Raw genomic sequence first — 55,520 nt, forward strand, 5'->3', positions numbered from 1 at the left:
GCGGCCGAACTCGACGCCGCGCAGAACACGCTGCTGGCCTATGCCCGCGACCTGAAGGATTTCGCGGGCTGGCTGAACGGGCGCGACCTGGCCACCGCCAGCCGCGCGCAGATCGAGGGCTACCTGGTGCATTGCGACGCCCAGGGTCTGGCGCGCGCCACCCGCGCGCGGCGCCTTTCGGCGATCCGGCAGCTTTACCGCTTCGCCTATGAGGAGGGCTGGCGCGCCGACAACCCGGCGTTGCAGATCAAGGGGCCGGGCAAGGCCAAGCGCCTGCCCAAGACCCTGAGCCACGCCGAGGTGGACCGTCTGCTGGAGGCCGCCGCGCAGGGCCGCGACGCGCTGCGCAACGCCTGCCTGATGCAACTGCTCTACGCCACCGGCATGCGGGTGAGCGAGCTGGTGGGCCTGCCCGCCGCCGCCGCGCGCGGCAACCCGCGGATGCTGCTGATCCGCGGCAAGGGCGGCAAGGAACGCATGGTCCCCCTCTCGCCCCCGGCGCAGGCGGCGCTGGCCGCCTGGCTGGCCCGCCGCGACGAGGCCGAGGACGCCGCCAAGGCCGAGGGCAGGCCGGCCAGCCGCTTCCTCTTCCCCTCGCGCGGCAAGGAGGGGCACCTGACGCGCCACCGCTTCTACGCGCTGGTCAAGGAGCTGGCCCTGGCGGGCGGGGTCGATCCGGCGAAGGTCACGCCGCACACCCTGCGCCATGCCTTCGCCACCCACCTGCTGGAGGGTGGCGCCGATCTGCGCGCGATCCAGACCTTGCTGGGACATGCCGATATCTCGACCACCGAGATCTACACCCATGTCCTGGACGAGCGGCTCAAGGCGCTGGTGCTGGAGCATCACCCGCTGGCGCGCGAGCCCTGACTTGATCGCCCGCCCCCGCGCCCCCATAAACGTTGCCACACCGCCACGAGGATCACGATGGACAGCACACCCGGTTTCCCAGCCACACTCGACGCCGCCTTCTGGCTAACCACGGGCGGCATCCTGGTGCTGCTGCTGCTGTCGGCCTTCTTCTCGGGCTCCGAGACCGCGCTGACCGCGGCCTCGCGCGGCAAGCTGCGCAGCCAGGCCGACCGGGGCAATCCCGGCGCCATCGCCGCGCTGAAGATCACCGAGGACAACGAGAGGCTGATCGGCTCGGTCCTGCTGGGCAACAACCTGGTGAACATCCTGGCCACCTCGCTGGCCACGGCGCTGTTCACCCGGCTGTTCGGCGAGGGCGGCGTGGCGCTGGCGACGCTGGTAATGACCTTCCTCGTCCTGATCTTCGCCGAGGTTCTGCCCAAGACCTATGCGATCACCAATGCCGAACTGGCCGCCGCGCGGGTGGCCGGGCCGATCCGGGTCGTGATCCTGCTGTTCTCGCCGCTGGTGGGCGCGGTGCGCGCCTTCGTGCGGCAGGTGCTGTCGCTCTTCGGGGTCAAGACCGATCCCGACAGCCACATCCTCGCCGTGCGCGAGGAAATCGCCGGCGCGCTGCAGATCGGCCGCTCCGAAGGCGTGGTGGAGAAGGAGGAGCGCGACCGCATCCTCGGCGCGCTGGACCTCAGCGAGCGCTATATCGAGGAGATCATGCTCCACCGCTCGCAGATCGAGATGGTGGATGCCGACGACGACCCCGAGGCGATCCTGTCGCAATGCCTGTCCTCGCCGCACACCCGCCTGCCGGTGTTCCGCGGCGACCCCGAGAACATCGTCGGCGTGGTCCATGCCAAGGACCTGCTGCGCGCGGTGGACAAGCTGCTGCGCGGGCCTGAGGCCTCGGAAGAGGGGCTGCGGAACTTCCGCGTGACCGACGTGGCGATGAAGCCCTATTTCGTGCCCGAGACCACCACGCTCGACGACCAGATGCGCGAGTTCCTGCGCCGGCACACCCATTTCGCGCTGGTGGTGGACGAATACGGCGCGCTGCAGGGGCTGATCACGCTGGAGGACATCCTCGAGGAGATCGTGGGCGAGATCACCGACGAGTTCGACATCAACGCCGAGCACCCGATCCGGCGCACCGAGGACGGCGCGCTGCTGGTGGACGGGGCGATGACCATCCGCGACCTCAACCGCGCGACCGACTGGTCGCTGCCCGACGACGAGGCCAACACCGTCGCCGGGCTGGTGATCCACGAGGCGCAGATGATCCCCAGCGAGGGGCAGGTGTTCTCGTTCCACGGCTTCCGCTTCGAGGTCAGCGCGCGCAAGGAGAACCGCATCACGCGGCTGAAGATCCGGCCGCTGTAAGGAAGGGCCCGGTCGAGGGGGCTTTGCCCCCTCTGGCCCCTTCGGGGCCATTCACCCCCAGGATATTTTAGGCCAGATGAAGAGCGCGCCGCTTGCGACCGGCGCGGATCAGACGCCGAGGGAGACGACGGCCGTGCCGGAGCGTGGATCGGTCAGCCCCAGTCCGCCGCCCAGATCCTCAAGCTTGTCACGAACGCCGTCGAGCGTGGCAATCATCTGCGGACGCGCGGCGATCAGCGCGTCGATGTCTTCCCATTCGCCGATGACGACGAATTCGCCGTCTCCCGTCTTGACCAGATGGAATGATTTCATCCCCTTGAACGCGCTGATATCCCGGCCCCGGTGGAATGCGACGAAGGCGTCCTCCTCCCCGGGTTTCAGCTTCATGCGAACGACGTTGAAAGCAGCCATGGTTTCCCCTCCCTGGTGATCGAAAACCTCGTGACCGGGCAATCATACCACAGTTGGCGCCCTTCGTTTGAGATCCGGGGGCTTTGCCCGCTCTGACCCCTGCGGGGCCACTTGCTGCCAGAGTATTCGGGCCAGGGAGAAGGCGGTCAGCGGCGCTTGAGCAGGGTGCCGAAAAGGCCCCGCACGAGGCGGCGGCCGGTGGTGCCCTTGAGTTCCTTGACGAGCGCGGTTTGCAGCGCCGAGGCGAGCGTGTCGTCGGCAGGCGGTTCGCGGCGACTGCGGCCGCCGGAATAGCGGCGCGCGGCGCTGAATTCGCGCGGGGCGGTTTCGGTGGCGGCCTGAGCGGCCCGGCGGGCCAGCATCTCATGGGCGGAGTCGCGGTCGAGGCGGGTCTCGTATTTGCCGGCCAGCGGCGAGGCGGCGATCAGCCGCGCGCGCAGGTCCGGATCGATCGGGCCGAGCTGGCTGGCGGGCGGGCGGATCAGCGTGCGCTCGGCCATGCCGGGGGTGCCCTTGCGCTCCAGCAGGGAGGTGACGGCCTCGCCCACGCCGACCTCGCGGATCGCGGTTTCGATGTCGAAGCGGGGGTTGTCGCGGTAGGTCTCGGCGGCGAGGCGCAGCGCCTTGCGGTCGCGCGCGGTGAAGGCGCGCAGCGCGTGCTGGATGCGGTTGCCGAGCTGACCGAGGATGTCCGCGGGCACGTCGGCGGGGTTCTGGGTAATGAAATAGACCCCCACCCCCTTGGAACGGATCAGGCGGGCCACCTGCTCGACCTTGTCGATCAGCGCCTTGGGGGCGTCGTCGAACAGCAGATGCGCCTCGTCGAAGAAGAAGACCAGTTTCGGCCTGTCGGGGTCGCCGACCTCGGGCAGTTCTTCGAACAGCTCCGACAGCAGCCACAGCAGGAAGGTGGCGTAGAGCCGCGGCGCGGCCATCAGCTTGTCGGCGGCGAGGATGTTGACCCGCCCCCGCCCGTCGGCATCGCGCAGCATCAGGTCGGAGAGCGCCAGCGCCGGCTCGCCGAACAGCTGCGCGCCACCCTGGTTCTCCAGCACCAGAAGCCGGCGCTGAATGGCGCCGATCGAGGCCGCCGAGACATTGCCGTAGCGCAGGCTGAGCGCGGCGCGGTTCTCGCCCACCCAGACCAGCAGCGATTGCAGGTCCTTGAGGTCCAGCAGCGGCAGGCCCTGTTCGTCGGCCACGCGGAAGGCGATGTTCAGGATGCCCTCCTGCGGCTCGCTCAGCTCCAGCAGGCGCGAGATCAGCAGCGGGCCCATTTCGGCCACGGTGGTGCGGATCGGGTGGCCCTGTTCGCCGAAAAGATCCCAGAAGGTGACCGGCGCGGCGCGGTAGGACAGGTCGAGCCCGATGGTCTGCGCGCGTTTCGTGAAGGCGTCGTGGAGCTTGAAGTCGACCGAGCCGGCCGCCCCCAACCCGGAGAGATCACCCTTCACGTCGGACAGGAAGACCGGAACACCCGCGGCCGAGAACCCCTCGGCCAGGATCTGCAGGGTCACCGTCTTGCCGGTGCCCGTGGCCCCCGCGATCAGGCCGTGCCGGTTGGCATATTCCAGCAACAGGTTCTGCGCCAGCGCATAGCCCTCGCCGCCGCCGCCGATGAACACCCCGTCCGCCATGTCGCGCCCCTCCTGCCTGTCGCGATGCGCCCGGCTCCACCATACAATCTTAACGCCGCCGTGCCAGTCTGCATGCACCGGAGACGGCCGCGTCCTGCGGCCGGGCCGGGCTTCCTCCCTGTGGGACTGGCCGCGCCGCATCCGGCGCGGTCTTTTTTTCATGCGAAAACATTGAGCTGAACGCCCAAATATTCTCTGTTGACGGGTTGGGGCAAAGGCCGTAGCGTCACGTTCAATGACTAAGTCGGCCAGTCCGACGGGGAGAACACACTTACGGAAAGGGGCCGTTCCGCGGCCCTTTTTCTCGTTGGTGACAGGCCCGGCGTAAAACCGCCGTGATCGCCCGTCCCGTCCGGGATTTCGGCCTGACACCGCCGGGCCCGCGTGATACATCGGCCCCGATGAAAATTCTCAGAAGGCAAAGATGACATGCGTGATCTTTTCAAGACCCTGATCTGCGTTCTGGCCCTTGGCGCGGCGACGCCGGCATTGGCCCAGGACGCGGCAGCACCGCAAGCCGATCCCACCCTCTCGTTGGGCCAGCAGGAGGGCGAAGACAAGGTCGGCACCACCTATGTCAAGGAAGAGCACGGCGACTGGCAACTGCGCTGCGTGCACGCGCCCGAGGGTCAGACCGATCCCTGCCAGCTCTACCAGCTGTTGTCGGATGCGGAGAACAACCCGACCGCCGAGATCAGCGTCTTTGCCGTGAACGGCGAGCAGGGCGCGGTGGCCGGCGCCACCATCGCCACGCCGCTGGAAACGCTGCTCACCCAGCAGCTGCGCCTGGCCGTCGATGCCGGCAAGGCCAAGGTCTACCCCTTCACCTGGTGCAGCCAGGCGGGATGTTTCGCCCGCGTCGGCTTCACCGCCGAGGATCTGGCCGCGCTCAAGGGCGGCTCGAAGGCGACCCTGACCATCGTGCCGATGGCTGCGCCCGACCAGACCGTCGACCTCGACATTTCGCTGAAGGGCTTCACCGCCGGCTTCGACGCGGTGCGCGCGAACAATCTGCCGGCCAAGTGATCCCGGACAGAGCCGGACGGAACGCGAAACGCCGCCCCCCGTGGGGCGGCGTTTTCACATTCGCCAATCGCGTCCGGCGCGGCGGCTAGATCTTGCGCAGCGCCAGCACCGCGTTCAGCCCACCGAAGGCGAAGGCGTTGGACAGCACGACATCGACATCGGCCTCGCGCGCCTCGTTCGGAACCACGTCGAGCGAGCATTCCGGGTCGGGCTCCTCGTAGCCGATGGTGGGCGCGATGACGCCGTCGCGCAGGGCCATGATGCAGGCCAGCAGTTCGACCGCGCCGGTGCCGCCGATCAGGTGGCCGTGCATCGACTTGGTCGAGGAGATCATCAGCCGGTCGGCATGCGCGCCGAAAACATCGGCCACGGCGGCGCATTCGGTCTTGTCGTTGGCCGCGGTTCCGGTGCCGTGGGCGTTGATATAGCCCACCGCCTCGGGCGACAGGCCCGCATCGCGGATGGCGCCGGAGATGGCGCGCGCCGCGCCCTGCTTGCTCGGCATGACGATGTCCGAGGCGTCCGAGGTCATGGCGAAGCCAACCACCTCGGCCAGGATATCGGCGCCGCGGGCGCGGGCGTGCTCGTATTCCTCGAAGACGAAGATCGCGGCCCCCTCGCCCTGCACCATGCCGTTGCGGTTGGCGCTGAACGGGCGGCAGGCGTCCTTGGACATCACGCGCAGCCCTTCCCAGGCCTTCACGCCGCCGAAGCACAGCATCGATTCCGACCCGCCGGTGACCATCACCGGGGCCATGCCGCTGCGAATCAGGTGAAACGCCTGCCCCATCGCGTGGTTCGACGAGGCGCAGGCCGTGGCCACGGTGAAGCTCGGCCCCTTGAGGTTGTATTCCATCGAGACGTGGCTGGCCGCGGCGTTGTTCATCAGCTTGGGCACGACGAAGGGGTGCACGCGGTTCTTGCCGTCCTCGTAGACCGAGCGGTAGTTCTCGTCGAGCGTGTTCATGCCGCCGCCCGAGGTTCCCAGCACCACGCCCGAGCGCGCCGCAAGTTCGCCCGTGAAGGTCAGGCCCGATTGCGCCAGCGCCTGTTTCGCGGCGAGCAGGGTGAACTGGGTGAAGCGATCGTAGAGCGCGATCTGCTGGCGGTTGAAATGCTCCTCGGGGGTGTAGCCGCGCACCTGCCCGCCGATGCGGATCGACAGGCGGTCCACGTCGCGGATGTCCAGCTCGCCGATGCCGCAGCGCCCTTCGCGCATCGCCTCCAGCGTGGCGGGCACGTTATGGCCAAGCGCGTTGATCGTGCCCTGGCCGGTGATGACGACGCGCTTCATGCTTTCTGGTCTGCCACCAGCCCCTCGATCGCAGCCACGATGGTGGCGACCGACGAGATGTCGAACTCGCTGGACGCGGGGTCATTGGCGTTGAACGGCACCTGGATGTCGAAGGCCTCCTCGATGGCGAAGATCGATTCAACCAGCCCGAGGCTGTCGATCCCCAGATCCTCCAGCGTGCTGTCCATGGTCACATCCGCCACATCCAGCACCGCCTGTTCGGCGATGATCCCGATCACCTTGTCCTTGACGCTTTGCGACATGGCTTTCCCTCTGCCCTTGCTTTGGCGTTGATTTAGTCGCTCTCGCCGGTCTTTGAAACCGCTTTTTGCAGCGCGGCCACCTGCGCGAACAGCCGCGGCAGCCGGCGCAGGCCCTTGTAGATCTCGATATGGCTCTCCATTTTCATCGCCGGATAGCCCAGAACCGCCCGGCCCGCGGGCACGTTGGACAGGATCTTGGTGCCGCCCCCGGCGACCACGTCACTGCCGATAACCAGGTTGTCGGCCACGCCCACCTGACCGCCGAACACCGCCCGGTCCCCGATCCGGGTCGAGCCTGCCACGCCCACCAGCGCCGCGAACAGGCAGTCGCGCCCGGTCACCACGTTATGGGCGAGATGCACGAGGTTGTCGATCTTGCAGCCCGAGCCGACCTCGGTGTCGCGAACCGTGCCGCGGTCGATCGCCGCGTTGGCGCCGACCTCGACATCGTCGCCGATCCGCACCGAGCCCAGCGAATGGATGCGCGTCCAGCTTTGCCGCGCCGCCTCCTGCACCTGGCCCATGGTCTCGCGCACCTGTTCGACGGTGGATTTCTCGGGGGTGACGAAGGAAAAGCCGTCGGCGCCGATCACCGCGCCGGGCTGGGCGATGAAGCGGTCGCCGATCACCACCCGCGCGCCGATCCGGACCCCGGCGCAAAGCAGCGCGTCCTCGCCGATCCGGGCGTCCTCGGCGATCGACACATGCGCGGCGATACGCGCGCGCGCGCCGATCGTCGCGCCGCGGCCGATCACCACGAAGGGGCCGATCGCCGCGCCCGCGCCGATCTCGGCCGAGGGGTCGATCACCGCGCTGGGGTGGACGCCCGGCGCGATCTCGGGGCCCGGGTCCATCAGCCGGGTGAGGCCCGCCATCGCGTAGCGCGGGCGCGGCACCAGGATCGCGGCCTCCAGCCCCAGCGCCTGCCAGTCGGCCCCGGCCCAGAGCACCGCCGCGCGGGCCTGCCCGCGGGCCAGCCCCTCGGCGTATTTCGGATCCATCGCCAGCGCCAGCTGATCGGCGCGCGCGCCGGCCGGTTCGGCCGCTCCGGTCACGCGCAGCGACGCATTTCCCACGGCCTCGGCCCCGAGGGCGTCGGCGATTTCCGCGATGCTATAGGCCATCATGCCCCCTTTTGCGTCTCAAGCCCGCGATGCGGGCCCGTCGGTCCTGTGGGGCAGAGGTTTAGCCCTGAACCGCGCGGAGCACCACCCCGGCCTCGCTGAGGGCCTCGAAAATCCGCGCGTCGCGGCCATAGATGTCGCGCCGGTATTCCATCCGCCCCTTGGGCGAGCTCATCGCCGTCCGGTAGATGATATGCACCGGCAGCGGGCGGGCCAGATCGACCTGGGTCTCGACCCCGGTGTCCAGCTTGGCCTTGAAGAAGCCCACTGGGTCGCTGACCTGCCCGGCCAGCAGCTCATAGGCGAAATCGAACGGATCGCTGAGTCGGATGCAGCCGTGGCTGAAGGCCCGCACCTCGCGCGCGAACAGATGCTTGGACGGCGTGTCGTGCAGATAGATGTTGTGCCGGTTGGGGAACATGAACTTCACCCGCCCCAGCGCATTGCCGCGCGAGGGCGGCTCTTTCATGTCAAAGGGGAAGTTGCGCGCGTTGTATTGCGTGAAATCCACCCCGTCGCGGCTGACCACGCGCCCGGAGGCGTCGATCAGGCGCAGGTGGCCGGCGGCATACGGGTCCTTCTGCAGCTCCGGCAGGTATTCCTTGACCGCGATGGAGCGCGGCACGTTCCAGGTCGGGTTGATGATCATGTGCTCCATCACGTCCGAGAATTCGGGCGTGCGCCGGTCGTGGGCGTTCATCCCCACCACCGAACGGGTGATGAAATCGACCTTGCCGTCCTCGATGATCCGGGCGTGGAAATCGGTGATATTGACCAGAACGTGGCGCTTGCCGCGGTCGGGGCCCAGCCAGCGCTCGCGCTCCATGGCCACGATCACCTGCTGCAGGCGGGTCTCGACCGGCAGGTTGACCTGCTCCAGCGTCGCCGGCCCCGCCACGCCGTCGGGGTTCATCCCGTGCTCGCCCTGGAACAGCTGCACCGCCTTCTGCAGGTCAGCGTCGTAACTCTGCGAGGCCGAGCGCTCCATGTAGCCCATGGCGATCAGCCGGTTGCGCAGCGCCACCACCCGCGGACCGCTGTCGCCCGGTTCCAGCTTGCCGCCCGGCACCTCGGCGCCCCAGCCGCCGCGGCCGAGCAGCCGCTCCAGCCGCAGTTTCTCGGCCATCAGGCGGGTGTATTCCGGCGATTTCGGCGTCAGGTTCTTCAGATAGCCCTTGGGCGAACTCTTGGCGAAGGCCTCCAGCTGGGCCAGCCGGTCGCGACGCGGCGGGCGGCGCTTGATGCCGTCGTCGATCCGGCCGGGATCGAGCACGCCGGTCTGGATGTCCTGCGCGTATTGCAGGAACAGCCGGCTGGCCTCGACCTCAACGCGGCCGATGTCGCGCTGACTGCGGGCGTCGCGGAACAACGCGGCGAGGGTGTCCGCGTCATAGCGGCCGCGCGGCAACCCGTGGTCGTCGGCGCGCGACAGCGCCTCGAGAAAGGCGCGGCGGCGCGCGGCGTCGCCGCGCGAGGTCCAGATCGGCGCGTAGTCGCGGCCCCGGTAGAACTCGGCCAGCGCCTCGTCGCGCGCGGCGGCCTCGGCCACCGCCTGCTTGTAGGCGGTCACCGTGGTCGCGGCCGCGACCGGCGCGGCAAGGAAGCCTAGCGCCAGAACGAGGGCGACAAGGGGGGTGAGGGCCGAAATGCGGAACCGGGCGAGCGTCATTGAAACCTCGGAAATAATTGATCTGTTTGCGCGCGGCAGCCATTGTGGGTGATCCGCGAAAGGCTGTCCACTCACATTTCCGCAGGTTGCGCCCGTCGCCGCGCCGGTGTTGCACGCAGCCCGCAATCGCGGCGGGGCCAAGTATTTCGGTCACATCCGGGACATTTGAGCAAAATCCCGCCGATTTCGGCCGGAACGCCGCGCGGCGGGCGCACAGCCTATTGGGCTGCCGCCAGGTCTGTGCCATAAAAAGGTCGCACTTGGGGAAGTGGACCAACCAAAGAGCCGCCAAAACGGCGGCGAGCAGCGACAGGACAGGCGTCTACATGACACGACAGATTTCCGGCATGACCCGGCGGGGGCTACTCGGGGCTTTCGCGGCAACCACCGTCGCAGCGGCCCCCCTCAGCAAGGCCTTCGCTTTCACCCGTGGGGCCGGCGATATCCGCAAGATCCGCATGTATTCCGGCCGCACCGGTGAAAGCATCGACACGATCTACTGGATCGAAGGCGAATACATCCAGGAAGCCATCGACGAGATCACCCATTTCATGCGCGACTGGCGCAACGACAAGGTGATGCGGATCGACACCCGCACCATCGACATCATGACCGCCGCGCACCGGCTGATGGACACCGACGAGCCCTACATGCTGCTCTCGGGCTATCGCTCGCCGGAGACCAACGCGATGCTGCGCGCCCGTTCGCGCGGGGTGGCCAAGAATTCGCGCCACATGAAGGGCGAGGCCGCCGACCTGCGGCTGAAGTCGCGTTCGGTCGGCCAGATCTACAGCGCCGCCATGGCCTGCAGTGCCGGCGGCGTGGGCAAATACTCGCGATCGAACTTCGTGCACATGGATTGCGGCCCGGTCCGCAGCTGGGGCAGCTGACCGCGGCGCCCTGCCCCCTTTGCCGAACCGGAACTTGAAACAGCGCCGCTGGACAGCCTCCAGCGGCGCTGTTGCGTTGCGCCCGCGCCGGTTCTGCCGCCGCACACGCGGGGCGGGCTCAGCCTGTTGCAGATAGCGCTCCTGTTCGGGGGTGAGGCCACGCTGTCGCAGCCGGCAATCACCCAGGCGCAGGCGCGCGACAGGAAAGCATCCCCGACCCTCGGCAGATGGGCATCCGCCACCGCGAAGGACGCGATCCGATCCGCCGCCAGGACGTGGAGGTTGGCCGGCCGGGCCGGGTCGATGGTCTTGCCGCTGACCGCCCGTGACGCAGGGCGCCCGGCAACACTCCGCCGGCCCGGCCTGACACAAAACTTTCAAATGACTTTGACTTGCGTCAACCTTATCGGGAACGAAACCGGGGCGCCCGCGTCCCAGCGGCATCCGAAAGGAGATTTCGATGAAGATTGCGGTTCTTGGCGGTGATGGTTTCTGCGGCTGGCCGACCTCGCTTCACCTGTCAAGCCTCGGCCATGAGGTGCATATCGTCGACAACCTCTCCCGCCGCTGGATCGACACCGAACTGGGCGTGCAATCGCTCACGCCGATGGACTCGATCCAGGAACGCTGCCGCATCTGGAAGCAGGAGACCGGCAACGAGATCCGCTTCCACCTGCTCGATCTGGCCAAGGAATATGAACTGGTCCGCAAATGGCTGGCCGATCACCGCCCCGACGCGATCATCCATTTCGCCGAACAGCGCGCCGCGCCCTATTCGATGAAATCCGACCGCCACAAGGTCTACACCGTCAACAACAACGTCAACGCGACGCACAACCTGCTGACCGCGATGGTCGAGACCGGCATCGACGCGCATCTGGTGCACCTGGGGACGATGGGCGTCTACGGCTATTCCTCGGTCGGCGCCGCCATCCCCGAGGGCTATCTCGACGTCGAGATCGAGAATCTCGAGGGCGAGAAGAAGGGGCTGGAGATCCTCTATCCCACCCGCCCCGGCTCAGTCTATCACATGACCAAGAGCCTCGATCAGATCCTGTTTCAGTTCTATGCCCAGAACGACGGGCTCAGGATCACCGATCTGCACCAGGGCATCGTCTGGGGGACGCATACCGACCAGACGCGGCGCCACCCGCAGCTGATCAACCGCTTCGATTATGACGGCGACTATGGCACCGTGCTCAACCGCTTCCTGATCCAGGCGGCGATCGACTATCCGCTGACAGTGCATGGCACGGGCGGGCAGACCCGCGCCTTCATCCACCTGCAGGACTCGGTGCGCTGCATCGAGCTGGCGCTGAACGACGCGCCGAAATCCGGCGACCGGGTGAAAATCTTCAACCAGATGACCGAGACCCACCGCGTGCGCGACCTGGCCGAGCTGATCGCCCGGCTGACCGGCGCCCGGGTCGCCTACCTGCCCAACCCGCGCAAGGAGGCCGCCGAGAACGACCTGATCGTCCGGAACGACCAGTTCCTCTGCCTCGGCCTGAACCCGACCACGCTGGAGGCGGGCCTGCTGAGCGAGGTCGTCGAGGTGGCCCGCAAATTCGCCCATCGCATCGACCGCAAGCATGTGCCGGCGGTGTCCGCCTGGACCAAGGACCTGGCCAAACGCGTGGTCACCGACCCCGAGGCGCCGCATCTGAAATCGGTGTCATGAGCCGCAACGCCTATGTCACGCTGGTGACCAATGCCGATTTCGCGCTGGGGGCGCGGGCGCTGGTCCGTTCCCTCGCGCTGAGCGGCACACCGGCCGATATCGTGGTGATGCACACCGGCGGCGTGGCGGACGCGGCGCTCGCCCCCCTCGCCGCCCTGGGCGCGCGCCTGGTCGAGGTCGACCTTCTGCCCACCTCCGCCGATTTCAACGCCCGCCATGCGCGCCAGGCCCTGCACGCCGCCGCCCCCTTCACCAAGGGCGCCAAGCCCGCCTTCCACACGCCGCTCGACAATTTCGCCAAGCTCCGGCTCTGGCAGCTCGACTATGAGGCGGTGGTGTTTCTGGATGCCGACACCCTGGTGCTGCGCAATATCGACAGGCTCTTCGCCTATCCCGAATTCTGCGCCGCCCCCAATGTCTACGAAAGCCTCGCCGATTTTCACCGCATGAATTCCGGCGTCTTCACCGCCCGGCCCGATCCCGCGACCTTCGACGCGATGCTGGAACGGCTCGACCGGCCCGGCGCCTTCTGGCGGCGCACCGACCAGAGCTTCCTGCAGGCGTTCTTCCCCGACTGGCACGGCCTGCCGGTCTTTGCCAACATGCTGCAATATGTCTGGTTCAACCTGCCCGATCTGTGGAGTTGGGACGCCATCCGGGTGCTGCATTTCCAATATGAAAAACCCTGGCAGGATCACGACAAGGCCGACCGCCTGCGCCCGCTGATCGAGCTGTGGCAGGCTTACGCCGGCGACGGCCCCGTCCCCGCGCTCTCCGACCTGCCGGAGCCCGCGCGATGAGGCTCGCCATCACCGGCGGCACCGGCCTCGTCGGCCGCTTCCTGGTCGAGGCGGCGCTCGCCGCGGGCGACCGGGTGGGCGTGCTTGGCCGAACCCCGCCCCGCGCGGATTTCTTCTCCGCCCCGGTGGCGCATCTGCCCTACGCGCTGGGCGAGACGCCGCCGCTCGACGGGTTTGACGCTCTGATCCACTGCGCCTTCCTGCACGCGCCCGGACGCTACCGCGGCGGCGAGGGCGACGATCCGGCCGGGTTCACCCGCGCCAATCTCGACGGCTCGCTGCGCCTCTTCGAGGCGGCGAAATCCGCCGGCCTCACCCGTGTCCTGTTCCTCTCCTCGCGCGCGGTCTACGGCGCCTACCCGCCCGGCACGCCGCTGTCCGAGGATCTGGCCCCGCGCCCCGACACGCTCTACGGCGATGTCAAATGGCAGGCCGAACAGGCGCTCGCGGCCCTTGCCGCCCCCGGCTTCGCCACCGCCAGCCTGCGCGCCACCGGCATCTACGGCCCCGCAGGTCCGCGCCGGCGCCACAAATGGGCCACCCTCTTTGACGCCTACCTTTCCGGCCGCCCCGTCGAGCCCCGCCGCGCGACCGAACTGCATGGCCTCGACCTCGCCGCCGCCGCGCGCCTGCTGCTGCGGAACACGCAAACCGGCGCCTTCAACGCCTCTGACCTGACCCTCGACCGGCACGACCTGCTGGCCCGCGTCGCCGCCCTCACCGGCTGCCCGCATCCGCCGCCCGCGCGCGCGGGCAACCCGGTCAGCGCCATGACCTGCACCCGCCTCGCCCGCCTCGGCTGGCGCCCGGGCGGCGAAGACAGGCTCGCGGCCAGCCTGCCGGCGATGCTCTGACCTTCTTCTTGGCGAAAATACTCATGCCCCGCCCCCGCCCTGGGGCGCGCGGCCGCCGCCCGAACGCGACGCCCCGACCGCGGCCCGCTCAGCCGCCCGCGCGGTCCCTGACGACGTCGCGCAGGATCTCGAGGAAACGCGCCTGGGCGACGCTTGGCAGCCAGCCCTCGATATGGGTGACACCGATCTCCCGCTCGCTGTCCGGCAGTTCGACATCGATGCGTGCCAGCAGCCCCAGCCGGATGTCGCGCGCGACCTGGGTCTTGGAGATCAGCGTCAGCCGCTCCGACCCCATCAGAAGCCCCCGCATCACGCTGTGCGATCCGGTCTCGATCGGCTTCGGCACCCCGGAGGGGACGCTGAGACGGGCGTGCATCTGCTCGAAATAGGAGCGCGAGGGCGCGCCGATCCGCGGCGCGATCCAGGGGAAACCCGCCAGATCGTTCAGCCCGACCCCGGCCACGCCGGCCAGCGGGTGCGCGGGCGCGGCCGCCACCACCAGAACGTCGGTGAACAGCCGGTGCTGCACCAGCCCGTCCGGCAGGTCGTTCCGCCGCAGCGCGCCGACCAGGAAATCCAGATCGCCGCGGCGCAGAGCGCGCGCGAGGCTGGCGTAATAGCCATCCACCACCTGCGGGCCGACCTCGGGAAATTCCACGGCGAAACGGTTCAGCGCCTCCGGCAGGATCGAGGATTGCGCCAGCGGCAGGCAGCCGATGGCCAGCCGCCCGGTGTAGACCCCGTGCCAACTCCTGACATCCTCGACCGCCTGGCGCATCTCGTTCAGGGCGAGCTTGATCAGGCGCGCCAGTTCCTCGCCCCGGCGGGTCGCGCGCAACCCGGTCGAGGTCTGTTCGAACAGCTGCGCGCCCGCCTGGTCCTCCAGCCGCCGGCAGGCCCGGCTGACCGCCGAGACCGACCGGCCAATCTGCGGCGCAGAGGCCCGGATGCCGCCCGATTCCGCCACCGCGATCAGGCTCTGCGCCTGGTTGAGCGTCAGCGTGCGGTGCAGGTTCCCGATCCCCGACATGCGCGCGGCCTGATCGAGGTAGCCGAAGCCGCGGCCGAGGCGAGCGACGAAAAGCCGCCCGGCCTCGCTGAGATCCATGCCCCGGCTGCTGCGGATGAACAGCGCGATGCCGAGGTCGCGCTCGATCGCGGCGATGCCCTGCGCCAGCGCCGGCTGCGACAGGTTCAGCTCCGCCGCCGCGTCGGTCATCGTGCCGAGCCGGGCGATGGCCAGAACCCCGGCCAGGTGCCGGAGGTTGGGAAGCCACATCTTGTTCGTCATTTCCCGCCCCTGCGCCCCCTATCCCTTCCGTGATAGCAAGCGCGGCGCGCGCCCGGCAAGCCGGGGCGGCGCCCTACCCGGCGGCCCGCATCGGCAGGGCGCCGTGATTGCCGGCCCAGTCGGCGCAGGCCCTGATGCCGCCGAGGGGGAAGAAATGGATTTTCGCCACCGCCGCCCCCCCCGACAGAGCCTGCGCTTCGGCGAAATCGGTCAGGATCTCGGTCGGCTCGTAAGGCTGCAGCAGCCTGGAGACATCCTTCGCGCGCTTTTGCAGCACCTTGAGCGACGGGCCGACCCCGCAGGCGATGGCGAATTTGATCAGCGTCTGCAGCTTCGCGGGGCCCGCGATACCGACATGCACCGGCAGGCCGATCCCCGCCGCCCGCAGCCGCGCCGCCCAGTCGAGCACGGGTCGCGCCTCAAAGACGAACTGGGTCACGATCGCCATTTCGGCGTCGCTGCGCTCGGAGAACGCCTGTTTCCAGCGCAGCGCCTCGTCCACCGCGCGGCTGCCGCCGTCGGGGTCGATGTCGCGGTTGCCCTCCGGGTGGCCCGCGACATGCAGCCGGGCAAAGCCCTGCGCGTCGAAAAGGCCCGTCTCCATCAGCTGCATGGAATTCTCGAAGTCGCCGCGGGGCGCGGCCAGGCCGCCGGCCAGCAGCAGCGCCTGATCGACCCCGGCCTCGCCGCGATAGCGCTTGATCCAGTCTCCAAGCATCGCCCGGTCGCGGATGATCCGGGCGGGGAAATGCGGCATCACCGCGAAGCCCTGCCCGGCCAGGCGCGCGGCCGTCGCCACCATGTCCTCGATCGGCGTGCCCTCTATATGAGCGATGTATACCCGCGTGCCCTCGGGCAGCACCTCGCGGAAATCCCCGATCGTGGCGGCCGTGCGCGGCATGACCTCGATCGAATAACCCTGCAGGATGCTGTGCAGCCCGGCACCAGTGGCCTCTCCCCGGCGACCGGGCCTCCCGATGAAACTGAGCATGGCCTCTCTCCTCCTGCCGAACTCGCACCCTCAATGTATACATCGAGGCGAGGCCATCAAGTTTTTTCCCGGACCGATCTGCCTGAGCGCCGGTTTTCGCCGGACCGTGTATCCATGCGCCTCCGGCGGCCCGCCCGCCGGCGCGCCGGTCAGCCGGATTGCCCGTCGCGCCGCGTCGCCAGCGCCGCGGCAACGGTCTCATGCAGCGTCGCGCGCGGCCGGCAGGCGGCGCCGGCCTGCCCCATCGCCGCCTGCACGGCCGCGACCTCCGCGCCGAGCCCGCCGTTGAGGCCGAGCGCGGCGACGGTCGCCGCGCTTTCCTCCATCTCCGCCGCACGACGCGCCCCGTGGCGCAGCGTGCGCTCGAACTGGTATTCGGCGAAATCGGGCCAGCCCAGGCCGGGGTAGCTCGACGACAGCGAGGCGAGGATCTCGCCGAAGACGCCAGCGGCCTCGGCCGCCAGGAGCGTCTCCACCGTGATCGCCTCCAGACCCTTGACGAATTGCGACCGGATCATCTTGATCGCCGTGGCCGCGCCCGCCGCCTCGCCCGCGACGCGGTAGTCGAACCCCAGCGCCTTGAGCCGCGGCAGCGCCAGCGCCAGCGCCGCGCCCGCCACCAGCACCGGGGTCCGGTGGCCGCGCGGATGCACCGGCGCCATCACCGCCATGTCGAGATAGGCCGCCCCGCCCTTTTCGATCAGCGCAGCGGTCTCGCGCTTGCGGCCCGGCGAGACCGAATTGATGTCGATGAAGACCGTGCCCGCGCCGATATGCGACGCCACCGAGCGCGCCGCGGCAAGCGACTGGTCGGCGGTCACCGCGCTGAAGACCCAGCCGCTGCCGGCCAGCGCCGCGGGGCTGGGCGCGATCGTCACGCCGTCGCGCCGCATCGCCGCGCGCATCTCCTCGCCCCCGGCGCCGTCGAGCTTGATGTCATAGGCGCGGAAGGACATTTCCGGCGCGTGTTCCGCGAGCGTCTCGCGGAAGGCCCGCGCCGCCTCGCCATATCCGATGAATGCACAGTCTTTCATGCCGGCCCCCTGTTTCTCGAAATCCATCGTTGCGGCCCCGCCTCGAAACGCGCGCTCAGACCGGCGCGAAAACGGTCCCGTCCATCAGCTTGCGCGCCGTCCTGAGCACTGCGGCCTCGGCGATCTCGCCGCCCGAAAGGGTGGCGATGACCGTGGTCTCGCCGCTGGGGTGCTCGACCGACAGCGCCTGTTCCGCGCCGCCGGGCAGCACCGCGACCTCGCGCGCGGGGCCTTCGGGCAGCAGGCAGGCAGAGGCGACCGAGACCGCCCCCAGCACCCCGATCGAGGCGTGGCAGCGGTGCGGGATGAAGGTCCGCGTGGCGACCGCGCCGCCCGCTCGCGGGGCCGAGACCAGCGTCATCTTGGGCACGGATTTCTCCGCCACATCGCCGAGGTTCATCATCGGCCCGGCCTTGAGGCGGATCGCCTCCAGCCTGTCGCGCAGGGCAGCGTTGGCCTCCAGCTCCTCCGGCGCCTCCTGCCCGCTCAGCCCGAAGGCGTCGGCGCGCATCACAACGCAGGGCATGCCGTTGTCGATCAGCGTGCAGTCGACGCCCGCGATCTCGTCGCTGGCGTTCCCCGTCGGCAGCAGCGCCCCGCAGGACGACCCTGCCGTGTCGCGAAAGGCGATGGGCACCGGCGCGGCGGTGCCGGGCACGCCGTCGATCCGCGCCGCGCCGGCATAGCTGACGCGCCCGCCCGGCGTGGCCACGCGCGCCACGGCCAGCTGCCCGGTGTTCTCCATGAAGATCCGCACCGGCGTCTCGCCGTCCTGCGCGGCGACCAGGCCGCGCTCCACCGCGAAGGGCCCGACCCCGGCCAGGATGTTGCCGCAGTTCTGCGCGTCGGACACCAGGGCGCGGTCCACGAACACCTGGAGGAACAGGTAATCCACATCCACCCCCTCCCGCGCCGAGGGCCGGACCACCGCCACCTTCGAGGTCAGCGGGCTGGCCCCGCCCATGCCGTCGATCTGTCGCGGATCGGGCGAGCCCATGACGCCCAGCAGGAAGGCGTCGCGCGCCGCCGCGTCCTGCGGCAGATCCTCGGCCAGGAAATAGCCGCCCTTTGAGGTGCCGCCGCGCATCCACATGCAGCGCGCCTGTCTCATGACGCGGCTCCCGGGCGGGCAAGCTGCGCGCGCTCACTCATATTTCAGCCCCTTCTCGGCCAGCCGCGCCCGCATCTGGTAGATGTCGAGGCCCAGCTCGCCCGCCGCCAGGCGCGCGCGCTTGGCCTCCTCGTTGGCCATGCGCTGGCGCGCCTTGTCCAGAACCGCCGCGGCCTCGTCGCGGGCCACGACGCAGACGCCGTCGTCATCGGCCACGATCACGTCACCGGGATTGACCAGCGCGCCCGCGCAGACCACCGGCACGTTGACCGAGCCCGGCGTCTCCTTAACCGTGCCCTGCGCGAAGACCGCCTTGGACCACACCGGGAACTGCATCGCGGTCAGGTCGCGCACGTCGCGCACCCCGGCGTCGACCACCAGCCCCAGGCAGCCGCGCGCGCGGGCCGAGGTGGCCAGCAGGTCGCCGAAATAGCCGTCCTCGCAGGGCGAGGTCGGGGCGAGGACGAGGATATCGCCCGCCTTCACCTGCTCGATCGCCACATGCAGCATCCAGTTGTCGCCCGGCGGGGCCGAGATCGTGACCGCCGAGCCGGCAACCTGCGCGCCCGCGTAGATCGGCCGCATGTAGGAGGCCAGCAGCCCCTTGCGCCCCTGCGCCTCGTGCACCGTCGCGACGCCGGCCTCGGCCAGCCCCGCGATCACCGCGGCATCGGCGCGCGCGATATCCTGAACCACCCGCGCCATCACAGTTCGTCCACCGTGCGCGGAAAGACCGACTGGAAGCCTTCGGCATATTGGCAGTCCCGCCCGCCGGCCTGCCCGCCGGAGTTGCGGCGGAAGTGGTTGCCGCGGTTCTCGGCCACGTTGGTATAGTAGTGCCAGAGATGCTGCTGGCCCTGCATGCATTCGATCGCCGCGCGCTTCTTCTCCCAGACCGGCGTGATGTCGAGGAAGACATCGGGCTTCCAGCCCATCTGCTCGGTCTGGTGCGGCTCGAAGAGATACAGTTGCGGCGCGCCCAGCACCTTTTCGCCGGGGTTGTGACCCCAGGCCTGCGCGATCATGCGCGCCTCCAGCGCGACTGAGGTCGCATACATGTGGTCGGTGTTGTAGGGATCGTAATGCGAATGGCCGAGCATGAAGCGCGGCTGCACCGCACGGATCACGTCGACCAGCCGGTATTTGTCCTCGCGCTCCAGCACCAGCGGGTAATCGCCGAGATCGAAGAACTGGATGTCATGCACCCCCAGCGCGGCGGCTGCGGCCTCGGCCTCCTTGCGGCGCTCGGTCTTGACCCTGTCGAGGGTCATCCCCTCCTGCTTCCAGAGCTTCGCGCTTTCGCCGCGCTCGCCATAGGACAGGCAGACGACCGTCACGTCGTAGCCCTTCTGCTGGTGCAGGGCGATGGCCCCGCCGCAGCGCCAGACGAAATCCGCCGAATGCGCGCTGATCACCAAAGCTGTCTTCGTCATCTTGCTCTCCTACTGCGCCGCCTCGTTCGCGGGCGGCGTTCCGTGGGTGTGGAATGTCTCGATCGTCTTGAGGCCCCAGGCCTGGCCCTTCCGGCGCTCGGCCTCGGTCCAGGTGACGGGCTGCCAGTCGGGCCGCAGGATCAGCCGCGCGCCGGCGTTGGCCAGTTCCACCCGGTTGCCCGCGGGCTCCCAGACATAGAGGAAGAAGGTGCCCTGAATGGCGTGCTTGTGCGGGCCGGTCTCGATATGGACGCCGTTCTCCAGGAAGATGTCGGCGGCGCGCAGGATGTCCTCGCGCTGGTCGGTGGCATAGGTGACGTGATGCAGCCGGCCGCGCGCGCCGCGCGCGTGATCCTCGGTGCAGGCAAGGTCATAGGTCTTGTTGTTGACCGTGAACCAGCAGCCGCCGAGACGGCCGTTGTCGAGTTGGATCTGCTCGGTGATCCGGCTGCCGAGGCAGGTCACCATGAAATCGCGGAACACCGACACGTCGCTGGCCAGCAGGTTCAGGTGGTCGATCCGGCGCGGGCAGACGCCGCGGCCGTGATAGCGCTGCGCGATGTTCTTGAGCGCCGGACGCTCCTCTTCGGGGGCCTCGTATGGCGTCGTCTCCCAGTAGAGCTCAAAGGCATGGCCGTCGGGATCGTGGAAGCGGAAGGCGCGGCCGTGGCCGAGGTCGCCCTCGACCCAGTCGCCCCCGTAGCCCGCCGCCCGGATCGCGGCCACCCGCCGCTCCAGCGCCTCGGCCGAGGAGGTGCGGTAGCCGATATGGCCGACGCCCGTGGTGTGGTGGCGGGTGAGCTTCAGCGTGTGGAACTCGTAATCGTCGTAGGCCCGCAGATAGGCGCTGTCGCCGTCCCGTCCGCTTTCGGTCAGGCCGAAGACGCGGGTGAAGAAATCGAGGCTTTCGTCGAACTTGTCGGTGTAGACCTCGACATGGCCCAGATGGGCGACATCGAAACAGGGTTCTGCCATCGGAATTCCTCCTACTGGATCATCGTGTTGGGCAGGATCAGCGAGATCTGCGGGAACAGAACCAGGATCACCAGCGTCACGAACATCGCCACCCAGAACGGCGCGACGCCCGCGAATATCCGGCCCAGCGGCACATCCCGCGCGACCGATTTCACGATGAAGACATTGATGCCCACGGGCGGCGAGATCAGGCCCATTTCCAGCGTCAGCACCACCAGCACCCCGAACCAGATCGGATCGAGGCCGAGCTGGGTGATCACCGGGAAATAGATCGGCATGGTCAGCACCATCATGGCAAAGCCTTCGAGGAAGCAGCCCAGCACCAGATAGGTCAGCAGGATCAGCCCCAATACCGCCAGCGGCGCCAGTTCGAGCCCGGTAAGGAATTCTCCGACCAGGCTGGGGATATGGGTCAGCGCGAGGAACGGGTTGATCATATGCGCGGCGATCAGGATCAGCATCACCGTCGCGGTGGTGACCACCGAATCCTTGGCCGCGGCCCAGAAGCTCGCCCAGGTCAGCCGGCGCTCGATCACGCCGATCACGATGACCAGCCCGGCGCCCACCGCCGAGGCCTCGACCGGCGAGAACATCCCGCCGTATATCCCGCCGATGGTCAGCAGCACCACCAGCAGGACCGGCAGCGCCGCGGCCAGCTTGCGGCCCTTCTCGCCCAGCGTGCTGCGCGGGCCCTGCGGCCCGAGGCTCGGGCGCAGCCAGCACATCAGCGACACGGTGGCGACGAACATCGTCAGCAGCAGCAGCCCCGGCAGGACGCCGGCCAGGAACAGCCGCCCGATCGACTGCTGGGTGAGGATCGCGTAGATCACGAAGCCGGTCGAGGGTGGGATCAGGATGCCCAGCGTCCCGCCCGCCGCGACCACGCCCGTGGACAGCCGGCTGTCGTAGCCGAAGCGGTCCATCTGCGCCATGGAAACCTTGCCCATGGTCAGCGCCGAGGCCACCGACGAGCCCGACAGCGCGGCGAAGCCCGCGCAGCCCAGCACCGTGGCCGAGGCCAGCCCGCCCTTGACGTGGCCGATGATCGCGTAGGCGGCATCGTAGAGCCGCGCGCTCATCCCCGTGACCGAGGCGACGTTGCCCATCAGGATGAACAGCGGCACCACGACCAACTCGGCCGAGGAGGCCAGGGTGAAACTTTCCGAGGCCATCAGGCTCATCGCCGCGTTCAGCCCCTTGAGCGCCCAGATGCCGACGAAGCCCACGGCGAACATCGCCAGCGCCACGGGGATCCGCACGATCAGAAGGACGAAGAGAACGAGGATGCCGATCAGGCCGACCAGTGCGCCGCTCATTCCCGGATCTCCCTGGGCGCGCGCGCGCCGGACCCCGCAAGGGACAGCTCGATCGCGCGCACGATCATTCCCAGGGCGGTGACCAGCGCCATGCCGACCATTACCCACTGGAACCAGGCCTTGGGCAGGCGCACGATATTGGTGGCGAGGTTCAGCATCTGGGACAGTTTCGCGCTTTCATAGACGGTATAGGCGATGCCCGCGAACACCGCTGCGCCGATCAGCGCCGCGGCGATATCCGCGAAATGGTTGAACCGATGCGGAAAGCTCCGCTCGAAGATATCGACCGAGACATGCCCGCCCAGCTTGTCGCACAGCGCCATGCCGCCGAAGACGATGATGACCATTCCCATCTGGGTATAGTCCTGCGCCCCGCGCAGCGGCGCGTGGAAGGCGCGGCCGACGACATCGACGATGACCGTTCCCGTCACGAAGATCAGACCGATCGTGCCGAGCAGCGCGGACAGGCCGATCAGCCCGTCCGCAAGTTTTCGCAGGCCGCGCAGCATGGCTTACTCGCCGCGCAGCGCGCTCAGCACGTCCTGGGCGCCGAGATCGGCGACGATCCTGTCCGTCACCGGCAAGGTCAGCGCGCCGAAGGCCGCGGCCTCGTCGTCGGAAAGCTCGATGATGGTGTTGTCGCCGGCGGCCTTGAGCGCCTCGAACACCTGCGCGGTCTTGGCCAGCCAGCCATCCTCGGCGCTCTTCGACAGGAACTCGCCGGCATACTTGTCGATCGCCGCCTTCTGCGCGTCGCTCAGCCCGTCATAGCGGGCCTGGTTCATCACCACATAGAAGGTCAGCCTGCCCAGAGGCGCGCCGAAGGTGTAGGAGTTGGCCACCTCGTCGAGCTTGAAATCGCCGACCGCGGAGGTGCCGGTGACCACGCCGTCGATCAGCCCGGTCTGCAGCGCGTTGTAGATCTCGCCCGCGGGCATCTGCACCGGGGTGCCGCCGAGCGCCTCGATCACCGCGGCCGAGGCGGAGCCGGCGACGCGGATCTTCAGACCGGCGACATCGGACGGCGCGCGGACCTCGTGATCCTTCATGATGAAGATGTTCGGCTCCGAGGTCCACAGCGCCAGCGGCTTGGTCGCCGGGAACTCGTCCTGGATCAGGTCATAGGCGTTCCAGATCGCCTTCCAGCCCGGCGCCCCGTCCGGCACGGCGCCCGGCAGCTCGGCGATCATGGTCTTCTGGAACTGCGACGAGGTGTAGCCCTGCAGGCCCCAGACGATATCGGCCACGCCCTGCACGGCGCGGACATATTGCTCCAGCGGGCCGGCGCCCAGCTCGCCGCCCGGATAGACGCGCACGGTCAGATCCCCGTTGGTCTCGGCGCTCACCCCGTTGGCCAGCGGCTCGACCACGGCGGTGGTCAGCGTGTGCGCCGGCGGCACGAAGTGGGCAAAGGACAGCTCTTCGGCAACGGCCGGGGCCGCGGCGAACTGGCTGCCCGCAGCCATGGCGGCTGCCACGGCAAGGCCGGTGATTTTGGTTTTCAGCATGTGTTCCTCCCTAGGTCCTGATCCCTGCTCCGGGCCCTCCTCCGGCCGGCGCGGGTCTCCCATCCGTGGGCACAGGCTACCCGGCGGCGGGCGATACACCTAATTCGCTCTTCGCCTCGGTCATTCAAAATACGCAACACCGTGTCCCGCCATAGGCGGCACCCGGCACGGATTTAAAGGAATTTCGGGAATTCAAAATCCGACCCGCCGCCCCTTACGGGGAACCGGCGGCGCGACCTGCCGTCGCGCCGCCGCCAGGGATCCAGCCGTGGCGCCTCAGGCGTTCGACTTGGTGCGCCAGCTTTCGGCGTAGTTCTCGCGGGCCTCGCGCGCATAGGGCGTGGGCGAGACGCGGACGCGGATATCGGCCTGCTTGTGCCGCTCGGTCGAGGTCTTGCCGGTCTCGTCCGGCTCGCCCCATTTCAGGGTCAGCACGTCGCCTTCCTGCACGTCGGCGTCGACGACGCCGAGCGACAGCATGCACCGCTCGTTGAAGCTGTAGCCGTTGAACATCGACATGCCGACCATCTTGTCGCCATGCATCACCATGTCGGCGCTGCTCGAGGCGTAGTTCGGCTGCGGGAAGTCGATCCACTTGTAGGGGGTGCCCTCCTCGAAGCCCGAGGCGATGACCTTCAGCACGTCCTCGCGGTTCCACTCGAAGGTGACCTTCTTGCGGTTCCTGGCGTCCTTCATCCGGGTCAGCGCGTCCTTGCCGATGAAGTCGGATTTCCACCCGATGTAGAAGCCGTAACCCAGTTCGAACGGGTTGACGTAATAGTCCTCGATGTTGTCGCTGACGAAACTGCCGCCGATCGAGCCCACGGCCTCGTAGCTGTCGGCGCCCAGCCAGTCGCGGTATTCCTGCATCATGCCGTCGCCGGTGTAGATGCCCGGCAGGGGCGACGGGATCCAACCCGATTCCAGCGTGTTGGTGGAGTAGGCGCGGCTGCCGACGAGGCGCAGGTCCACGCCGACCTCGCGCGCGGCCTCCATGATGGTGGACTGGATGTAGTGCTTGTCGGCATAGGGGCCCCAGATCTCCAGACCCGGCGCGCCGGCCATGCCGTGGCGCAGCGCCTGCACCCGGCGCGAGCCGACGTTGATCCAGTCGACATGGAAGAACTTCACCTCCGGCACCGGGCCGCCGTTGATCTTCTCGAAGATCTTCGCCGCGTCGGGCCCCTGGATCTGGAAGCGGTAATGCGTGCGGTAGATCGCGCGGCCGTCGGGGCGGCTGTCGGAGCGCGGATCGTGGACCAGGCGCACCTTCCAGTGGCCGATCGCGGCCTGGAACCGCACCCAGTTCGCCGTGGGCGCGCGGCCGACGAGCACGAATTTGTCCTCGCGCTCGCGGAAGATGATCATGTCGCCGATCACATGGCCGGCCGGCGTCACCGGCACGAAGTGCTTGGCGCGGTTGAGGCCGAAATTGGCGAAGCTGTTGATCCCGACGTGATCGAGGAAGGCGGCCGCATCGGGCCCCTCGACGATCAGCTCGTCCATGTGATGCGTCTGGTCGAACAGCACCGCCGAGTCGCGCCATGCGCGTTGCTCATCGCGCCAGTTCGAGAACTCCGGCGCGACGACAGGGTATACATACATACCGATCTTCGAATTCCGGAGAAGCTCCACCGGGTTCGAATACGCCTCCAAAACAGAGGTGAGATTTTGACCTGACACTTCCAATTCCTCCCTTCAGGCAAGCTGATGTATACATGGGTTAGCGCGCCTCCCCGGTTTTCGGCAAGCTCAAAAATCCGCCGGGGCGGCGTTTTGCCGACACCCGCGGGCCCCGGCTCAGGCCCGGTCGCGCCCGCCCGGCTCCACGAGGGCCAGCGCCGGCATGGCGCTGGCGACATCGCGGTCGCCGGCGAAGATGCGCGCGAGGTTCTCGCGCCCGGCGCGGGCGTGTTCGCGGGCCAGCGCCTCGGCCCGGGTGCCCTCGCGCGCGGCGATCGCCTCGACGATCGCGCGGTGCTGGGCCTGGGCAATCCGCAGCGAGCGCCCGAAGGCCTCGGGCTTGAGCCCGGTGGGCAGGAAGGCCGAGGGCGAGGCGAAGGGCAGATGCGTCACCCGCGCGATCTCGCGCTCGATGGTCAGGCTGTCCGCCAGGCGGGACAACGCCTCGTGATAGCGGCCGTTCAGATCGGAGTAGGACACGAAATCGACCGCGCCCGGCGCGGCCCCGAAACAGGCGTCCAGCCGGGTCAGGATGTCGTTGATCTCCCTGAGTTTCGCCTCCGTCACGCCGCGCTCCGCGGCGAGCCGCGCTGCGGTGCCTTCTAGCACCCCGCGCAGCTCGATCGTGTCCAGGACATCGGCATAGGCGAAGCTGCGGACGACGAAGCCGCCGTTGCGGACGCGCTCCAGCAGCCCCTCCTCGGCGAGGCGCGACATCGCCGCACGGACCGGCGTGCGCGAGATCTGAAGCTCCTCCGCCAGCGCGACTTCGAAAAGACGGGTGCCGCCGGCAAACGCGCCGCTCAGGATGCGCTGGCGCAACTCGATCAGCGCCCGCGTCGTGTGGGTCTTTGCTTCGATTTCTTGCGCCACGCGCCCGTCTCCTTCTCCCTCTGCCGCAGGTATACACCAATCCGGTCCGCGACCTGAACATAGCGCGGTATCTCGCCGTCTGTATACAATCCTAGGCGATACATGTTGCGAAATTGGGCTTTTCTCGATAACCGATGATGTCATGTATCCACGAGGCAGAGGAGGACTGCCCCGCATGACCACATTGCTACTGATCCCCGGGCTGGTGTCCGATTCGCGCGTCTGGCGCCACGTCGCCGCCGCGGCGCCGGCAGGCTTTGCGCCGGAAAACGCCGACGTGACCCGTGATTGCACGATCCCGGCGATGGCCCGCCGGCTGCTCGAGGAATTCGACGGCCCGCTGCTGCCCGTCGGGCATTCCATGGGCGGGCGCGTCGCGATGGAGATGGCGCGCCAGGCGCCCGACCGCGTGCGCGGCCTGGTGCTGGCCAATACCGGGCACAATGCGCTGACCGAGGGCGAACTGCCCAAGCGCCAGGCCAAGATCGCCCTCGCGCACGCGGACATGGCGGGGCTGGCCGCCGAGTGGCTGCCGCCGATGCTGGCGCCCGCGCGCAGGGACGACGCGGCGCTGGTCGCGGAACTGACCGAGATGGTCCTCGCCGCCGGACCGCAGGTCCATGAGCGCCAGATCCGCGCGCTGATCGACCGCCCCGACGCGGCCGCCTACCTGCCCGCCATCGCCTGCCCGATCCTGCTGCTGACCGGCACCGAGGACGGCTGGTCCCCCGAGCAACAGCACCGCGAGATCGCCGATCTCGCCCCCGATGCGGAGCTTCAGGTGATCGCGGATGCCGGCCATTTCATGCCCGTCGAGCGCCCCGCGGAAACCGTGGCCGCGATCAACGGCTGGTTGTCGCGCCACGAGGAGGCGCTCCATGACTGAGAGCAACGACATCCCCGACACGCCGCTGTTCGACCGTGCGGGCTCGATCCGCGGCTACCGGCTGAACAAGATGGCCATGGCGCTGGGCGATCCGGCCAACCGCGCGGCATTCAAGCAGGACGAGGCCGCGTTCCTCGACCGCTTCGACCTTTCCGACGCGGAAAAGGCCGCGGTGCGGGCGCGCGACTGGCACGAGATGGTGCGGCTGGGCGGCAACCTGTTTTTCATCCTGAAGATTTCCGCCGTCGATCCGGTCCCGATCACCCAGATCGGCGCCGCGCAGGCGGGCATGGCGCATGACGATTTCCTGAAACACCGGCTGGGAAAGACCTGATGGCACAGATAATCGGCGGCGTGGGCACCAGCCACGTTCCCTCCATCGGCGTGGCCCTCGACAAGGGGCTGGACGGCACGCCTGACTGGAAACCCTTCTTCGACGGCTACGAGGCCGGCAAGGCCTGGATGCGCGCGGCCAGGCCCGACGTGGCGGTGGTGATCTTCAACGACCACGGCAACAGTTTCTTCCTCGACCGGGTGCCGACCTTCGCCGTCGGCGTCGCCGACCGCTACAGGCCCGTGGACGAGGGCTGGGGCCGCCGCGCGATCCCCGATTTCGAGGGCGCGGCGGAGCTGTCCTGGCATTTCGTGGACAAGCTGGTGGAAAGCCATTTCGACCCGCTGGTCTGCCGCGAGATCGACGTCGATCACGGCCTCCAGGTTCCGATGGAGCTGTTCTTCGGCCGCCCCGAGGCCTGGCCGGTCAAGGTGCTGCCGATCTGGGTCAACACCATCCAGTATCCCATCCCCACCCCGCAACGCTGCTGGGAGATGGGCAAGGTCCTGCGCGCGGCGATCGAGAGCTTCCCCGGCGACGAGCGCGTGGTGATCATGGGCACCGGCGGGCTGTCGCACCAGTTGCAGGGGCGGCGCGCGGGCTTCATCAACCGCGAGGCGGATCTCGCCTGGCTCGACGGCATCGCGAACGACCCCGGGCGTTACCGTGACATGAGCCGCGAGGATTACGTCGAGACCTTCGGCTCGGAGGGGGCCGAGCTGATCATGTGGCTGGTGATGCGCGCGGCGATGAACCCCGAGGTCAAACTGGTGCACAAGCACTACCACGCGCCGGCCTCGATGACGGGCGCCGGCATGGTCGTGCTGGAGAACGCGTGATGGCCTTCTTCCTGATGCGCTGCCGCCATCAACCCGGCCACGACGCCCTGCGCGACGAGATCCGGCCGGAGCATCGCGCCTGGGTGGCCTCCGGCGGCGGCGGGCGGGTCTCGGTGCTGATCGGCGCGGCGCTGATCGGCGACGACGGCGCGGCGATCGGCAATTTCGGCCTGCTGGAGGCGCGCACGGCGGCCGACGCCCGCGCCTTTGCCGAGGGCGATCCGTTCAACTGCGCCGGGATCGTGTCGGAGATCGAGTTGACCGCGCTGCCGGACACGTTCCAGGCGCATCGCATCGCCGACCCGATGAGCCCGCGCCTGCCGCAAGAGGCGCCGGGCGCGCCCTGATCGCCAGCGCGCGAAGGTCTTGGGATTTCACCGGCTTCCAGGCCGGGATCCTGCGCGGAATGGCGCGGGGAACAGCCTAGGGGAACCGTGCAGTTCGGCCCTGCGAAGACCGCCGGACGGGGCCGCCCCCTGCCCCGGGTCCCGCGCGCTCGCGCGCCGTTTTCCCGTGATCAAATTTTCGCCACATTTTCCCGCTATAAGCGAGTTGCTCAATTGGACAAGGCTTACGACCATGACACCCAACGATGCCGGGCAAGGAACCGTGCGGATCGCCGCGCACGACGAGAAATACCCGCCCCACACCATGCCAAGCGCTCCGAAAACCGCGAAATGCCCTTCCGCGACCCTCCCCGTCGACGCGATCGTCCTGACGCTGCGCGGCGCGCTGCCAGTGCAGGATCTCCGGCGCGGGGACCGCGTGATCACCCAGTCGGGGGGGTGCCCCCTGAGGCGCGTTCATGTCTATGACGGGCGTCACTATACGCTCGAATTCGACTCGCATGAAAAGGTCTTCGTTCTGGACTCGCAGTATTGGCCGCACTCCGAGACGAAGGCCGCCGACGCGAAATCGACGCACTGACTCCAGATCACTTGCGGGCGTGAGCCCCCACCGGGCGAGGACCCCCGCAACCACAACGCCCCTGATCGCCGCCGTCCATCCGGACGGCGGCGCATGTTTTTTTGTGGTAACGGATTTTGCCGATCTTCCGCGCCAGGCATCAAGGGCCGGCCGGCGCGGCGCGCGCCGCGGGATCTCTGATTCCCACGTTTTCGGCGACGGGGCCGCAGCATGCGCCGGGCGCCGGAACACCGATACCGACGCGAACACCGGGCGATTGACGGGGAAAGTGGCGCACCTGAGAGGATTCGAACCTCTGGCCTCTGCCTTCGGAGGGCAGCGCTCTATCCAGCTGAGCTACAGGTGCCTGAGGCCGAGCATATAGGCCATGCGCCCGGCCCCCGCAACCGGGAAATCAGGCGAAAAGATCATGCGCCAGTTCCAGGGCCTCGACCAGCGCATCGACCTCGGATTTCGTGTTGTAGAGCGCGAAGGAGGCCCGGCAGGTGGCCGCGATCCCGAGATGATCCATCAACGGGCCCGCGCAATGATGGCCCGCGCGCACCGCGACCCCCTTCTTGTCGAGAATCGTCGAGATGTCATGGGCATGCGCCGCCCCGCTCATCGTAAAGGAGAAGATCGCCCCCTTCGACGGCGCGTTGCCCTGAACGTTCAACCAGTTCAGCCCGCCCAGCCTTTCGCGCGCGTAGGCGGTCAGCGCGGCCTCGTGGGCGGCGATGTTCTCCATTCCCAGCCCCATCATGTAATCGAGCGCCACGCCCAGCCCGATCTGCTGCACGATGCCGGGCGTGCCGGCCTCGAACTTCATCGGCGGGTCGGCATAGGTCACGTTGTCCTTGTGCACCTCGCGGATCATGTCGCCGCCGCCCAGGAAGGGGCGCATCTCGGCCAGCCGCTCGCGGCGGATGTGAATCGCGCCCGACCCCGAGGGACCGTAGAGCTTGTGCCCGGTGATGGCGTAGAAATCGGCGCCGATCTCATCGACATTCACCGGCTTGTGCACGGCGCCCTGGCTGCCGTCGACCAGCACCGCCACGCCGCGCGCATGCGCCGCCTCGACGATCGGCTTCACGTCCACCACGGTGCCCAGCACGTTCGACATCTGGGTGATGGCGACCAGTTTCGTCTTCGGCCCGATGGCGTCGATCACCGCCTGGGGGTCGAGATTGCCGTCGGCCTCCACATCCACCCATTTCAGCACCGCGCCCTGCCGTTCGCGCAGGAAATGCCAGGGCACGATATTGGCGTGATGCTCCATCACGCTCAGCACGATCTCGTCGCCGGGCTGGAACCGCGGCGCGGCCCAGGCGTAGGAGACCAGGTTGATCCCCTCGGTGGCGCCGGAGGTGAAGACGATCTCACCCTCATCCGCCGCGCCGAGGAAACGCGCGATCGTGCCGCGCACAGCCTCGTATTTCTCGGTGGCGAGGTTCGACAGGTAGTGCAACCCGCGATGCACATTGGCGTATTCCTGGGAATAGGCGCGCGTGATCGCGTCGATCACCACCTGCGGCTTCTGCGCCGAGGCGCCGTTGTCGAGATAGACGAGCGGCTTGCCGTTGACTTCGCGCGACAGGATCGGGAAATCGCGGCGGATGACGTCAACGTCATACATGGGGCATCTCCGTGGGCAGGGTGACGCCGAACAGCGCCAGCAGGAAGAACAGGACAAAGCCGAGGCCGAAGGCCGTGACCATGATCATCATGAACACCGCCCCGAGCGAGCGGAACCCATGCAGCACCGCGATGAAATTGGTCAGCAGCCACAGCATCAGGCCAAAGGCCAGCGGCCCGATCAGGACCGCCACGATCGGCAGCACCAGCAGGAACCCCGTCTGGACCACCTGGATCACCAGCATGATGAACTGCAGCCAGACGGTCAGGCGCAGCGCGCCCTCGAATGTGCCGTGGCCGCCCATCACGCGTCCCACGCCGTAGATGGCCGTGACCATCGCCACCATGAACCCGCCCAGGATCGCCGCCGTCAGCAGCGGCGAGTTGGCGAAAAGCGGCAGCAGAGGATCGACCGGCGCGGGCAGGATCAGGTTGGTCAGATGGGTCAGCAGCAGGCTGAGGATCAGCACCAGCGCCAGCCCGTCCCAGGCCGCGCGCGGCGGCAGCGGCAGGGACAGCACGCGGCGCGCGCCCTCCTGCGGGCGGCGCACCGTGTCGCGGGCCAGAATCAACAAAGAAGTCAGCGTGTTGTCGCTCATCTATTCGGTCTTTCGCTTGCCCCGCCGGCACCCATCCCCTCGGCCTCGGCCAGGCACAGCCCCCAATGGGTCAAAAACCCGCCCAGCAGCACGATGCCGGTCAGCGTCTGCGCCGCGCCGGCCCCGATGAACCCCGCGACCAGACCGTAAAGCAGCCAAAGCGGCGAGACCACCAGCATCGTCCAGAACAGCGCAAGCCGCGCGGAGAACCAGCTCCCCCGCCCGCCCGCGAGCCGCGCCAGCAAATGGCTGAGCGCGGCCAGCGCATAGAAGATCAGCGGCGCCATGAACATCCAGGCCAAGAGCGCCGCGCCGACCCGCGCGTCGAGCGGCACCGAGGGGTCGAGATGCGCCTCGCGCGCCAGCCGCGGCCATTGCGCGACGAAGATCAGCAGGCAGGCCACGACCAGGTAGATCAGCGCCCGGTCCTCGCCCACGCCACCGTCGAGCTGGCGGCGCAGCGCGGCCCGCGGCGCGCGCCAGCTGCGGGCGATCTCGGTCGTGACCGCCATCTCAGCCGTGCCGCCGGTCGAGCCAGCCGCGCAGGCGCGCAAGGATTTCATCGGCGATGGTCTCGTCCGCGATCTCCTCGATGGCCTCGGCCAGGAAGGCCAGCACCAGCATGTCCTGCGCCCGGGCCAGCGGCACCCCGCGCGAGCGCAGGTAGAACAGCGCGTCCTCGTCGATCGCGCCGGTGGTCGAGCCATGCGAGCAGGCCACGTCGTCGGCATAGATCTCGAGCTCGGGCTTGGCATAGAACTGGCTGTCGTCGTCCAGCAGCAGCGACTGGCTGATCTGGTAGCCGTCGGTCTTCTGCGCGCCCGCCTTGACCAGGATCTTGCCCTGGAAGACGCCGGTCGCGCCGTTGCGCAGCACCTTCTTGAACACCTGGCGGCTTTCGCAGTTCAGCGCGTCATGGGTGATGAACACGGTGTCGTCGTGGTGGAACTCCCCGTCGCCCAAGGCCGCGCCCGCGATATGCGCGCTGGCATCATCGCCCGCCATCTCGATCACCGCCTCGTTGCGGGTCATCACGCCGTTGGCGGTCATGGTGAAGCTCTTGAACAGGCTTTCCGCGCCGAGCCGGGCAAAGAGATGGGTCACCGCGCGGCGTTCGTGGTCGCGGCCCTGGGTGCGGATGTGGTGGAAGGCGCCGCCATCGGCGACCTCGACCTCCATCACCTTGTTGAACCGCGCCGCGGCCGGTCCATTCTCCAGAACGGTCAGCTCCGCGCCGCTCTCGATCTTCACAACATGGTGCAGGATCGCATCCGAACTCTCTGATTTATGCAAATAAATCAGATTTACAGGCTTTTCCGCCCTCGCCGTGGCGCGGATCACCACGCCATCCGTGGCGCAGGCCGTGTTCAGCGTCGCCAGAGGACGCTCGACCGGGCTCTGGCCGCGCGCCTCAAGCACGCCGTAGACGTCCTTCGCCCAGTGGATATCGGCCTGCATGGCGGCATCCAGACGCTCGATCTCGATCCCGGCCATTTCAAGCGGGTCCGAAGCTTCGGCATCGAAGATACCGTCAACAAAGACAATTTTCAGCCTGTCAATCTCGCCAAAGACCGGCGCATCGCTCGGGTCGGAGAACAGCGCCGCGCGCGGCGCCTCGGGGGCGGTCAGGCTGCTCGGGTCGGTGTATTTCCAATACTCGTCGCGGCGGCCGGGCAGGCCCATCGCGCGCAGGCGGGCCAGCGCGTCGGCGCGCGCCGTCTGCGCCCAGCCGGTGCTTTCGGGCAGGCTCAGCGCCGCCAGCCGGGCTTCGGCCGCGTCAATCTTCGCTTGCGCCAGCGCCATTACGCCACCTCCGCCAGGATGTCGGCATAGCCGTTCTTCTCGACCTCCAGCGCCAGCTCGGGCCCGCCGGTCTTGATGATGCGGCCATCGGCCATGATGTGCACCACGTCGGGCTTGATGTGGTTCAGCAGCCGCTGGTAGTGGGTGATCACAAGGAAGCCGCGGTTCGCGTCGCGCAGCGCGTTCACGCCGTCGGCCACCAGCTTCATCGCGTCCACGTCGAGGCCGGAGTCGGTCTCGTCAAGGATGCAGAGCTTGGGCTCAAGCATCGCCATCTGCAGGATTTCGTTGCGCTTTTTCTCGCCGCCGGAGAAGCCGACGTTGACCGGGCGCTTCAGCATCTCGGCGTCGATCTTCAGGTCCTTGGCCTTTTCACGCACCAGCTTGAGGAAATCGCCGGCCGACAGCTCCTCCTGCCCGCGCGCCTTGCGCTGCGCGTTCACCGCGGTGCGCAGGAAGGTCATGTTGCCCACGCCCGGGATCTCGACCGGATACTGGAAGGCCAGGAAGACGCCGGCGGCGGCGCGCGCCTCGGGCTCCATCCCCAGCAGGTCCTCGCCGTTCAGCGTGGCGGCCCCCTCCGTCACCTCATAGCCGTCGCGCCCCGACAGCACATAGGACAGCGTCGATTTGCCCGACCCGTTCGGCCCCATGATCGCATGCACCCGGCCGGCCTCGACGGTGAGATTCACGCCCTTGAGGATCTGCTTGTCCTCTTCTTCAAGTTTGACGTGCAGGTTCTTGATTTCCAGCATTTTCTTATCCTTGCGAAAGGCTAACGGCAGTGCCGGACACCGACACCATCAGCATGTTGTTCACGACTTCATAATCGAGGTCGACGCCGACCACGGCATCCGCCACCAGCGCGGCGGCGCGCTCTTCCAATTCCCGAAACGCGGTCTCCCGCGCCTCGCCCAGCGATTTCTCATAGGCGCCCGAGCGGCCTCCGATGATATCGGTGATGCTGGCGAAGACATCCCGGAACACGTTGGCCCCCAGGATGGCCTCGCCCACGACGACGCCCCTGTAATCGGTGATCCTGCGCCCCTCGACCGAGGGGGTGGTGGTGACGATCATGTCAGCTCTCCCAGATCCTGTTCCGCGCAGGGCGGGTGGCACCCCACCTCATCCCACCGAGCCTTCCAGCGAGATCGCCACCAGCTGCTGCGCCTCCATGGCGAACTCCATCGGCAGCGCCTGCAGGACCTCCTTGCAGAAACCGTTCACGACCAGCGCCACGGCCGCCTCCTCGTCCATGCCGCGCGAGCGGCAGTAGAACAGCTGGTCGTCATCGACCTTGGAGGTGGTCGCCTCGTGCTCCACCCGGGACGAGTTGTTCTTGACCTCGATATAGGGCACCGTGTGCGCCCCGCAGGTGCTGCCGATCAGCAGGCTGTCGCACTGGGTATAGTTGCGCGAATTCTTCGCCTTCGGATGCATCGACACCAGCCCGCGATAGGTGTTCTGCGCATGGCCCGCGCTGATCCCCTTGGAGACGATCCGGCTCTTGGTGTTCTTGCCCAGATGCACCATCTTGGTGCCGGTATCGGCCTGCTGGTAGTTGTTGGTGATGGCGATCGAATAGAACTCTCCCTGGCTGTCCTCGCCGCGCAGGATGCAGGAGGGGTATTTCCAGGTCACGGCCGAGCCGGTCTCCACCTGCGTCCACATCACCTTGGCGCGGTCGCCGCGGCAATCGGCGCGCTTGGTGACGAAGTTGTAGATGCCGCCCTTGCCGTTCTCGTCACCGGGGAACCAGTTCTGGACGGTCGAGTATTTCACCTCTGCGTCTTCCTCGACGATGATCTCCACCACCGCGGCATGCAGCTGCGCGACATCGCGCTGCGGCGCGGTGCAGCCTTCCAGATAGGACACATAGGCGCCCTTGTCGGCGATGATCAGCGTGCGCTCGAACTGGCCGGTCTGCTCGGCGTTGATGCGGAAATAGGTCGACAGTTCCATCGGGCAGCGCACCCCCGGCGGCACATAGACGAAGGAGCCGTCCGAGAACACGGCCGAGTTCAGCGTGGCGTAGAAATTGTCGCTGACGGGCACCACGGAGCCGAGGTATTTCTTCACCAGCTCGGGATGCTCGCGGATCGCCTCGGAGATCGAGCAGAAGATGACGCCGGCCTTCTTCAGTTCCGCCTGGAAGGTGGTGCCGACCGAGACGGAGTCGAACACCGCGTCCACGGCCACCTTGCGGCCCTCGGCCGGGGCCTCCTCGGCGCCTTCGATGCCGGCCAGGATCATCTGCTCCTTCAGCGGGATGCCCAGCTTCTCATAGGTGGCCAGCAGCTTGGGATCGACCTCGTCCAGCGATTTTGGCTTTTTCTGCATCGATTTCGGACGGGCATAGTAATACTGGTCCTGGAAATCGATCTCCGGGTAGTTCACCATCGCCCAGGCGGGCTCTTCCAGCTGCACCCAGCGGCGATAGGCCGCAAGGCGCCACTCGGTCATCCACTCGGGCTCCTCGTTCTTCTCGGAAATCAGCCGGACGATGTCCTCGCTCAGCCCCTTGGGGGCGTATTCCATCTCGATCTCGGTTTCCCAGCCGTGCTTGTACTTGCCGGCCATCGACTGGACGGTCTCCACCGTCTCGCGGTCGACCCCTTCGCGGATCTCCGTTTCCTGCAGCGTTGCCATATCGGTCTCCCGTCCTTTTCCGTCTCAGGCCGCGCGGGCCCGGAATTTCGCGTGCTGCGCCAGCCAGGTCTCGGCAAAGCGCAGGATCTCATCCTCTGTCGTCGCGGGCCCCAGCGACACCCGCAGCGCCGAGGCGGCGGCCTCGGCGTCGAACCCCATCGCCTCCAGCACCCGGCTCGGCTTCACCTTGCCGCTGGAACAGGCCGAACCCGCCGAGGTCGCGAAGCCGGCCAGGTCCATCTGCATCACCTGGGTCTCGCCCTTCCAGCCGGGCGTGACCAGGCACGAGGTATTGGGCAGGCGCGGCCCGTCTTTCCCGACAAAAATAGTCCCTTTTGCGCCGGCCGCAATGGCCGTTTCCAGCAGATCGCGTTTTTCGGCCACCGCGTCCCAGGCGCCCTCGGCCAGGTCGCGCGCCGCCGCCTCTGCGGCGGCGCCGAAACCCGCGATCCCGATCACGTTCTCGGTGCCCGAGCGGCGGCCCATTTCCTGCCCGCCGCCGCGGATGCGTGCCTCGACATCGAGGCCCCGCTTCAGCACCAGCGCGCCCACGCCCTTCGGCCCGCCCAGCTTGTGCGCCGAGATCAGCGCCATCTGTGCGCCCGACCAGTTGAACGCCACGGGCAGCTTGCCGAACCCCTGCGTCATGTCGCTCAGCGCCAGACCCTCGGGCAGCACCTGCACGATCCCGGTCTCGGAATTGGCCAGTTGCAGCACGCTCCGCGCCGGGTCCGGGACCGCCACGCGGCCCTCGGGCGTCACCGCCAGATCCGGCGCCACCCAGGCGCCCACCGCGTCATGCTCCACCGCGCTGCCATGCAGGCCGCGGCCGGCCAGCGCCAGCGCCGCAGCCTCGGTCGCGCCGGAGGTGAATACCACATCCGCCCCCTCGGCGCCGAACGCCGCGGCGACCTGCGCGCGCGCCTTCTCCACCAGCGCCCGCGCCGCCCGCCCCTCGGCATGCACCGAGGACGGGTTGCCCACCAAATCCATCGCCGCGATCATCGCCGCGCGGGCCTCCGGCCGCAAAGGCGCCGTGGCATTCCAGTCGAGATAGACCCGGCTCACAACACCGCCCCCTTCTTCTGGCCCCAATTATCCCGGGGAGCGCGAGGGGCAGCGCCCCTCGCCCCTGCGCCATCCATGCGCCGCAGGCGAGCCTCTCTTACGGTCAGTCTCATCCCTCGTCCACCACCTGGAACAGGTTCGGCACCGCGGGACAGGGCGTCAGGTCGTTGCGGATCACGTCCGACAGCCGGGTCTGGTGCAGGAACACATAGACATGCGCGCTCAGCCCCTCCCACAGCCGGTTGGTCAGCGATTGCGCCCGCGTGCCCGACACCCCGCCCGAGGCGCCGGCGCCGGTGTGCATGGCGCTCACCGTCTCGTCGACCGCCGCCAGCACATCGACCACCCGGATCTCGGCCGGGTCGCGCGCCAGCCGGTAACCGCCGCCGGGTCCGCGCACCGATTCCACCAGCCCGGCCCGGCGCAGCTTCACGAAAAGCTGTTCCAGATAGGGCAGCGAGATATCCTGACGCTTGGAGATCCCGGCCAGCGAGGTCAGCGCATCGCTGGGTTGCAGGGCCAGATCTGCCAGCGCTACCATGGCGTAGCGCCCTTTCGTGCTGAGTTTCATCGCCGGACCTTTTCAAACTGTTGACGGGAACGTTCAGGGACTTTACCTCCCATAGAACCCGAAACCGGTCCACTACCGGATTTTAGAACAGTTCTAGGTTGCCCGAGAGATTTCGTCAAGAATCTCTTCGGGCGCCCGCAGCCGAAGAGACATCGCTCTATGCCCGAGGTCATTTTTCCCGGCCCCGAAGGACGGCTTGAAGGCCGCTATCACCCGCAAAAGGAAAAGGACGCCCCGATCGCGATCATCCTGCACCCGCACCCGCAGTTCGGGGGCACGATGAACAACAAGGTCGTCTACAACCTGCATTACGCCTTCTACGAGATGGGCTTCACCGTGCTGCGGTTCAATTTCCGCGGCGTCGGCCGGAGCCAGGGCGAATACGACCAGGGCATTGGCGAGCTTTCCGATGCCGCCGCCGCACTCGACTATCTGCAGTCGATGAACCAGAACGCCAAGCATTGCTGGGTGGCCGGCTTCAGCTTCGGCGCGTGGATCGGAATGCAGCTGCTGATGCGCCGCCCCGAGATCACCGGCTTCGTCTCGGTGGCGCCGCCGGCCAACATGTACGACTTCTCGTTCCTGGCGCCCTGCCCCAGCTCGGGGCTGATCATCAACGGCACCGCCGACCGCGTGGCTCCTCCGGCCGACACCCGCACGCTGGTGGACAAGCTGCATGAGCAGAAGGGCATCACCGTCACCCATACCGAGATCGAGGGTGCCGGCCACTTCTTCGAGGATCACATGGACGAGCTGATCGGCAACGTCAAAACCTACGTCAGCCGCCGCCTGACCGAGAACACGCGGTAGGATCTGCGATGGGGTTGATCGAAGAACTCGCCGACAAGCTGGCCCGGGACGCCATCGCGGCGGCCGAGGATCTCGACGATCCCCGTCTGATCGACGACATCGCCCGGATGCTGGCCGACACCTCCTCGACCACCAAGGAGGCGTTCATGACCTCGGTGCGGGTGCGGCTGGCCGAGGCGCGGGCGCGCAAGTTCCTCGAGGCGCGGATCGCCAAGGCCCGCGCGGCGGCGAAAACCACACCCGGCGCGCCCGAAAAAGGGTAAGGCGCGCCGCGCGCGGCGGATTTCTGTATACCTTCGCATACCATCTTCCCAGCCGCCGCGTCATGCGCTATGACGCGGCCAAGCGATTCACTGCCATGTAAAGGGACAGCGCATGACCAAGATCAAAGTCGAGAATCCCGTCGTCGAACTCGACGGCGACGAGATGACCCGGATCATCTGGGATTTCATCAAGAAGAAGCTCATCCTGCCCTATCTGGACGTCGACCTGCTCTACTACGATCTCGGCATCGAGGAGCGCGACCGCACCGACGATCAGATCACCGTGGACGCGGCCAACAAGATCAAGGAAGTCGGCGTCGGCGTGAAATGCGCCACCATCACCCCCGACGAGGCCCGGGTCGAGGAATTCGGGCTCAAGCGCATGTACCGCTCGCCCAACGGCACGATCCGCAACATCCTGGGCGGCGTGGTGTTCCGCGCGCCGATCATCTGCCAGAACGTGCCGCGCCTGGTTCCCGGCTGGACCAAGCCGATCGTGATCGGCCGCCACGCCTTCGGCGACCAGTACCGCGCCACCGACTTCCTGTTCCCCGGCAAGGGCAAGCTGACGATGAAATTCGTCGGCGAGGACGGCACCGTGATCGAGAAGGAGGTGTTCGATGCCCCCTCGGCCGGCATCGCCATGGGCATGTACAACCTCGACGACTCGATCATCGACTTCGCCCGCGCCTCTCTCAACTACGGCCTGAGCCTGGGCTGGCCGGTCTACCTGTCGACCAAGAACACCATCCTCAAGGCCTATGACGGCCGCTTCAAGGACCTGTTCCAGAAGGTCTACGAGGAGGAGTTCGAGGAGGAATTCAAGAAGAAGGGCATCCATTACGAACACCGCCTGATCGACGACATGGTGGCCTGCGCCATGAAGTGGAACGGCGGCTATGTCTGGGCCTGCAAGAACTACGACGGCGACGTGCAGTCGGATACCGTGGCGCAGGGCTACGGCTCGCTCGGGCTGATGACCTCGCAGCTGATGACCCCCGACGGGAAGATCGTCGAGGCCGAGGCCGCGCATGGCACCGTGACCCGCCACTACCGCCAGCACCAGCGCGGCGAGGAGACCTCGACCAACTCGATCGCCTCGATCTACGCCTGGACCGGCGGCCTGAAGCACCGCGCCAAGCTGGACGGCAACGAGCAGCTCCGGAACTTCGCCGAAACGCTGGAGCGCGTGGTGGTCGAGACCGTGGAATCGGGCTTCATGACCAAGGACCTCGCCCTGCTGGTCGGCCCCGACCAGAAATGGCTGACCACCATGGGCTTCCTCGAAAAGGTCGACGAGAACCTGAACAAGGCGCTGGCCGGCTGAGCCCGGCGCGATAACCGATCCGAAGGGCCGGCCGCGCGCCGGCCCTTTTTCGTTCCGGCTGCGGCGCGCAGCCCCTGCGGTACCGTCCCCTCTGGACGAATCCGCCGCATCCGGCATAAGCGAGCCCCATGGCCTCCTTCCTCGAACCCGCCACGCCCGAGCGGCATTCCCTCTTCGAAGACGCCTTCGCGCTGCTGATCGGCACCGCGCTGGTGGCGCTTTCGGTGCAGTTCCTGCGCCAGGGCGGGCTGATCACCGGGCAGATCGCGGGGCTGTCGCTGCTGCTGTCATATGCGGGCGGGGTCAGCTTCGGCGCGGTGTTCTTCGCGCTCAACCTGCCGTTCTACTGGCTGGCCTTCCGGCGCATGGGCGCGGCCTTCACGCTCAAGACCTTCGCCGCGGTGGCGATCCTGTCCGGTTTCACCGAGCTATTCCCGCTGGTGATGCGGCTCGACGCCGTGCATCCGCTGGCCGGCGCCCTTCTGGCGGGGGTGACGGGTGGTGCGGGGCTGCTGGTCCTGTTCCGCCACGGCGCCACGCTGGGTGGGGTGGGCATCGTGGCGATGTATCTGCAGGACACCCGCGGCATCAAGGCGGGCTGGGTGCAGCTGGGCTTCGACGCCTGCGTCTTCGCGCTGGCCTTCGCGCTGTTCGATGCGCTGACCGTGGCCTATTCGCTGGCCGGCGCGGCGCTGCTGAACGTGATGATCGCGATCAACCACCGCCGCGACCGCTACATCGCCCGCTAGCCCCCGGCCTGCGGCGCATTAAGGACTCGCCTTTTCTGCGCCTGCAAGGTAAGGCCGCCCCAACCCAAGATAAGGCAGACGAATATGGACCTTCGCAACATTGCGATCATCGCCCACGTGGACCACGGCAAGACCACGCTGGTGGACGAACTTCTGAAACAGTCCGGCGCGTTCCGGGAAAACCAGTCCGTGGCCGAGCGCGCCATGGACAGCAACGATCTGGAACGCGAGCGCGGCATCACCATCCTGGCCAAGGCGACCTCGGTCGAATGGGGCGGCCACCGCGTGAACATCGTCGACACCCCCGGCCACGCCGATTTCGGCGGCGAGGTGGAGCGCATCCTGAGCATGGTCGACGGCGTGGTCCTGCTGGTCGATGCCGCCGAAGGCCCGATGCCGCAGACCAAGTTCGTCACCGCCAAGGCGCTGGCGCTGGGCCTGCGCCCGATCGTGGTGCTGAACAAGGTGGACAAGCCCGACGCCGAGCCCGAGCGCGCGCTGAACGAGGTGTTCGACCTCTTCGCCAATCTCGGCGCCAGCGACGAGCAGCTGGATTTCCCGCATCTCTACGCCTCCGGCCGCTCGGGCTGGGCCGATCGCGAGCTCGACGGGCCCCGCAAGGACCTGCACGCGCTTTTCGATCTGGTTCTCGAACATGTCCCGGCGCCGAAACAGGTCGCGCGCCGCAATGAGCCCTTCAGCATGCTGGCGACGACGCTGGGCGCGGACCCGTTCCTCGGCCGCATCCTGACCGGCCGCATCGAAAGCGGCACGGTCAAGCCGGGCGACGCGGTCAAGGCGCTGGCGCGCGACGGCTCGCTGGTGGAACAGTTCCGGGTGTCCAAGATCCTCGCCTTCCGCGGCCTCAGCCAGCAGTCGATCGACGAGGCCGAGGCCGGCGATATCGTCTCCATCGCGGGCATGGCCAAGGCCACCGTGGCCGACACGATCTGCGCCCCCGCCGTCACCGAGGCGATCCCGGCCCAGCCGATCGACCCGCCCACCATCACCGTGACCTTCGGCATCAACGACAGCCCGCTCGCCGGCAAGGACGGCAAGAAGGTGCAGAGCCGCGTCATCCGCGACCGGCTGATGAAGGAGGCCGAATCCAACGTCGCCATCCGTGTCACCGACACCCCCGGCGGCGAGGCCTTCGAGGTGGCGGGCCGCGGCGAATTGCAGATGGGCGTGCTGATCGAGAACATGCGCCGCGAAGGCTTCGAGCTGTCGATCTCCCGCCCGCAGGTGCTGTTCCGCGAGGAGGACGGCCAGCGGCTGGAGCCGATCGAGGAAGTCACCATCGACGTGGACGACGAATATTCCGGCGTGGTGATCGAAAAGATCACCGGCGCGCGCAAGGGCGAACTGCTGGAAATGCGCCCGGCCGGCGTCGGCAAGACCCGGATCATCGCCCATGTGCCGTCGCGCGGCCTGATCGGCTATCACGGCGAGTTCCTGACCGACACCCGCGGCACCGGCGTCCTGAACCGCGTGTTCCACGAATGGGCCCCCTACAAGGGCCCGATCCCGGGCCGCCGCGCGGGCGTGCTGATCTCGATGGAGAACGGCACCTCGGTCGCCTACGCGCTGTTCAACCTCGAAGATCGCGGCAAGCTGTTCATCGGCGCGCAGGAGCCGGTGTATCAGGGCATGATCATCGGCGAGCATTCGCGCGACAACGACCTAGAGGTGAACCCGCTGAAGGGCAAGAAGCTGACCAACATCCGCGCCTCGGGCACGGACGAGGCGGTGCGCCTGACCACGCCGGTGCGGATGAGCCTCGAAGAGGCCATCGCCTATGTCGACGACGACGAACTGGTCGAGGTCACGCCGAACGCCATCCGCCTGCGCAAGCGCCATCTCGATCCGCATGAGCGCAAGCGCCAGGCCCGCGCCGCCGGCTGAGACTTGCGCGCCGCGCCGGGGGCTGCGAGACTGAACGGGTCTCAAGGCAACCGGCGCGGTGCGTTCCCGTGATCCCAATTCTGGCCCTTGCGGTGGGCGCGGCGCTGGCCGGCGCGCTGACCGCCCCGCTGCAAGCGGCGCCGCTGACCTGCCCGGGCGGAGAGGTCACGGTCGAGGCGCGCGACGAGGGGCGTGCCAGACAGGTCTGCGACCAGATCGAGGAGATCCGCCCCGCCCTGTCAGCCTGCGGGCTGCGCCAGAACGGACCCCTGACCGTTCGCCTGGTCGAGGCGTCGGGCCAGACGTCGGGGCCTTTCGTGGGCAGCTACACCGCGGGCAGCAACGAGATCCTGCTGGCCGAGCCCGAGGCCCTGCCCGGCATTCTCGCCGAGGATCATCCCTTCGCCGGGCTGGGGCCGCCGCTGATGTTCCAGAGCCTGCTGGTGCATGAACTCGCCCATGCCTTCCTCGATCAGGCCGAATGCACGCGCGCGCGCTGCGTCGCCGAGCATGAATATGTCGCCTATGCGATGCAGCTGTCGCTGCTGCCGCCGGAGGCGCGCGAGGCCCTGATCGGGGGCTATGCGGCGGAGGGGCCGATCGAGATCGAAATCCTCAACGATTTCATCGCCCAGGCCGACCCGCTGTTTTTCGCCTCGCGGGTCTGGCTGCATTTCACCCAGCCCGAAAATGGCTGCGGTTTCATCGCCCGCATCCAGAGCGGCGAGGTCGATCTGCGCCTGCCGCCGCTCTGACCGCGCCCCCCGCGGTGCCGCGCGCGCCGGCCTTTTTCGTGGCCCTCGCCGCGCCAGGTGCTTTATTGTGCCCCGGAAAGGGAGACAGACATGCGCAAGCTACAGGTACAGGGCGTGCACCATATCACGCTGACCGGCGCCGACCGGCAGACCTCGATCGACTTCTGGGAAGGCGTGCTGGGGATGCCCTTCATCTTCGATCAGCCCAATCTCGACAATCCCGACGAGGGGCATCTCTATTTCGATCCCGGCGACGGGCGGCTGATCACCGTGTTCACCAACGAGAGCCGCGAACCCGACCGCCGCCGCACCCCGACCGAGCCGGGCTGCGTGCATCACCTGGCCTTCAATGTCAGCAAGGCGACCTTTTCCCAGGCGGTGGAGCGGCTCGACGAGCGCGGCATCCGACATTCCGGACCCCGCGACCGGGGCTTCATGGATTCGATCTATTTCACCGACCCGATGGGCCTGCTGATCGAGCTCGCCTGCTACCGCTTCGAGCCGCCCACGGGCTGCACCCATGCTGATGTGATGATCGAGGCGCACCGCATCCGGGTGGCCCGCGGCGATTACAACATCGCCGAGGTGCATCTGGCCGACGCGATCGAGCTGCTGGTCGCGCGCCGGCAGCAATCGCTGTCCGCCGACCGCACGCCCAAGACCCCTTACTGAGCGGTCACTCGCTGGTCTCGACGATCAGCAGTTCCCGCTCGGAGGCGCCGCGCGCGTGGCTCAACGCCTCCTGGTATTCGGGGCTGTGGTAGCACCGCTCCGCCGCCTCGACGGAGGGAAAGCGCGCCACCACGTTGCGCGGCCGTTCCCGGCCCTCAAGCTGCACGAAGCGGCCGCCACGGGCGATGAAATGGCCGCCATGCTTTTCGATCGCGGGGCCGGCCAGCCTGGCGTATTTGCCATAGGCCTCTTCGTCGGTGACGGTCACATGGCCAATCCAGAGGGCGGGCATCTCAGGCTCCTTCGATCACGGATTTCGCGGCGGCGATGGCGGCCTCGGCATTGGCGGCATCCTTGCCGCCGCCCTGCGCCATGTCGGGACGGCCGCCGCCGCCCTTGCCGCCGAGCTGCGCCACCGCGGCCTTGACCAGGTCCACCGCCGAGACGAGGCCGGTCAGGTCATCGGTCACGCCCGCCGCGACGGCCGCCTTGCCGCCCGCGTCGGCCACCAGCAGCACCGCGCCCGAGCCCAGCCGCGCCTTGTGCTCGTCGATCAGGGCCGGCAGGTCCTTGCCCGACACGCCGCTGAGCGCCTGCGCGAGGAACTTGACCCCGTTCACCGTCTCCGGCTCGGCCGCGGCCTGGCCGCCGCCGCCGGCCATGGCCAGCTCGCGGCGCAGCTGCGCGACCTCGTTTTGCAGCGCGCGGCGCTCGTCGACCAGCGCGCGCACGCGCTCGACGATCTCGGCGGGTTGCGCCTTCAGCGCCTCGGCCACCTGGCCCAGGCTGCGCTGCTGGCCGATCAGATGCCTCAGCGCCGCCTCGCCGGTCAGCGCCTCGATCCGCCGCACCCCCGAGGAGGACGCGCTGTCGCCCAGCACCACGCACAGGCCGATGTCGCCGGTCTGGCGCACATGGGTGCCGCCGCACAGCTCGATCGACCAGGTGTTGCCGTCGGCCCCCTTGCCGGTCGGCGCCCGGCCCATCGACACCACGCGCACCTCGTCGCCGTATTTCTCGCCGAACAGCGCCTGCGCGCCGATCGCGCGGGCGTCGTCCGGCGTCATGATCCGGGTCTCGACGGGGGTGTTCTGGCGGATGAAGCCGTTGACCTCGGCCTCGACCCTGGCCAGCTCCTCCTCGCTCAGCGCCTTGGAGTGGGAGAAGTCGAAGCGCAGCCGGTCCTCGGCGTTGAGCGAGCCGCGCTGCGCCACATGTTCGCCGAGCGTCCCGCGCAGCGCCTCGTGCAGCAGATGCGTGGCCGAGTGGTTGGCCCGGATCGCCGCGCGCCGCGCGTGATCGACCTCCAGCTCGGCGCCCTGGCCGGGCTCGATCCGGCCCTCGGTCACCTCGGCGAAATGCAGGAACACGCCCGCCACCTTCCGGGTGTCGGTGATGCGCGCGCGCCCGGTCTCGGTCTTCAGCGTGCCGGTGTCGCCCACCTGGCCGCCGGATTCGGCGTAGAACGGGGTCTGGTTGACCACGACCTGAACGCTGTCGCCCTTGTCGGCCGCGTCCAGGGCCGCGCCGTCGCGCACCACGGCCACGATCTGGCCCTCGGCCTTTTCGGTGTCATAGCCCAGGAATTCGGTCGCGCCCTTCTTGTCCGCCAGGTCGAACCAGATCGCCGCGTCCTTGGTCTCGCCCGAGCCGGCCCAGCTGGCGCGCGCCTTGGCGCGCTGCTCTTCCATCGCCGCGTCGAAACCGGCGACATCCACCTTTCGGCCCTTCTCGCGCAGCGCGTCCTGCGTCAGGTCCAGCGGGAAGCCGTAGGTATCGTAGAGCTTGAACGCCGCCTCGCCGGGCAGCGCCGCGCCCTCGGGCAGCCGCGCCAGCTCGTCGTCGAGCAGCCGCAGCCCGCGCTCCAGCGTCTGGATGAAGCGGGTCTCCTCCAGCTTCAGCGTCTCTTCGATCAGCGCCTGCGCGCGGCCGAGTTCGGGATAGGCCGCGCCCATCTGGGTGACCAGCGAGGGCACCAGGCGGTGCATCAGCGGATCCTGCGCGCCCAGCAGGTGGGCATGGCGCATGGCGCGGCGCATGATCCGGCGCAGCACATAGCCGCGCCCCTCGTTCGAGGGCATCACCCCGTCCGCAATCAGGAAGGAGGTGGAGCGCAGATGGTCCGCGATCACCCGGTGATGCACGTTGCCGGTCCCGTCCGGCTCGGTCGAAGTGGCGTGGGCCGAGGCCTCGATCAGCGCCCGCATCAGGTCCGTGTCGTAGTTGTCATGCTTGCCCTGCAGCAGCGCGCCGATCCGCTCCAGCCCCATGCCGGTGTCGATCGAGGGCTTGGGCAGGTTTTCGCGGTGGCCGTCCTCATACTGCTCGAACTGCATGAAGACGAGGTTCCAGATCTCGATGAAGCGGTCGCCGTCCTCTTCCGGGCTGCCCGGAGGGCCGCCCCAGATGTGGTCGCCGTGGTCGTAGAAGATCTCCGACGAGGGGCCGCAGGGGCCGGTCGGGCCCATCATCCAGAAATTGTCGTCGGTGGCGATGCGAATGATCCGCTCGTCGGGCAGGCCGGCGTATTTCTTCCAGATCGCCGCTGCCTCGTCATCGTCGTGGTAGACGGTGACCAGCAGGCGGTCCTTGTTGATCCCGAATTCCTTGGTCACCACGTCCCAGGCAAAGGGGATCGCCTCTTCCTTGAAATAGTCGCCGAAGGAGAAATTCCCCAGCATTTCGAAGAAGGTGTGGTGACGCGCGGTGTAGCCCACGTTGTCGAGGTCGTTGTGCTTGCCGCCGGCGCGCACGCATTTCTGCGCGGTGGTGGCGCGGGTGTAATCGCGGTGCTCGACGCCGGTGAACAGGTTCTTGAACTGAACCATGCCGGAGTTCGCGAACATCAGCGTGGGGTCGTTGCGCGGCACGAGCGGGGAGCTCTCCACCACCTCGTGGCCGTTTCTCTCGAAGAAGTTCAGAAAGGTCGAACGGATTTCGTTCAGGCTCGGCATCGCTTGTGGCCTTTCGCGGCGTGAGTATCGGGTTTCGCCCCGTTTATCCCCGCGCGCGGGGCCTGTCCACCGCAAGAAAAGGGCCGGGCGTCTCCGCCCGGCCCGTATTTCGCCGCCGCGGCCCTGCCGCTCAGCCCTCGACCACGTCCGTATCCTCGCTCATGTGGAAGTCGAGCCCGTGGGCGGCGCGGATCTTGTCCTCGATATCCGCGGCGATCCCGACATTCTCCTTGAGGAAGGTCTTGGCGTTCTCCCGGCCCTGGCCGATGCGCTCATCGCCGTAGGAATACCAGGCGCCGGATTTCTCGACCACGCCGGCCTTCACGCCCAGGTCCAGCAGCTCGCCGGTCTTGGAGATTCCCTCGCCATACATGATGTCGAATTCGACCTGCTTGAAGGGCGGCGCGACCTTGTTCTTGACCACCTTGACGCGGGTGGCGTTGCCCACCACCTCGTCGCGGTCCTTGATCGCGCCGATGCGGCGGATGTCGAGCCGCACCGAGGAATAGAATTTCAGCGCGTTGCCGCCGGTGGTGGTTTCGGGGCTGCCGAACATCACGCCGATCTTCATGCGGATCTGGTTGATGAAGATCACCATGCAGTTGGAGCGCGAGATGGAGCCGGTCAGCTTGCGCATGGCCTGGCTCATCAGCCGGGCCTGCACGCCGACGCTGCTGTCCCCCATGTCGCCCTCGAGTTCGGATTTCGGGGTCAGGGCGGCGACCGAATCGACCACCACCATGCTGACCGCGCCCGAGCGCACCAGCGTGTCCACGATCTCCAGCGCCTGCTCGCCGGTGTCGGGTTGGCTAATCAGCAGCTCGTCCAGATCGACGCCCAGTTTCCTGGCGTAGATCGGGTCGAGCGCGTGTTCGGCGTCCACGAAGGCGCAGACGCCGCCCTTTTTCTGTTCCTCGGCCACGCAATGCAGCGTCAGCGTGGTCTTGCCCGAGCTTTCTGGGCCGTAGATCTCGATGATCCGGCCCTTGGGCAGTCCGCCGATCCCCAGCGCGATGTCGAGGCCCAGCGACCCGGTCGAGGTCGACTCGATCTCGGTCACCGGGTTGTCGGCGCCGAGCTTCATGATCGAGCCCTTGCCGAATTGCCGTTCGATCTGCGCCAGCGCGGAATCGAGGGCCTTTTGCTTGTCGGGGTTACGCTTGTCTGCCATGTCCAGAAGGTTCGCCATTGCCATTGGTTGCTTCCTTATTCCACACCCGCGGCCGGGCGGCAATCATCGCCGGTGTTCGCCTCTTGTTCTCCCCTTATGAGATCAAAGGGGGAACATTGCAAGAAATTTTACGCAAAGGATGTTTTTCCGATCTGGGTTAAGGAGTAGTTTACACGCCATTGGGAAACCCCGATGGCGGGAAACACGCGCGATGATGATGTTCTGGAAGGCCCGGCTGGTGATGCTGGCGGTGCCGAAGACCGGCACCCAGGCCTACGAGGCCGCGCTGGGGGCGCAGGCCGACATGGTCATCCGGCACCCGCCGGGGGCCAAGCATGTGACGGCGCAGGGATTCCGGCGCAGGATTCTGCCCCTGCTCGACCCCGACGAGAGCCAGCGGCTTGAGACCCTCGCCGTGATTCGCGAGCCGATCGACTGGCTCGGCAGCTGGTATCGCTACCGCGGGCGGCCGCAGCTCGAGGGGCAGCCGAACTCGACCGCCGGGCGGTCCTTCGACGAATTCGTCGAGGCCTATCTCTCGCCCGCCCCGCCGGCCTTTGCGCGGGTCGGCTCGCAGGCGCGCTTCGCATCCAACAAGGCCGGCAAGGTGATCGTCGACCATCTGTTCGCCTATGAGGACCAGGACGGCCTGCGCCGCTTTCTCGAACAGCGCCTCGGCGTCGCGATCGAGCCGCCCGCGCGCAATGTCTCGCCATCCGGACAGCCGACGCTCGCCCCCGCGATCGAGGCCCGGCTGCGCGAGGTCTGCGCCCCCGATTTCACGCTGCACGCGAAGCTGCGCGCCGGCCATGCGCGGCCGGGCTGAGCGCTAGATCATCTGTGCCTGCACGGTGTCGGTCAGCTGGGTCAGCGAAAACGGCTTGGGCAGGAAGACCGAATTGGGGATCTCCGCCTGCGCGTCGCCGAAGGTCTCTTCGGCATAGCCGGAGATGAAGACCACCCGCGTCCGCGGCCGGTCGTTCAGCGCCTCGCGCACCCAGGTCGGGCCGTCCATGCCGGGCATCACCACATCGGTGACGAAGACATCCACGTCGATCGTGCCGTCGCGCAGGGTCTCCAGCGCCTGTTCGGCGCTGTCGGCCTCGAGCACGGTATAGCCGCGCAGGCGCAGCGCGCGCGAGGCGAAGGCACGCACCGGCGCCTCGTCCTCGACCAGCAGCACAACCCCCTCGCCCGGCCGCCTGCCGTCGGCGCGCGGCAGCGGCCCGTCCCGGGCGGCGCGGCCGTCGGCCCCGCCATCGGGCAGCGGCGCCGGGGCCGCCTCCGGCGCGTCCTCGCCACGCGGGCCGGCACGCGCGGCCGGCATGTCCTCCGCCGGGTCGCGGGCGGGGAAATAGAGGGTGAAACAGGTACCGCTGCCCACCGCGCTGTCGGCGAAGATGAAGCCGCCGCTCTGCTTCATGATGCCATAGGCCGTGGACAGGCCCAGGCCGGTGCCCTCGCCGGTGCGCTTGGTGGTGAAGAACGGCTCGAATATCTTGTCCATCTTGTCCGCCGGGATGCCGCTGCCCTCGTCGATCACCCGCACCAGCACATAGTCGCCCGGCGGCACCACCGCGCGGTCGCGCTCCAGCTCGGCGTCGAGATGGTGCAGCGCGGTCTCGATGCGGATCTCGCCGCCCTCGGGCATGGCGTCGCGGGCGTTGACCACAAGGTTCATGATCACCTGTTCGAGCTGCCGCTTGTCGGCGTGGATCGGCGTGAGCCCGGGGTCATGCGAAAAGACCAGCGACACCTTCTCGCCCACCAGCCGGTTCAGCAGATGGGTGAGATCGGTCAGGATGTCGCGCAGATCCAGCAGCTCTGGCCGCAACGTCTGCTTGCGCGAAAAGGCCAGCAACTGGCCCACCAGGCTGGCCGCGCGGTTGGCGTTCTGGGCGATCTGCATGAGGTCGCCGTATTCCGGGTCACCGGCATCGTGGCGCAGCAACAACAGGTCGCAATGCCCTGATATTGCAGTCAAAAGGTTGTTGAAATCATGCGCAACGCCACCCGCGAGCTGACCGATCGCCTGCATCTTCTGGCTTTGCACGAACTGCGCCTCCAGCGACTTGAGCTTGGTCGCGTCATGCAGCACCGCCACCAGGCTGACCGCGCCGTCCTGGACGATCCGCTCGAGCGTGACCTGCAGGAACAGCTCGCGGTCGTCGCGCGCCACGCGCAGCACCTCGGAGCGGTTGGCGACGCGGCCCGCTGCCACGTCCCCCAGCCAGTCGCGCACCGAGCGGCCCAGCCCCTCGACCCGCTCCGACAGGTTGACCTCGCCGCCGGTCCAGCCCAGCAGGTCGCGCGCCAGGCGGTTGGCCCGGTGCACCCGACCGTCCGGCGCCAGCTGCAGCATCGCCACCGGCAGCGCATCGAAGAGCGGCCCGTCGATGGTCGCTGCGCCCGTCCCCGTCCCGGTCTGCGGCAGCAGCAGCATCTCGCGGCGGCCCGCGCCGCTGGCGAATTCCACGATCTGCACCGCCACCGCCCCGTCCGGGCCGGGCAGCGAGACCACCCCGGATCCCGCCGGCACCGGCCCGCCGAACGCCTGCCCCAGCGTCCGCACCCGGCCGCCGATCAGGCCCCGCGCCGCCTCGTTCATGAACAGGACGGTGTCGTTGCGCCCGACCGTCAGCACCGGCAGGCCCAGCCCGTCGATGCCGCGCGCGGGGCCGGGATCCTCCATCTCGTCGAAGCGCCAGAACACCATGCCGCCGGCGATGCGGTGGGCCGCGACCCGGACATGGCCGTGGCGGGTCACCACGTCCTCGCGCGCCGCGCCCTGCGCCGCGGCGCGGCCGAGGATGCGGTAGATCACCGAGGCGGGATCGGCGAACAGCTCCCCCAGCGCGCGGACCAGCGTCTGCGCCCCGTCGCCGTCCGCGCCGAAGCGCGTCCGGGCCGCGGCGTTTCGGTAGGTCACGCGGCCGTCGCCATCGGTGACGAAGCCGGGCGCGTCATCCCGCCCGGCGAACTGCCGGGCCAGGTGCAGCGCCGCGCGCGCCTGCGCCGTGCCGCGCCGGTGCCGCCAGATCATCCCCAACGTCAGCATCGCCAGCGTCAGCGCGATCCCGGCCAGCACCGGCCCGAACAGCGGATCGGGCACATAAAGCCCGACCAGCAGCACCGCCAGCGCAATGACCAGCAATTCCCAGGCACGGCGCGCAAACGCCGCCGCTGCCTGGGATAGCGGATCGGAATCCTGTGCCGTGTGCGACACGTCTTGCCCCCGTTGCGATTCGTCTCCCCGCATTTCGACGCCAAGTGGTTAAGCGCCGCTTAACGGGGACGATAGCAATCGGCAGTTGAGACGCCTAAGGATTTATGCGCGCTGCATGACCGCGAGGAAGAACCCGTCGCCGCCGTCGAGCGGCGTCAGCCGGCGCTGCGTGCGCAGGGCGAATCCGGCGCGGTGGTCGAGGAAGTCCGAAACCCGCGCGCCGTTCTCCTCGTCGAGCAGCGAACAGGTGGCATAGGCCAGCCAGCCGCCCGGCGTCACCAGATCCGCGGCGCGGTTCAGGATGGCGGCCTGGGTGTCCGTCAGCCGGTCGAGTTCCTGCGCGGTCAGGCGCCACTTGCCCTCGGGGCTGCGCCGCCAGGCGCCGCTGCCCGAACAGGGCACGTCGCAGAGCACCAGACCGAAGGGCGCCTCCTGCTCCAGATCCGCGCCGGGGAGCAGCCGCACCGCGACCCCCGCCCTTTCGGCCCGCGCCGGCAGGTCGCGCAGGCGCTGCGGATTGGCGTCATGGGCGAAAAAACGCGCCTCGGCGCGGCCGGCCATGGCCAGGGTCTTGCCGCCGCCGCCGGCGCAATAATCCAGCACCTTCAGCCCGTCGCTGAGCGGCAACAGGTCGGTGATCGCCTGCGAGGCGGCGTCCTGCAGCTCCACCAGCCCATCGCGGAAGGCGGCCGATCCCTGCACCTTGCGGGCGTTTTCAAGCACTTCCAGCGCGGTCGGCGACAGCGGATGGGGCGCAGTTGCGATGCCCTCCCCGGCCAGGCGCGCCTGCGCCTCGGCCACCGTCGCGCGGCGCAGGTTGACGCGCAGGAAAACCGGCGCACGCTGGCGCAGCGCCTGCAGAACTGGCGCGAAATCGGCGCCAAGGCTGGCGCGCAGCCGCGGCGCCAACCAGTCGGGGCAATCCAGCGCGACCTCCTCAGGAAGATCGGTCAGCGTGACGCCCGGCGCAGCCTCGTCCGCGCTGAGCGGAGCGGGCGCATGGCCCGCCCCGGTGAAGACCTCGGCCGGGTCGCGCCCGGCCGCGCGCAACGCGCCCAGCATCAGCCCGCGACCGCTCTCCGCCCCGCCGAGCGCGGCGCAGGAGCGGCGGCAGCGCAGCGCGTCGAACACATGATCGCGGATCGCGGCGCGGTCCTTGGCGCCGGCAAAACGGCTGCGGCGGGCCCAGGTGGTCAGCGCCTTCTCGGCCGGCTGCCCGGCGAGCACGGCGTCGAGCAACTCGATCGCCGCGGCGATGCGGGCGGCGGGGGTCATGCCGCAGTCCACATTAATTCTGCCGCGCAAGCCATTGTTCTGACGCCTTGAATCAAATGCCCCGGTAGTTGGGGCTCTCACGGGTGATCTGCACGTCGTGGACGTGGCTTTCGGTCAGGCCGGCGCCGGTAATGCGGACGAACCGGCAGTTCGCGCGCATGGCCTCGACCGTGGCATTGCCGGTATAGCCCATCGCCGCGCGCAGGCCGCCCACCAGCTGGTGGATCACCGCGCCGACGGTGCCCTTGTAGGGCACCTGGCCCTCGATCCCCTCGGGGACCAGCTTGTCCGAGGCCGCGTCCTTCTGGAAATAGCGGTCGGCGGAGCCGCGCGCCATCGCGCCCAGACTTCCCATGCCGCGGTAGCTTTTGAAGCTACGGCCTTGATAAAGAATGACTTCGCCCGGGCTCTCGTCGGTGCCGGCGATCATGCTGCCGACCATGGCACAGTGCGCGCCGGCCGCGATCGCCTTGGCGAAATCGCCGGAGAACTTGATGCCGCCATCGGCCACCACCGGCACGCCGCTGTCGCGCGCGGCGGCGGCGCAATCCATGATTGCGGTGAGCTGCGGCACGCCGACGCCAGCGACCATCCGCGTGGTGCAGATCGAGCCCGGCCCGATGCCGACCTTGACCGCATCCGCGCCCGCGTCGATCAGGGCGCGGGTGGCCTCGGCGGTGGCGACGTTGCCGGCCATCACCTGCACATCGCTCGAGAGGGCCTTGACCCGCTCGACCGCCCGGGCGACGCCCTCGGAATGGCCATGCGCGGTGTCGATCACGATCAGGTCGCAGCCCGCCTCGATCAGCGCCTGGCTGCGCTCGAAGCCGGCGTCGCCCACGGTGGTGGCGGCGGCCACGCGCAGCCGGCCGAGACCGTCCTTGCTGGCCTGCGGGTTCAGCACCGCCTGCTCGGTGTCCTTCAGCGTCAGCAGGCCGGTCAGCTTGCCCTTGTCGTCGGTGATCAGCAGCTTCTCGATCCGGCGGGCGCGCATCAAGCTCAGCGCCTCGCCGCGGTCGGCGGGCTCCTTCAGGACGGCGAGATCCTTCGTGGTCATCATCACCCGCACCGGCGTACTGTCGTCATTGGCGAAACGCATGTCGCGGTTGGTCACGATGCCGACCACATGGCCCTTTTCGTCCACCACCGGGAAGCCGGTGAAATTGTAACGCTCGATCAGCGCCTTGGCGTCGGCCAGGGTCTGATCGGGGGTCAGGGTCACGGGGCTGTAGACCACGCCGCTCTCGAAGCGCTTGACGCGGCGCACCTCGCGGGCCTGCTCTTCGACCGTAAGGTTGCGGTGGATCACGCCGATGCCGCCGACCTGCGCCATGGCGATGGCCATGCGGTGCTCGGTCACGGTGTCCATGGCCGAGCTCAGCAGCGGGATATTCAGCTTGATCGACTTGGTGACAAAAGTCGAGGTATCGGCCTGCGAAGGCAGGACCGAGCTTGCGGCGGGAACAAGCAGCACATCGTCGAAGGTCAGGGCCTCGCGAATCTCCATGGGGAGCCTCCTGCGGAGTTTTCGTTTGGCGCTTCCCTATTTCATGGGGCCGCGCAAAAGGAAAGAGGCAATCGCCCGGTCACGCTGTCGCGGCGTTGGTTTTGGCGGCGAGCTGGCCCTTGGCCCAGCCCTGCATCACCTTGAAGGCGATCGCCGGGATCGCGCCGGTCGCCGCCACCAGCAACGCCGCGCCGGCCAGGCGGAACAGATCCCCCTGCCCGTCGGCGAGCGCCAGCGTCAGATTGGCGAAGGCCGCCAGCGGAAAGGTGAACGCGCCCCACAGCGGGCTGAACCCCGCCGCTGCGACATAACGCGCCCGCAGCAGCAGCGCCGCAAGGATCAGCCCGCCGAAGGCGGCAAACCCCATCGCCGCGCCGGTCCAGCCCAGCTGCAGCGCCACCAGCCCCAGCACGCTGGCCGGCGACAGGTGGATCGCCAGCAGCGGGCGCAGCGGCGCGGGTGGGTCGCGGCGCACCAGTTGCCCCAGGCTGACCGCCCAGATCACCGCCGACAGCGCCAGCATCGCCCAGAACAGCGCCTCGGACCCCGCGCGATAGCCCAGCGGAACGGCCGAAAGCGGCGCGAGGATGGGTCCGACGAAACTCAGGTGCCAGACCGGCGTGATCTGGCGCTGCTCGGCCGGGCCGGTCAGCAGCCTGAAGGCCACGATCAGCGCCAGCAGGCCGTGCCCCGCCAGACCGGCCAGCAGCGCCGCCCCAGCCAACCCCGTGTCATGGGGCAACAGCGCCGCGGCCAGCAGCATGACCGCCATCATCATCGCCGCGAGCCCGGCGCGCCCGGGCAGCGCCGCGAGATCCTCGACGAAGACGCCGGGACGGCGGGTCAGCTTCACGCCGTAGGCCAGGAGGCACCACAGCAAGAGCAGCGTGACCATGCCCAGCAGCAGGTCCGCGATCGCGGGCGGGATCACGAACACCGCCTCGGCACGGCGCCAGGCAAGGCCCAGGCCCAGAAGGCCCAGCACCGGCGGAAAGATCGCCGGCGGCGTGCGCTGCCCGAACTTCAGTTTCTGCGCCATCTGGAACATCACGCACCCCTCGCTTGCTGTCCGGCCCGGATGCCGCCTGGCCGCGCTCCCGTCAACTGCGCATTATGCCCCGCATCGCCGCTGCGGCTCAGCCCAGCCGCTTGCGGGTGTCGGCCGCCAGACCGCGCAGGGCCGTGGCCAGCACCGGCATGTCGCCGCCCACGCCGAGGAAGGTCAGGCCGAGGTCGCGGTAGCGGGCGAATTCCTCGGGATCGAAGGTGATGATCCCGGCGATCTTGCCCGCCGCGCGGATGCGCGCGATGGCGTCGTCGATCGCAGCCACCACCTCCGGCGCGTCGAGCTGGCCGGGAAGACCCATGTCCGCCGACAGGTCGGCCGGCCCGATGAACACCGCATCCACGCCTTCGGTGGCGGCGATGGCGTCGAGATTGTCCAGCGCGGCGCGGCTTTCGGCCTGCACCATCACGCAGATCTGGGCGTTGGCCGTCGCCACATAGTC

The 55,520-nt window shown here is 68.2% G+C and carries 55 protein-coding genes and 1 tRNA gene (2 of these 56 cut by a window edge); 20 read left to right on the plus strand and 36 right to left on the minus strand.

The features are described from left to right. Window positions 1-870, plus strand: the 3' portion of a protein-coding gene (locus KCI33_RS02860) for a site-specific tyrosine recombinase XerD (RefSeq protein WP_212523241.1). 48 nt of this gene lie to the left of the window's left edge; only the last 870 of its 918 coding nucleotides appear in the window; its start codon lies beyond the left edge, outside the window; the stop codon is at window positions 868-870. Between the two features lie 57 nt (window positions 871-927). Continuing rightward, complete coding sequence (locus KCI33_RS02865; protein WP_212523242.1) at window positions 928-2,244, plus strand: HlyC/CorC family transporter; 1,317 nt, start codon at window positions 928-930, stop codon at window positions 2,242-2,244. Between the two features lie 108 nt (window positions 2,245-2,352). Here the strand turns inward: KCI33_RS02865 and KCI33_RS02870 are convergent, their stop codons facing one another. Both KCI33_RS02870 and KCI33_RS02875 read right to left on the minus strand, forming a co-directional pair. Next, window positions 2,353-2,655, minus strand: coding sequence for an antibiotic biosynthesis monooxygenase family protein (locus tag KCI33_RS02870; protein ID WP_212523243.1), 303 nt, complete (start codon window positions 2,653-2,655; stop codon window positions 2,353-2,355). Between the two features lie 146 nt (window positions 2,656-2,801). Beyond that, window positions 2,802-4,292 (minus strand): helicase HerA-like domain-containing protein, encoded by a 1,491-nt coding sequence (locus KCI33_RS02875; protein WP_212523244.1) that lies wholly within the window; start codon window positions 4,290-4,292, stop codon window positions 2,802-2,804. A gap of 429 nt (window positions 4,293-4,721) precedes the next feature. On the opposite strand from KCI33_RS02875, the gene KCI33_RS02880 reads away from it, so the two are divergent. Next, window positions 4,722-5,318: an invasion associated locus B family protein gene (locus KCI33_RS02880; protein ID WP_212523245.1), complete on the plus strand. Its 597-nt coding sequence runs from the start codon at window positions 4,722-4,724 to the stop codon at window positions 5,316-5,318. Between the two features lie 85 nt (window positions 5,319-5,403). Here KCI33_RS02880 and KCI33_RS02885 read toward each other — a convergent pair whose 3' ends face one another. The 4 genes from KCI33_RS02885 to KCI33_RS02900 all read right to left on the minus strand — a co-directional run bounded on the left by KCI33_RS02885 (window position 5,404) and on the right by KCI33_RS02900 (window position 9,668). Continuing rightward, window positions 5,404-6,612 carry a beta-ketoacyl-[acyl-carrier-protein] synthase family protein gene (locus KCI33_RS02885; protein ID WP_212523246.1) on the minus strand — a complete coding sequence of 403 codons (1,209 nt, stop codon included), beginning with the start codon at window positions 6,610-6,612 and terminating at the stop codon, window positions 5,404-5,406. Continuing rightward, window positions 6,609-6,875, minus strand: coding sequence for an acyl carrier protein (locus KCI33_RS02890; protein WP_212523247.1), 267 nt, complete (start codon window positions 6,873-6,875; stop codon window positions 6,609-6,611). The genes KCI33_RS02885 and KCI33_RS02890 overlap by 4 nt, the downstream gene beginning before the upstream one ends. A gap of 32 nt (window positions 6,876-6,907) precedes the next feature. Continuing rightward, window positions 6,908-7,999, minus strand: a complete 1,092-nt coding sequence (locus KCI33_RS02895) for a UDP-3-O-(3-hydroxymyristoyl)glucosamine N-acyltransferase (RefSeq protein WP_212523375.1) — start codon at window positions 7,997-7,999, stop codon at window positions 6,908-6,910. A gap of 61 nt (window positions 8,000-8,060) precedes the next feature. Continuing rightward, window positions 8,061-9,668, minus strand: coding sequence for a L,D-transpeptidase family protein (locus KCI33_RS02900; RefSeq protein WP_212523248.1), 1,608 nt, complete (start codon window positions 9,666-9,668; stop codon window positions 8,061-8,063). A gap of 326 nt (window positions 9,669-9,994) precedes the next feature. Between KCI33_RS02900 and KCI33_RS02905 the strand changes: the two genes are divergently transcribed. From KCI33_RS02905 to KCI33_RS02920, 4 genes are all read left to right on the plus strand, one after another. Beyond that, window positions 9,995-10,558, plus strand: a complete 564-nt coding sequence (locus KCI33_RS02905; RefSeq protein WP_212523249.1) for a DUF882 domain-containing protein — start codon at window positions 9,995-9,997, stop codon at window positions 10,556-10,558. Between the two features lie 460 nt (window positions 10,559-11,018). Beyond that, entirely contained in the window at window positions 11,019-12,239 is a 1,221-nt protein-coding gene (locus tag KCI33_RS02910) for an NAD-dependent epimerase/dehydratase family protein (RefSeq protein ID WP_212523250.1), read from the plus strand. After that, window positions 12,236-13,039, plus strand: a complete 804-nt coding sequence (locus KCI33_RS02915; protein WP_212523251.1) for a glycosyltransferase — start codon at window positions 12,236-12,238, stop codon at window positions 13,037-13,039. Before KCI33_RS02910 ends, KCI33_RS02915 begins: the two co-directional genes overlap by 4 nt. Continuing rightward, window positions 13,036-13,893 (plus strand): NAD(P)-dependent oxidoreductase, encoded by an 858-nt coding sequence (locus KCI33_RS02920; protein ID WP_212523252.1) that lies wholly within the window; start codon window positions 13,036-13,038, stop codon window positions 13,891-13,893. The genes KCI33_RS02915 and KCI33_RS02920 overlap by 4 nt, the downstream gene beginning before the upstream one ends. A gap of 88 nt (window positions 13,894-13,981) precedes the next feature. On the opposite strand, the gene KCI33_RS02925 is transcribed toward KCI33_RS02920, so the two are convergent. From KCI33_RS02925 to KCI33_RS02980, 12 genes are all read right to left on the minus strand, one after another. Further along, the gene (locus tag KCI33_RS02925) at window positions 13,982-15,184 is read right to left on the minus strand and encodes a LysR family transcriptional regulator (RefSeq protein ID WP_212523253.1); all 1,203 of its coding nucleotides are present in this window, start codon (window positions 15,182-15,184) and stop codon (window positions 13,982-13,984) included. A gap of 73 nt (window positions 15,185-15,257) precedes the next feature. Then, window positions 15,258-16,175 (minus strand): methylenetetrahydrofolate reductase, encoded by a 918-nt coding sequence (locus tag KCI33_RS02930; RefSeq protein WP_212523254.1) that lies wholly within the window; start codon window positions 16,173-16,175, stop codon window positions 15,258-15,260. Between the two features lie 149 nt (window positions 16,176-16,324). Then, window positions 16,325-17,209 carry an NAD(P)-dependent oxidoreductase gene (locus KCI33_RS02935; RefSeq protein WP_212523255.1) on the minus strand — a complete coding sequence of 295 codons (885 nt, stop codon included), beginning with the start codon at window positions 17,207-17,209 and terminating at the stop codon, window positions 16,325-16,327. Between the two features lie 55 nt (window positions 17,210-17,264). Then, entirely contained in the window at window positions 17,265-18,320 is a 1,056-nt protein-coding gene (locus KCI33_RS02940) for a 4-oxalomesaconate tautomerase (protein ID WP_212523256.1), read from the minus strand. Window positions 18,321-18,353: 33 nt separating this feature from the next. Next, window positions 18,354-19,025: a 4-carboxy-4-hydroxy-2-oxoadipate aldolase/oxaloacetate decarboxylase gene (locus KCI33_RS02945; protein ID WP_212523257.1), complete on the minus strand. Its 672-nt coding sequence runs from the start codon at window positions 19,023-19,025 to the stop codon at window positions 18,354-18,356. Then, window positions 19,025-19,753 carry a PIG-L deacetylase family protein gene (locus KCI33_RS02950; RefSeq protein ID WP_212523258.1) on the minus strand — a complete coding sequence of 243 codons (729 nt, stop codon included), beginning with the start codon at window positions 19,751-19,753 and terminating at the stop codon, window positions 19,025-19,027. The genes KCI33_RS02945 and KCI33_RS02950 overlap by 1 nt, the downstream gene beginning before the upstream one ends. Window positions 19,754-19,762: 9 nt before the next feature. Then, a complete protein-coding gene (locus tag KCI33_RS02955) occupies window positions 19,763-20,728 on the minus strand; it encodes a VOC family protein (protein WP_212523259.1) in 966 nt (321 codons plus the stop codon). A gap of 11 nt (window positions 20,729-20,739) precedes the next feature. Further along, a complete protein-coding gene (locus tag KCI33_RS02960; RefSeq protein ID WP_212523260.1) occupies window positions 20,740-22,044 on the minus strand; it encodes a TRAP transporter large permease in 1,305 nt (434 codons plus the stop codon). Continuing rightward, window positions 22,041-22,553, minus strand: a complete 513-nt coding sequence (locus KCI33_RS02965) for a TRAP transporter small permease (protein WP_212523261.1) — start codon at window positions 22,551-22,553, stop codon at window positions 22,041-22,043. The genes KCI33_RS02960 and KCI33_RS02965 overlap by 4 nt, the downstream gene beginning before the upstream one ends. Window positions 22,554-22,556: 3 nt before the next feature. Then, entirely contained in the window at window positions 22,557-23,552 is a 996-nt protein-coding gene (locus KCI33_RS02970; protein WP_212523262.1) for a TRAP transporter substrate-binding protein, read from the minus strand. A gap of 276 nt (window positions 23,553-23,828) precedes the next feature. Next, entirely contained in the window at window positions 23,829-25,157 is a 1,329-nt protein-coding gene (locus KCI33_RS02975; protein WP_249138873.1) for an aminomethyl transferase family protein, read from the minus strand. Window positions 25,158-25,352: 195 nt separating this feature from the next. Next, a complete protein-coding gene (locus KCI33_RS02980; protein ID WP_349252167.1) occupies window positions 25,353-26,108 on the minus strand; it encodes a GntR family transcriptional regulator in 756 nt (251 codons plus the stop codon). Between the two features lie 175 nt (window positions 26,109-26,283). Here KCI33_RS02980 and KCI33_RS02985 point away from each other — a divergent pair, with 175 nt between their 5' ends. The 5 genes from KCI33_RS02985 (at window position 26,284) to KCI33_RS03005 (ending at window position 29,094) form a co-directional block, all read left to right on the plus strand. Next, window positions 26,284-26,994 (plus strand): alpha/beta hydrolase, encoded by a 711-nt coding sequence (locus KCI33_RS02985; protein WP_212523265.1) that lies wholly within the window; start codon window positions 26,284-26,286, stop codon window positions 26,992-26,994. Further along, the gene (locus tag KCI33_RS02990; protein ID WP_212523266.1) at window positions 26,987-27,328 is read left to right on the plus strand and encodes an extradiol ring-cleavage dioxygenase; all 342 of its coding nucleotides are present in this window, start codon (window positions 26,987-26,989) and stop codon (window positions 27,326-27,328) included. The genes KCI33_RS02985 and KCI33_RS02990 overlap by 8 nt, the downstream gene beginning before the upstream one ends. After that, entirely contained in the window at window positions 27,328-28,167 is an 840-nt protein-coding gene (locus tag KCI33_RS02995) for a class III extradiol dioxygenase family protein (protein ID WP_212523267.1), read from the plus strand. The genes KCI33_RS02990 and KCI33_RS02995 overlap by 1 nt, the downstream gene beginning before the upstream one ends. Further along, window positions 28,167-28,514 (plus strand): YciI family protein, encoded by a 348-nt coding sequence (locus KCI33_RS03000; RefSeq protein WP_212523268.1) that lies wholly within the window; start codon window positions 28,167-28,169, stop codon window positions 28,512-28,514. The genes KCI33_RS02995 and KCI33_RS03000 overlap by 1 nt, the downstream gene beginning before the upstream one ends. 232 nt (window positions 28,515-28,746) lie before the next feature. Further along, window positions 28,747-29,094 (plus strand): hypothetical protein, encoded by a 348-nt coding sequence (locus KCI33_RS03005; RefSeq protein WP_212523269.1) that lies wholly within the window; start codon window positions 28,747-28,749, stop codon window positions 29,092-29,094. A gap of 269 nt (window positions 29,095-29,363) precedes the next feature. Here the strand turns inward: KCI33_RS03005 and KCI33_RS03010 are convergent. From KCI33_RS03010 to KCI33_RS03055, 10 genes are all read right to left on the minus strand, one after another. Beyond that, a tRNA-Arg gene (locus KCI33_RS03010) sits at window positions 29,364-29,440 on the minus strand. Between the two features lie 48 nt (window positions 29,441-29,488). After that, on the minus strand, window positions 29,489-30,709 hold the full coding sequence (locus KCI33_RS03015; protein ID WP_212523270.1) for a cysteine desulfurase: 1,221 nt from the start codon (window positions 30,707-30,709) through the stop codon (window positions 29,489-29,491). Further along, the gene (locus KCI33_RS03020) at window positions 30,702-31,307 is read right to left on the minus strand and encodes a Yip1 family protein (protein ID WP_212523271.1); all 606 of its coding nucleotides are present in this window, start codon (window positions 31,305-31,307) and stop codon (window positions 30,702-30,704) included. Before KCI33_RS03020 ends, KCI33_RS03015 begins: the two co-directional genes overlap by 8 nt. Then, a complete protein-coding gene (locus KCI33_RS03025; RefSeq protein ID WP_249138874.1) occupies window positions 31,304-31,870 on the minus strand; it encodes a YIP1 family protein in 567 nt (188 codons plus the stop codon). The genes KCI33_RS03020 and KCI33_RS03025 overlap by 4 nt, the downstream gene beginning before the upstream one ends. Beyond that, window positions 31,821-33,110 carry a Fe-S cluster assembly protein SufD gene (gene sufD / locus KCI33_RS03030; protein WP_212523273.1) on the minus strand — a complete coding sequence of 430 codons (1,290 nt, stop codon included), beginning with the start codon at window positions 33,108-33,110 and terminating at the stop codon, window positions 31,821-31,823. Before sufD ends, KCI33_RS03025 begins: the two co-directional genes overlap by 50 nt. Continuing rightward, window positions 33,110-33,865, minus strand: coding sequence for a Fe-S cluster assembly ATPase SufC (sufC, locus tag KCI33_RS03035; protein ID WP_212523274.1), 756 nt, complete (start codon window positions 33,863-33,865; stop codon window positions 33,110-33,112). The genes sufD and sufC overlap by 1 nt, the downstream gene beginning before the upstream one ends. Window positions 33,866-33,869: 4 nt before the next feature. Further along, window positions 33,870-34,187, minus strand: coding sequence for a heavy metal-binding domain-containing protein (locus KCI33_RS03040; RefSeq protein ID WP_212523275.1), 318 nt, complete (start codon window positions 34,185-34,187; stop codon window positions 33,870-33,872). A gap of 48 nt (window positions 34,188-34,235) precedes the next feature. Further along, complete coding sequence (gene sufB, locus KCI33_RS03045) at window positions 34,236-35,759, minus strand: Fe-S cluster assembly protein SufB (RefSeq protein WP_212523276.1); 1,524 nt, start codon at window positions 35,757-35,759, stop codon at window positions 34,236-34,238. A 24-nt stretch (window positions 35,760-35,783) separates the two neighbouring features. After that, window positions 35,784-36,827 carry an aminotransferase class V-fold PLP-dependent enzyme gene (locus KCI33_RS03050; protein WP_212523277.1) on the minus strand — a complete coding sequence of 348 codons (1,044 nt, stop codon included), beginning with the start codon at window positions 36,825-36,827 and terminating at the stop codon, window positions 35,784-35,786. 109 nt (window positions 36,828-36,936) lie between these two features. Further along, the gene (locus KCI33_RS03055) at window positions 36,937-37,398 is read right to left on the minus strand and encodes an Rrf2 family transcriptional regulator (RefSeq protein WP_212523278.1); all 462 of its coding nucleotides are present in this window, start codon (window positions 37,396-37,398) and stop codon (window positions 36,937-36,939) included. A gap of 159 nt (window positions 37,399-37,557) precedes the next feature. On the opposite strand from KCI33_RS03055, the gene KCI33_RS03060 reads away from it, so the two are divergent. The 7 genes from KCI33_RS03060 to KCI33_RS03090 all read left to right on the plus strand — a co-directional run bounded on the left by KCI33_RS03060 (window position 37,558) and on the right by KCI33_RS03090 (window position 43,879). After that, window positions 37,558-38,208 carry an alpha/beta hydrolase gene (locus tag KCI33_RS03060; protein ID WP_212523279.1) on the plus strand — a complete coding sequence of 217 codons (651 nt, stop codon included), beginning with the start codon at window positions 37,558-37,560 and terminating at the stop codon, window positions 38,206-38,208. A gap of 8 nt (window positions 38,209-38,216) precedes the next feature. Continuing rightward, window positions 38,217-38,471 (plus strand): hypothetical protein, encoded by a 255-nt coding sequence (locus KCI33_RS03065; RefSeq protein WP_212523280.1) that lies wholly within the window; start codon window positions 38,217-38,219, stop codon window positions 38,469-38,471. Window positions 38,472-38,583: 112 nt separating this feature from the next. Beyond that, entirely contained in the window at window positions 38,584-39,798 is a 1,215-nt protein-coding gene (locus KCI33_RS03070; RefSeq protein WP_212523281.1) for an NADP-dependent isocitrate dehydrogenase, read from the plus strand. 128 nt (window positions 39,799-39,926) lie between these two features. Then, window positions 39,927-40,547, plus strand: a complete 621-nt coding sequence (locus KCI33_RS03075; protein WP_212523282.1) for a YitT family protein — start codon at window positions 39,927-39,929, stop codon at window positions 40,545-40,547. Between the two features lie 84 nt (window positions 40,548-40,631). After that, window positions 40,632-42,452: a translational GTPase TypA gene (gene typA / locus KCI33_RS03080; RefSeq protein ID WP_212523283.1), complete on the plus strand. Its 1,821-nt coding sequence runs from the start codon at window positions 40,632-40,634 to the stop codon at window positions 42,450-42,452. Beyond that, window positions 42,449-43,207 carry a DUF6639 family protein gene (locus KCI33_RS03085; RefSeq protein ID WP_349252173.1) on the plus strand — a complete coding sequence of 253 codons (759 nt, stop codon included), beginning with the start codon at window positions 42,449-42,451 and terminating at the stop codon, window positions 43,205-43,207. The genes typA and KCI33_RS03085 overlap by 4 nt, the downstream gene beginning before the upstream one ends. A gap of 90 nt (window positions 43,208-43,297) precedes the next feature. Then, window positions 43,298-43,879 (plus strand): VOC family protein, encoded by a 582-nt coding sequence (locus tag KCI33_RS03090; RefSeq protein WP_212523285.1) that lies wholly within the window; start codon window positions 43,298-43,300, stop codon window positions 43,877-43,879. A 4-nt stretch (window positions 43,880-43,883) separates the two neighbouring features. Here KCI33_RS03090 and KCI33_RS03095 read toward each other — a convergent pair whose 3' ends face one another. The 3 genes from KCI33_RS03095 to recA form a co-directional block, all read right to left on the minus strand. Further along, window positions 43,884-44,171, minus strand: coding sequence for a DUF1330 domain-containing protein (locus tag KCI33_RS03095; protein WP_212523286.1), 288 nt, complete (start codon window positions 44,169-44,171; stop codon window positions 43,884-43,886). 1 nt (window position 44,172) lies between these two features. Then, complete coding sequence (gene alaS / locus KCI33_RS03100; protein WP_212523287.1) at window positions 44,173-46,833, minus strand: alanine--tRNA ligase; 2,661 nt, start codon at window positions 46,831-46,833, stop codon at window positions 44,173-44,175. Between the two features lie 130 nt (window positions 46,834-46,963). Further along, window positions 46,964-48,028: a recombinase RecA gene (gene recA, locus KCI33_RS03105; RefSeq protein ID WP_212523288.1), complete on the minus strand. Its 1,065-nt coding sequence runs from the start codon at window positions 48,026-48,028 to the stop codon at window positions 46,964-46,966. Between the two features lie 187 nt (window positions 48,029-48,215). On the opposite strand from recA, the gene KCI33_RS03110 reads away from it, so the two are divergent. Continuing rightward, window positions 48,216-48,830, plus strand: a complete 615-nt coding sequence (locus tag KCI33_RS03110) for a gamma-glutamyl kinase (RefSeq protein WP_212523289.1) — start codon at window positions 48,216-48,218, stop codon at window positions 48,828-48,830. A gap of 3 nt (window positions 48,831-48,833) precedes the next feature. Here KCI33_RS03110 and KCI33_RS03115 read toward each other — a convergent pair whose 3' ends face one another. From KCI33_RS03115 to KCI33_RS03135, 5 genes are all read right to left on the minus strand, one after another. Further along, window positions 48,834-51,230, minus strand: a complete 2,397-nt coding sequence (locus KCI33_RS03115) for an ATP-binding protein (protein WP_349252168.1) — start codon at window positions 51,228-51,230, stop codon at window positions 48,834-48,836. A 102-nt stretch (window positions 51,231-51,332) separates the two neighbouring features. Next, entirely contained in the window at window positions 51,333-52,505 is a 1,173-nt protein-coding gene (locus KCI33_RS03120; protein ID WP_212523290.1) for an RsmB/NOP family class I SAM-dependent RNA methyltransferase, read from the minus strand. Window positions 52,506-52,557: 52 nt separating this feature from the next. Beyond that, window positions 52,558-54,012, minus strand: coding sequence for an IMP dehydrogenase (gene guaB / locus KCI33_RS03125; RefSeq protein WP_212523291.1), 1,455 nt, complete (start codon window positions 54,010-54,012; stop codon window positions 52,558-52,560). A 79-nt stretch (window positions 54,013-54,091) separates the two neighbouring features. Beyond that, entirely contained in the window at window positions 54,092-55,051 is a 960-nt protein-coding gene (locus tag KCI33_RS03130; protein WP_249138876.1) for a tellurium resistance protein, read from the minus strand. A 97-nt stretch (window positions 55,052-55,148) separates the two neighbouring features. Further along, window positions 55,149-55,520, minus strand: the 3' portion of a protein-coding gene (locus KCI33_RS03135; protein ID WP_212523293.1) for an HpcH/HpaI aldolase/citrate lyase family protein. It continues 405 nt past the right edge of the window; 372 of the gene's 777 nt are visible here — the last part of the coding sequence; its start codon lies off the right edge, out of view — the gene reads right to left on this strand; it ends in the stop codon at window positions 55,149-55,151.

The organism is Actibacterium sp. MT2.3-13A, from assembly GCF_018139985.1.
Taxonomy (GTDB): Bacteria; Pseudomonadota; Alphaproteobacteria; order Rhodobacterales; family Rhodobacteraceae; genus JAGSOU01.

Bases quoted from the DNA above. Each gene is read 5' to 3' on its own strand.
- KCI33_RS03000 (WP_212523268.1), top strand. From the start codon at position 28,167: ATGGCCTTCTTCCTGATGCGCTGCCGCCATCAACCCGGCCACGACGCC.
- sufC (WP_212523274.1), bottom strand. From the start codon at position 33,865: ATGCTGGAAATCAAGAACCTGCACGTCAAACTTGAAGAAGAGGACAAG.
- KCI33_RS02870 (WP_212523243.1), bottom strand. From the start codon at position 2,655: ATGGCTGCTTTCAACGTCGTTCGCATGAAGCTGAAACCCGGGGAGGAG.
- KCI33_RS02880 (WP_212523245.1), top strand. From the start codon at position 4,722: ATGCGTGATCTTTTCAAGACCCTGATCTGCGTTCTGGCCCTTGGCGCG.
- KCI33_RS02985 (WP_212523265.1), top strand. From the start codon at position 26,284: ATGACCACATTGCTACTGATCCCCGGGCTGGTGTCCGATTCGCGCGTC.
- KCI33_RS02995 (WP_212523267.1), top strand. From the start codon at position 27,328: ATGGCACAGATAATCGGCGGCGTGGGCACCAGCCACGTTCCCTCCATC.
- KCI33_RS02930 (WP_212523254.1), bottom strand. From the start codon at position 16,175: ATGCTCAGTTTCATCGGGAGGCCCGGTCGCCGGGGAGAGGCCACTGGT.
- KCI33_RS02950 (WP_212523258.1), bottom strand. From the start codon at position 19,753: ATGACGAAGACAGCTTTGGTGATCAGCGCGCATTCGGCGGATTTCGTC.
- guaB (WP_212523291.1), bottom strand. From the start codon at position 54,012: ATGGAGATTCGCGAGGCCCTGACCTTCGACGATGTGCTGCTTGTTCCC.
- KCI33_RS03005 (WP_212523269.1), top strand. From the start codon at position 28,747: ATGACACCCAACGATGCCGGGCAAGGAACCGTGCGGATCGCCGCGCAC.
- typA (WP_212523283.1), top strand. From the start codon at position 40,632: ATGGACCTTCGCAACATTGCGATCATCGCCCACGTGGACCACGGCAAG.
- KCI33_RS02910 (WP_212523250.1), top strand. From the start codon at position 11,019: ATGAAGATTGCGGTTCTTGGCGGTGATGGTTTCTGCGGCTGGCCGACC.
- KCI33_RS03120 (WP_212523290.1), bottom strand. From the start codon at position 52,505: ATGACCCCCGCCGCCCGCATCGCCGCGGCGATCGAGTTGCTCGACGCC.
- KCI33_RS03070 (WP_212523281.1), top strand. From the start codon at position 38,584: ATGACCAAGATCAAAGTCGAGAATCCCGTCGTCGAACTCGACGGCGAC.
- KCI33_RS03025 (WP_249138874.1), bottom strand. From the start codon at position 31,870: ATGAAATCCTTGCGCGCCTGCGCGGCTGGCTCGACCGGCGGCACGGCT.
- alaS (WP_212523287.1), bottom strand. From the start codon at position 46,833: ATGCCGAGCCTGAACGAAATCCGTTCGACCTTTCTGAACTTCTTCGAG.
- KCI33_RS03020 (WP_212523271.1), bottom strand. From the start codon at position 31,307: ATGAGCGACAACACGCTGACTTCTTTGTTGATTCTGGCCCGCGACACG.
- KCI33_RS02955 (WP_212523259.1), bottom strand. From the start codon at position 20,728: ATGGCAGAACCCTGTTTCGATGTCGCCCATCTGGGCCATGTCGAGGTC.
- KCI33_RS03055 (WP_212523278.1), bottom strand. From the start codon at position 37,398: ATGAAACTCAGCACGAAAGGGCGCTACGCCATGGTAGCGCTGGCAGAT.
- KCI33_RS02905 (WP_212523249.1), top strand. From the start codon at position 9,995: ATGACACGACAGATTTCCGGCATGACCCGGCGGGGGCTACTCGGGGCT.
- KCI33_RS02935 (WP_212523255.1), bottom strand. From the start codon at position 17,209: ATGAAAGACTGTGCATTCATCGGATATGGCGAGGCGGCGCGGGCCTTC.
- KCI33_RS03075 (WP_212523282.1), top strand. From the start codon at position 39,927: ATGGCCTCCTTCCTCGAACCCGCCACGCCCGAGCGGCATTCCCTCTTC.
- KCI33_RS03090 (WP_212523285.1), top strand. From the start codon at position 43,298: ATGCGCAAGCTACAGGTACAGGGCGTGCACCATATCACGCTGACCGGC.
- KCI33_RS02940 (WP_212523256.1), bottom strand. From the start codon at position 18,320: ATGAGACAGGCGCGCTGCATGTGGATGCGCGGCGGCACCTCAAAGGGC.
- KCI33_RS02885 (WP_212523246.1), bottom strand. From the start codon at position 6,612: ATGAAGCGCGTCGTCATCACCGGCCAGGGCACGATCAACGCGCTTGGC.
- KCI33_RS02875 (WP_212523244.1), bottom strand. From the start codon at position 4,292: ATGGCGGACGGGGTGTTCATCGGCGGCGGCGGCGAGGGCTATGCGCTG.
- KCI33_RS02970 (WP_212523262.1), bottom strand. From the start codon at position 23,552: ATGCTGAAAACCAAAATCACCGGCCTTGCCGTGGCAGCCGCCATGGCT.
- KCI33_RS02990 (WP_212523266.1), top strand. From the start codon at position 26,987: ATGACTGAGAGCAACGACATCCCCGACACGCCGCTGTTCGACCGTGCG.
- sufB (WP_212523276.1), bottom strand. From the start codon at position 35,759: ATGGCAACGCTGCAGGAAACGGAGATCCGCGAAGGGGTCGACCGCGAG.
- KCI33_RS02965 (WP_212523261.1), bottom strand. From the start codon at position 22,553: ATGCTGCGCGGCCTGCGAAAACTTGCGGACGGGCTGATCGGCCTGTCC.
- KCI33_RS02920 (WP_212523252.1), top strand. From the start codon at position 13,036: ATGAGGCTCGCCATCACCGGCGGCACCGGCCTCGTCGGCCGCTTCCTG.
- KCI33_RS03065 (WP_212523280.1), top strand. From the start codon at position 38,217: ATGGGGTTGATCGAAGAACTCGCCGACAAGCTGGCCCGGGACGCCATC.
- KCI33_RS02890 (WP_212523247.1), bottom strand. From the start codon at position 6,875: ATGTCGCAAAGCGTCAAGGACAAGGTGATCGGGATCATCGCCGAACAG.
- KCI33_RS03015 (WP_212523270.1), bottom strand. From the start codon at position 30,709: ATGTATGACGTTGACGTCATCCGCCGCGATTTCCCGATCCTGTCGCGC.
- KCI33_RS02865 (WP_212523242.1), top strand. From the start codon at position 928: ATGGACAGCACACCCGGTTTCCCAGCCACACTCGACGCCGCCTTCTGG.
- KCI33_RS02900 (WP_212523248.1), bottom strand. From the start codon at position 9,668: ATGACGCTCGCCCGGTTCCGCATTTCGGCCCTCACCCCCCTTGTCGCC.
- KCI33_RS03060 (WP_212523279.1), top strand. From the start codon at position 37,558: ATGCCCGAGGTCATTTTTCCCGGCCCCGAAGGACGGCTTGAAGGCCGC.
- KCI33_RS03130 (WP_249138876.1), bottom strand. From the start codon at position 55,051: ATGGCGCAGAAACTGAAGTTCGGGCAGCGCACGCCGCCGGCGATCTTT.
- KCI33_RS03040 (WP_212523275.1), bottom strand. From the start codon at position 34,187: ATGATCGTCACCACCACCCCCTCGGTCGAGGGGCGCAGGATCACCGAT.
- KCI33_RS02895 (WP_212523375.1), bottom strand. From the start codon at position 7,999: ATGGCCTATAGCATCGCGGAAATCGCCGACGCCCTCGGGGCCGAGGCC.
- KCI33_RS02945 (WP_212523257.1), bottom strand. From the start codon at position 19,025: ATGGCGCGGGTGGTTCAGGATATCGCGCGCGCCGATGCCGCGGTGATC.
- KCI33_RS02975 (WP_249138873.1), bottom strand. From the start codon at position 25,157: ATGTATGTATACCCTGTCGTCGCGCCGGAGTTCTCGAACTGGCGCGAT.
- sufD (WP_212523273.1), bottom strand. From the start codon at position 33,110: ATGGCGCTGGCGCAAGCGAAGATTGACGCGGCCGAAGCCCGGCTGGCG.
- KCI33_RS03110 (WP_212523289.1), top strand. From the start codon at position 48,216: ATGATGATGTTCTGGAAGGCCCGGCTGGTGATGCTGGCGGTGCCGAAG.
- KCI33_RS03095 (WP_212523286.1), bottom strand. From the start codon at position 44,171: ATGCCCGCCCTCTGGATTGGCCATGTGACCGTCACCGACGAAGAGGCC.
- KCI33_RS02915 (WP_212523251.1), top strand. From the start codon at position 12,236: ATGAGCCGCAACGCCTATGTCACGCTGGTGACCAATGCCGATTTCGCG.
- KCI33_RS02925 (WP_212523253.1), bottom strand. From the start codon at position 15,184: ATGACGAACAAGATGTGGCTTCCCAACCTCCGGCACCTGGCCGGGGTT.
- KCI33_RS02960 (WP_212523260.1), bottom strand. From the start codon at position 22,044: ATGAGCGGCGCACTGGTCGGCCTGATCGGCATCCTCGTTCTCTTCGTC.
- recA (WP_212523288.1), bottom strand. From the start codon at position 48,028: ATGGCAATGGCGAACCTTCTGGACATGGCAGACAAGCGTAACCCCGAC.